Genomic DNA, 55,052 nt, shown 5'->3' with positions numbered 1-55,052 from the left:
CTCGATGCGCTGTAGTTCCTTTTTCGCCGCGCGGGCGTCCGCCGCGGACAGCCCGGCGGCCTGCCCCGCCGGTGCCTTCGACGGTGCCTTCGGCTGCGGCCGCGCACCGGTCGTGGCCTGCGGCGTCTGCGTCTCGCGGATACGGGCCCGCCGGCGCAGGTACTCCTCGATCCCGCCCGGCAGCATCCGCAGCGTGCCGTCGCCCAGCAGCGCGTGCACCGTGTCCGTCGTCCGCTCGATGAAGTACCGGTCGTGGCTGATGACCACGAGCGTCCCCGGCCAGCCGTCGAGCAGGTCCTCCAGCTGGGTCAGGGTCTCGATGTCCAGGTCGTTGGTGGGCTCGTCGAGGAACAGCACGTTCGGCTCGTCCATCAGCAGCCGGAGCAGTTGCAGCCGCCGCCGCTCCCCGCCGGACAGGTCGCCCACCGGCGTCCACTGCTTCTCGCGCCCGAAGCCGAACTGCTCGCACAGCTGCGAGGCGGTCATCTCCCGCCCCTTGCCGAGGTCGACGCGCTGCCGTACCCGCTCGACCGACTCCAGCAGCCGCCAGGCCGGGTCCAGCTCGGTGACCTCCTGCGAGAGGTACGCCAGCCGCACCGTCCGCCCGGCGACGATCCGCCCGGCGGCCGGCTGCCGCTCGCCGCCGGAGCGGGCGGCGTCCGCGAGCGTACGCAGCAGGGAGGTCTTGCCGGCGCCGTTGACGCCGAGGAGCCCGACGCGGTCGCCGGGGCCGAGCTGCCAGGTCAGCCCCTTCAGCAGCACCCTGCCGTCGGCGCCGTCCCCGGCCCGTACGGTGACGTCCTCCAGGTCGAACACCGTCTTGCCCAGGCGGGAGTTCGCGAACTTCATCAGCTCGGCGGAGTCGCGGGGCGGCGGCACGTCGGCGATGAGGGCGTTGGCGGCCTCGACGCGGAAGCGGGGCTTGCTGGTACGGGCCGGGGCGCCGCGGCGCAGCCAGGCCAGCTCCTTGCGTACGAGGTTCTGCCGCTTGGCCTCCTCGGTGGCGGCGATACGGGCGCGCTCGGCGCGGGCGAAGACGTAGTCGGAGTAGCCGCCGTCGTACTCGTGGACGGCGCCGCGCTGGACGTCCCACATGCGGGTGCAGACCTGGTCGAGGAACCAGCGGTCGTGGGTGACGACGACGAGCGCGGCGCGGCGGTTGCGCAGGTGGTCGGCGAGCCAGGCGATGCCCTCGACGTCGAGGTGGTTCGTCGGCTCGTCGAGGACGACGAGGCCGGGGCTGCCGATGAGCAGCTTGGCGAGCGCGATGCGGCGGCGCTCGCCGCCGGAGAGCGGGCCGATGACGGTGTCCAGGCCGTGGTCGAAGCCGGGCAGGTCGAGGCCGCCGAAGAGGCCCGTGAGCACGTCGCGGACGCGGGCGTCGCCCGCCCACTCGTGGTCGGCCATGTCGCCGACGACCTCGTGCCGGACGGTGGCGGCGGGGTCGAGGGTGTCGCCCTGGGTGAGGACGCCGAGGGTCAGGCCGCCGGTGTGGGTGACGCGGCCGGCGTCGGGGTCTTCGAGCTTGGCGAGGAGGCGGACGAGGGTGGTCTTGCCGTCGCCGTTGCGGCCGACGACGCCGATGCGGTCGCCGGCGGCGACGCCGAGGGAGATGCCGTCGAGGAGGGCGCGGGTGCCGTAGACCTTGTCGACGGCTTCCAGATTGACCAGGTTGGCGGCGGCCATGGCGGTGCGGTGCTCCTCGCGGGGTCGGGGGTTCCTCGGCGGCCTCCAGGGTAGTTCGCGGCGCCGGCCGCGTTCAGCGCACCACCTCGGCGCCCGGCGCCGGGGCCTGCGCCACGCGGGCCTGGCGGCACGTGCCCGACGACTCCAGCGCCGCGGCGATCTCCGCCGCCGCGGCCTCGTCCGCCGCCAGGAACGCGCACGTCGGGCCCGAGCCCGAGACCAGCGCCGCGAGGGCGCCGGCGGCGGTGCCCGCGCCCAGGGTGTCCGCCAGCGGCGGGCGCAGGGAGAGGGCCGCGGGCTGGAGGTCGTTGCCGCCGGCGATGGCCGCCAGGGCGGCGGCCAGGGTCGCCGGGTCGCCGGAGCCGAGGGCGTCCAGCACCGCGGGCGACGGGTCCGGCTCCGGTACGGAGCGGTCCGCCGCGAGGCGGTCGAACTCTCTGTAGACCGCCGGCGTCGACAGCCCGCCGTCGGCCACCGCGAAGACCCAGTGCAGCGGGCCCTTCGCCGACAGCGCCGTCAGCCGCTCGCCCCGCCCGCGTCCCAGCGCCGCCCCGCCGACCAGGCTGAACGGCACGTCGCTGCCGAGCTCCGCGCAGACGCCCAGCAGCTCCTCGGTGCCGGACCCGGTGCCCCACAGCTCGTCGCAGGCGAGCAGCGCACCCGCGCCGTCGGCGCTGCCGCCGGCCATGCCGCCGGCGACGGGGATGTCCTTGGCGATGTGGAGGTGGACGTTCGGCCGCCGGCCGTGCCGGGCCGCGAGCAGCTGCGCGGCGCGGGCGGCGAGGTTCGTGGTGTCGGTGGGTACGGCGGCGGCGTCGCGGCCGGAGACGGTGACGCGCAGGTCGTCGGCCTCGGTGGCGGTGACCTCGTCGTAGAGGCCGACGGCGAGGAAGACGTTGGCGAGGTCGTGGAAGCCGTCGGGGCGCGGCGGGCCCACGGCGAGCTGCACGTTGACCTTGGCGGGTACGCGGACGGTGACGCTCCGCGCGGCGGCGGGACCGGCCGCGGAGCGCTCCGCGGACGGGGTCGATCCGGATGTCACGGCGTGCTGCTCCTCGTGGTCGCGGTCCGGTGCCGGGACTCCGCGATCCGCGCGAAGTCCTCGATGGTCAGCGACTCGCCGCGGGCCTGCGGCGAGACTCCCGCGGCGCGCAGCGCCGCCTCGGCGGCCGGCGCCGAGCCGGCCCAGCCGGTGAGCGCGGCGCGCAGCGTCTTGCGGCGCTGGGCGAAGGCGGCGTCGACGGCCGCGAAGACCTCGGTCCGCGTGGCGGTGGTCGCGGGCGGCTCGCGGCGGGTCAGGGAGACGAGCCCGGAGTCGACGTTCGGCGCGGGCCAGAAGACGTTGCGGCCGATGGCGCCGGCCCGCCGGACGTCCGCGTACCAGGCGGCCTTCAGCGACGGCACGCCGTAGACCTTCGACCCGGGGGCGGCGGCGAGCCGGTCGGCGACCTCGGCCTGCACCATGACCAGGGTGCGGGCGACGCCGGGGAAGGTGGCCAGCATGTGCAGCAGCACGGGCACGGCGACGTTGTACGGCAGGTTGGCCACCAGCGCCGTCGGCGGCGGGCCGGGCAGCTCGGTGACGCCGAGCGCGTCGGCGTGCACGAGCGCGAAGTGCTCCGCGCGCCGCGGCAGCCGGGCCCGTACGGTCGCGGGGAGGGCGGCGGCGAGGGCGTCGTCGATCTCGACGGCGGTGACGTGGGCGGCGGTCTGGAGCAGGGCGAGGGTGAGCGAGCCGAGGCCGGGGCCGATCTCGACGACGACGTCGTCCGGGCGCACGCCCGCGGCGCGCACGATGCGGCGCACGGTGTTGGGGTCGATGACGAAGTTCTGCCCGCGCTGCTTGGTGGGGCGTACGCCGAGGGCCGCCGCCAGCTCGCGGACGTCCGCGGGGCCGAGCAGCGGGTCCGGCTCGCCGGTGGTGGCGCTCACCGCTCCAGGTTATGCCCTCGGTCTTGGTGGACTCCTGGCGCGGCGGGGACGGCCGGGCCGGCGGGGGCGCCGGCGGCGGGCCCGTAGCCGAACGCGCGCGCGGTGTTCGCCGCGGTCGCCGCCGCCAGCTCGTCCGGGTCCGCGCCGCGCGCCGCGGCCATCGCGCGGAGCGTGAGGGGGATCAGGTACGGCGCGTTGGGGCGGCCCCGGTACGGCATGGGCGTCAGGAACGGCGCGTCCGTCTCGACGAGCAGCAGCTCGGCGGGCGCGACGGCGACCGCCTCGCGCAGCCGCCCCGCGTTCTTGAAGGTCACGTTTCCCGCGAAGGACATGAAGTAGCCGTTTTCCGCGCAGGTTTCCGCCATGGCCGCGTCCCCGGAATAGCAGTGGAATACGACCCGCTCCGGCGGACCCTCTTCCCGGAGAATGCGCAACACGTCGTCGTGCGCCTCCCGATCGTGAATGACGAGGGCTTTTTGCCGGCGTTTTGCGATCTCGATATGGCGGCGGAAGGAGTGCTGCTGCGCGGCGACGCCCTCCGGTCCCGTCCGGTAGTAGTCGAGGCCGGTCTCACCGACCCCGAGCACCTGCGGCAGCGCGGCGAGCGCGTCGATCTCGTCGACGGCCGCGTCCAGGGCGGCCAGGGCGTCCGGGCCGTCCAAGCCATCCGGGCGGTCCTGGCCGGCGGCGAGCCGCGGGGCCTCGTTGGGGTGCAGGGCGACCGTCGCCCACACCGCCTCGTGCGCGGCGGCGGTCTCCGCGGACCACCGGGAGCGCTTCAGGTCGCAGCCCACCTGGATGAGGGTGGTGACGCCCGCCCGGGCGGCGGCGGCCACGGCGTCGGCGACGGTGCCGTCCTGCATGTCGAGGTGGGTGTGCGAGTCCGCCGCGGGGTGGCCGAGCGGCTCGGGCGGCGGCGGCGCGGCCTTCGCGTCCGCGCCGCCGGTGGTGTGCTGAGCCATGCCGGGGACTCTACTGGCCGGGTACGACACCGCCGCGCGGGGCGGCGCCCCGGGCCCCCGCGCGGTCAGCCGCGGCGCGAGCGCTGGCGCACCGACTCGACGGACCGGACCTGGCCGGCGCGCATGATGCGGACGACGTGCTCGCCGCAGTTCAGGCAGGTGGGCCGGGTGAGCGGCGAGGGCACCCGTTCCCCGCCGGTGTGGTACGTGACGAAGGGCCGGCCCTTCGCGTCGACGTGGTGGTGGATCTCGTAGCTCTGCTCCCAGCCGTGCCCGCACATCATGCAGGCGAAGGCGTAGGACTCGGTCACTGGCTCGGGCTCGGACATGGGCAGCTCCTCTTGTCCAGGAGGGACAAGTCGCCGAAAGGCATCCTCTATTCCAGTGGACACCCATTCGGCGCAGTGTGCAGCCGCCCATACCATCAATTGAAGGAGTTTTTGTCCGGCTACTCTGAGTTGTTTGCCGAGTTTTTCGCGGCCACCACCGCATCGAAGACCTCGCGCTTGGGTAGGCCGGCGTCCCGGGCGACCGCGGCGATGGCCTCCTTGCGCGCCTGGCCCGCCTCCTCACGGACGGTGACCCGCCGGGCCAGCTCCGTGGCGTCCGGCCGCTCCCGGTCCGCCGCGGGCGCGCCCTCCACCACCACCGTGATCTCGCCGCGCACGCCGTCGGCCGCCCAGCCCGCCAGCTCCTTCAGCGGGCCGCGCCTGACCTCCTCGTACGTCTTGGTCAGCTCCCGGCACACGGCGGCCCTGCGGTCCTCGCCGAAGACCTCGGCCATCGCCGCCAGGCTGTCGGCGAGCCGGTGCGGTGCCTCGAAGTACACCAGGGTGCGCCGCTCGTCCGCCGCCTCGCGCAGCCGCCCCAGCCGCTCCCCCGGCTTGCGCGGCAGGAAGCCCTCGAAGCAGAACCGGTCGACCGGCAGCGCGGAGACCGCGAGCGCCGCCAGCACCGCGGACGGGCCGGGCGCGGCGGTGACGGAGACGCCGCGGCGCACGGCGGCGGCGACCAGGCGGTAGCCGGGGTCGGAGACCGACGGCATGCCGGCGTCGGTGACGAGCAGCACGCGGGCGCCGCCGGCCAGCTCCTCGACGAGGTCGGGGGTGCGGGCCGCCTCGTTGCCCTCGAAGTACGACACGACGCGGGCCGTCGGCTGCACGCCGAGCGCCTGCGCCAGCCGGCGCAGCCGGCGGGTGTCCTCGGCGGCGATGACGTCGGCGGCGGCCAGCTCGGCCGCCAGCCGCGGCGGGGCGTCCGCGGGGTCGCCGATGGGGGTGCCTGCCAGTACGAGGAGTCCGCTCACGTCCCCATCCTGGCGGATGGCCGGTGCGCCCCGCGAGGACGGGGGCCGGGTGCGGGGACGGGCGGGCCGCGGCGGGGCGGCGGGCAGCGGGGCGTACGCGCGCGTACGGGGCGGGGCGACCGGTCCGGATCGGGCCGCCGGTGCCGGGCGCGGGCCAGCCTAGGATGGGCCCCCGTGAGCAGTGACACCGCGACGCAGCCCGCGCAGAGCCGCTCCGCTCCCGCCCCCGCGTGGCAGCGGCGGCTCCGCGCGTTCGGGTACGTGCCCCGGCGCGAACCCGGCGTCACGGAGCGTCTCGTGCCGCCGTACCGGCGCTCCGGGGCGCGGCTGCTGCGGGTGGCCGGGCTGCCCGCGGCGGCTGCCGTGCGGATGGCGCGGCTGGGCGCGTGGGGCGGGCCGCTGCTGGTGGCGCTCCTCGCCGGCGTGCTGCGGTTCGTGAACCTGGGCAGCCCGCGCGCGGTGATATTCGACGAGACGTACTACGCGAAGGACGCCTGGTCGCTGCTGCAGCTCGGCTACGAGGGCAGCTGGCCCAAGGACGCCAACGACAAGCTCCTCGACGACCCGCAGGTCATCCCGCTCAGCGACGACCCCGGGTATGTCGTCCACCCGCCCGTCGGCAAGTGGATGATCGGCCTCGGCGAGTGGACGTTCGGCCTGGACCCCTTCGGGTGGCGGTTCGTCGTCGCCCTGCTCGGCACGCTCTCCGTACTGATGCTGTGCCGCATCGGCCGCCGGCTGTTCCGCTCGACGCTGCTCGGCTGCCTGGCGGGGCTGCTGATGGCGGTGGACGGGCTGCACTTCGTGATGAGCCGCACCGCGCTGCTCGACCTCGTGCTGATGTTCTGGGTGCTGGCGGCGTTCGGCTGTCTGCTCGTCGACCGGGACCGCGCGCGTGAACGGCTGGCCGGCGCGCTCCCCGAGGGCCGGCCCGACGACGCGGTGGCCTCCACGCTGCGGCTGGGGGCGCGGCCGTGGCGGCTCGCCGCCGGGGTCTGCCTGGGGCTGGCGCTGGGCACCAAGTGGAACGCGCTGTTCGTCCTCGCCGCGTTCGGCCTGCTGACGGTGCTGTGGGACGCGGGCGCGCGCCGTACGGCCGGCTCCCGCCGCCCGTACACGCGCGCGCTGCGCCTCGACGTCGTGCCGGCGTTCTTCTCGACGGTGCCGGTGGCCGCGGCGGTCTACGTCGCCTCCTGGACCGGCTGGTTCGCCTCCGACAACGGCTACTTCCGCGGCTGGGCCGAGGACCGCGACACCGCGTTCCCGTTCATCCCGGACGCGGTGCGCAGCCTGTGGCACTACCACGCGGTGGTCTACCGGTTCCACGTCAACCTCGACTCCGGCCACACCTACGACTCCAACCCGTGGAGCTGGCCGGTGGTGGGGCGGCCCGTGTCGTACTTCTGGGAGGACCCGCCGCCCGGCCAGGACGGCTGCCCCGCCGACGCGACGGAGAACTGCGCCCGCGAGGTCCTGGCGCTGGGCACCCCGCTGCTGTGGTGGCTGGGCATCGCGGCCGTCGTCTACGCCCTCTACCGCTGGGGCCTGCGGCGCGACTGGCGCGCGGGCGCGATCCTGTGCGGCGCGGCGGCCGGGTGGGTGCCGTGGCTCTTCTACCAGGAGCGCACGATCTTCCTCTTCTACGCCGTCGTCTTCCTGCCGTTCCTGTGCCTGGCGGTGACGATGATGCTCGGCGCGCTGGCCCGTGCCGGCACCGCCGCCCTCACCGGCGCCCCTCCACCGGGGGCGGCCACGTCCGTCGCGCCCGCGGACGGCTCCGGCCCCGCCCCGGCCACCGAATGGCGCAGAGCGGCGGGCGTGGTCGCGGCGGGGGTGCTCGTCCTGCTCGTGATCTGGAACTTCATCTATTTCTGGCCGATCTACACCGGCGAGACCCTGACCCGCGACGCGTGGGAAGCGCGTATGTGGCTGGACAGTTGGATCTGAGCGGGCCCGCCGCGGGTGGGCGCGGGCGCGGCGGGTGGCTTAGTGTGCTTGACGCAGGGTCGTAAGCGTCACCGGGCGGGCAAAGGGAGCACGGCAGATGGCGGGTAGCCACCGGCGCAGACATGCCGGCCCGAACGCGTCGGCGAGATCGGCGCGCACCCGGATCGCGGTGATCGTCGGCGCCGGGGCCGCGGTCGTCGGCGCCGCCGGGTTCGGCGCGTACAGCCTGCTCGGCGAGGACGAACCGCAGAACAGCGGCAACGCGCTGACCGCGCCCGGCTCACCTGATCCGGTGAAGACCGGGCCGCCCAGCCGCAAGGAGGCGGCCAGGGCCGCCGGCGACTTCCTCACCGCCTGGGCCGGCGGCCGGACCGAGATCGCGGCCGGGATGACGGACGACCGGAAGGCGGCGCTGGCCGGGCTCACCTCCTACCGGGAAGACGCGGGCGTCGGGAAGGTCAAGCTCACCCCCGGCAAGCCGAAGGGCACCGAGGTGCCGTTCAGCGTCGACGCCGAGGTGACCTTCAAGGAGCTGGTCAAGCCCTGGGCGTACAACTCCGCCCTGGAGGTCGTACGGGACCGGAAGTCGGGCGACGTCGAGATCGTCTGGGACCCGTCCGTCCTGCACCCCAAGCTCGGCGAGGGCGAGCGGCTGCGCACCGGCCCGAAGGACGCCCCGCCGGTGAAGGCCGTCGACCGCAACGGCGTCGAGCTCGACCCCGAGAAGTACCCCTCGCTCGCGCCCGTCGTCGCCAACCTGGGCGAGCGCTACGGCGCCAAGGCCGGCGGCACCCCGGGCGTCAAGGTGTGGACGGAGAGCGCCGAGCCGGCCGACGCGCACGACGAGGGCGGCAAGAAGAAGAAGGACGACGAGAAGGCGGGCACGCCCGAGACGCTTCTGGAGCTCTCCGAGGCGAAGCCCGGCACGCTGAAGACGACGCTGGACGCGAAGGTGCAGAAGACCGCCGAGGAGGTCGTCTCCCGGCACAGCGGCGCGGCGCTGGTGGCGCTGAAGCCGAGCAGCGGCGAGATACTCGCGGTCGCCAACCAGGCCGGCAACGGCTTCAACACCGCGCTTCAGGGCTCGTCGGCGCCGGGCTCCACGATGAAGGTCGTCACGGCCTCGATGCTCATGGACAAGGGCCTGGCGGCGCCGGGCGCGCCGCACCCGTGCCCGCGCTACAAGGCGTACGGCGGCTGGGAGTTCGAGAACGTCGGCGACGATTCGTTCACGATCCAGGGCGGCACGTTCACGGAGTCGTTCACGGCCTCCTGCAACACCGCGTTCATCTCGATGGCGGAGAAGCTGGAGGACGACGACCTGACGCAGCACGCGCGCGACGTCTTCGGCATCGGGCTCAACTGGCAGACGGGCGTGACCACCTTCGACGGCGCGGTGCCGGTGCAGTCCGACGCGCAGATGGCGTCGTCGCTGATCGGCCAGGGCGGGGTGCGGATGAACCCGCTGACGATGGCGTCGGTGTCGGCGACCGTGAAGTCCGGGGTGTTCAAGCAGCCCTACCTGGTGCCGCAGGAGCTGGACGGGCGGCAGTTCGCGGCCGCGCCGCGGACGATGAAGCCGGAGACCGCGCAGTCGCTCCGGGAGCTGATGGCCGCGACCGCGTCGTACGGGACGGCGGCGGAGGCGATGAGCGGCCTGACCGGGGACGTGGGCGCGAAGACGGGCTCGGCCGAGGTGGGCGGGCAGGAGAACACGAACGCCTGGTTCACCGGGTACCGCGGGGACGTGGCGGCGGCGGCCATGGTGCCGAACATCGGGCACGGCGGGGAGTTCGCGGGGCCGCTGGTGAAGGACGTGCTGGCGGCGCACGGGTAGCGGCGGACCCGGAGCGGGCCGGGGCGCGGGGCCGGGGGCGGAGGGCCGCCGTACGGCCGTCCCGGCGGCCGGAATCGGCTCGCACGGCCCGTACATCTGACGTTAACGTCGCCCCCATGACGACACCCGACGCCGCACACCCGCTCTTCGCCGCCGCCCTCGCCGAACTCGGCCTGAGCGTCCCGGTACGCCGCTTTCCCGCCGCCACCCGCACCGCGGGGCAGGCGGCGGAGGCCATCGGCTGCGAGCTGAGCCAGATCGTCAAGTCCCTGGTCTTCACGGCGGACGGCGCGCCGGTCCTCGTCCTGATGGACGGCGCCTCGCGGGTGGACACCGAGCGGGTACGCGCCGAGCTGGGCGCCGGCGCCGTGCGCCGGGCGGACGCGGCCGTCGTACGGGAGGCCACCGGGTACGCCATCGGCGGCGTACCGCCCTTCGGGCATGTGACGCGGATGACGGTGCTCGCCGACCGCGGGCTCCTCGACCACGGCGAGGTCTGGGCCGCCGCGGGCGACCCGCACACGGTCTTCCCCATGGCGCCGAAGGACCTCGTCGGGCACGCGCGCGGAAGGGTCGCCGACGTGGCCGAGGGACGTGACGTGCGCGAGGAGCGCGGGGTGGGCGAGCAGGGGGTGTGACGCCCCTCATAGCGGCGGCGGTCCTCGCGGCCGCCGTGATGCACGCCTCGTGGAACGCCATAGCGCACGGCGTCAAGGACAAGCTGGTCGTCTTCGCGCTCATCGGCGTCGGCGACGTGCTGATCGCGGGGGCCGCGGTGTTCTTCGTGCCGTTCCCGGCGGCCGGCGCCTGGCCCTGGCTGCTCGCCTCGGTCGCCATCCACCTCGTCTACATGACGCTGCTCATGCAGTCGTTCCGGCTCGGCGACTTCGGGCAGGTCTACCCGATCGCCCGCGGCACGGCCCCGCTGGTCGTCGCGGCCGTCGCGCACTTCTTCCTCGACGAGCGGCTGGGCCTGTGGCAGACGGGGGGCGTGGTGCTGGCGTGCGCCGGCCTGAGCGGCATCGCGCTGTGGGGCCTGCGCGGCGCGGACGCCCGGCCGCACTGGCCGGCGCTGGCGGCGGCGTTCGCGACGGGGCTGTCCATCGCGGCGTACACCGTCGTCGACGGCGTCGGCGTCCGCGCGTCCGGCAGCTCGCTGGGCTACACGGCGTGGCTGGTGCTGCTGATGGGCCCGTGGATCCCGCTGGCGGCGCTGGTGCGGCGCGGGCCGGGGACGGTGCGCGAGCTGCGGCCGGTGGCGGTGCGCGGGCTGCTGGGCGGGGCGGTCTCCGTCTCGGCGTACGGGCTGGTGCTCTGGGCGCAGACGCGCGCCCCGCTGGCGCCGATAGCGGCGCTGCGGGAGTCGAGCATCGTGGTGGGGGCGGCGATCGGGGCGGTGTTCCTCAAGGAGCGGTTCGGCGGGCCGCGCGTGGTGGGAGCGTGCCTGATGGTGGCGGGGATCGCGCTGGTGCTGCTGTCGGCGTAGCCCGCGGGCGTGCCGGGGGTGCCCGGGGCTACCAGGGCAGGGGGCCGTCCGCGTCGAAATAGCCCCCTGTGGGGTCGTCTGGCCCGGCCTGCGCCATGCGGACGATGATCTCGGCGCCCTGGGCGACGGTCTGGACGCCGGTGTTCCCGTTGAGGTCGGTCCTGGTGAAGCCGGGCTCCACCGCGTTGATCCGCATGTCCGGGAACGCCTTCGCGAACTGCACGGTGATCATGTTGACCGCGGTCTTCGACGCCGGGTACGCGACGCCCGGGTAGCCGTGGGCCGGGGTGCCGGCGGTGGTGGCCCGGGTCAGGGAGGCCAGGCCGCTGCTGAGGTTGACCACGACCGGGGCCGGGGACCGCCGCAGCAGCGGCAGGAAGGCGTGGGTGACCCGGACGGTGCCGAAGACGTTCGTCTCGAAGACCTGCCGCATCATGTCGGCGGTGACGTCGGCGGCGCCGATCACGCCGTTGTCCTCGTCCCTCCCCTCGATGCCGGCGTTGTTGACCAGCACGTCCAGCCCGCCTTCAGCCTCGACGGCCGCGGCCGCCGCCGCGACGGAGGCGTCGTCGGTGACGTCGAGCAGTACGGCCCGCGCGCCCAGCCGCTCGGCGGCCCGGCGGCCGCGCTCGGCGTCCCGGCTGCCGGCGTAGACGGTGTGCCCCGCGGCGATGAGCCGGCGGGCGGTCTCGTAGCCGAGGCCCTTGTTCGCTCCGGTGATCAGTGTTCTCGTCATGCCTCCACCCTGCGCCGGGCCCTGGCGGACAGCCAGCCGTCCGCTCTTCCTGGGACCGGCGGTACCAGGCGGTGCGGCCGGCGCGCGGTGCACACTGGCGGGTATGGCGACGACGGAATTCGGCCGGGCGGTGCGTCGCTGGCGCGACCGGACCCCGCCCGCGGCGGCCGGGCTCCCGGCCGGCGCGCCCCGGCGCACGCCCGGGCTGCGCCGCGAGGAGCTGGCCATGCTCGCCGGGATGTCCGCCGACTACGTCACCCGGCTCGAACAGGGCCGCGCCACCCGCCCCTCGTCCCAGATCGTCGAGGCCCTGGCCAGGGCCCTGCGGCTGTCGGGGGACGAGCGCGCCCACCTCTTCCGGCTGGCCGGGCTCGCGCCGCCGGGCCCGCAGACGGTGCCGGGGTTCATCACGCCGAGCGTGCAGCGGCTGCTCGACAGGCTGACGGGGACGCCCATGGCGGTCTACGACGCGTCCTGGACCCTCCTTCTGGCCAACGGGCCGTACGCGGCCCTGATGGGGGATCCGTCCGGCCGGCGCGGCGACGAACGGAACGCCGTGTGGCGCCACTTCCTCGGCCCCGGCGGCCGGGCCCGCCACACGCCCCGCTCGCTGCGCGACTTCGAGACCGCGCTCGTCTCCGACCTGCGCGCGGCGGCGGGCCGTTACCCGGCCGACCGGCGGCTGCGGCGGCTGATCGCGGAGCTGCGGGCGGGCAGCGACCGGTTCGCCGCGCTGTGGGACACCGGCGCCGTCGGCTCGCACGAGGCCGCGCGCAAGACCATCGACCATCCGCAGGCCGGCGCCGTGACGCTGGACTGCGACATCCTCAGCGTGGCGGGCAGCGACCTCCGGATCATGGTCTACACGGCCGAACCGGGCACCGAGGACGCCGAACGCCTGGCCCTGCTGACCGTGCTCGGCACCCAGACGCTCGCGGATTGAGCCCGGATCCGTCACCGGTGTAGCCGCGGGGTCCCCGGGGCGTGACAAGTACGCAACAGGGCTTATCCACAGGGGTTTTTTCGGCGGGCGATCCCCTTCAGGATGGAATCTCCGCAACTCAGGCAACGGGGGATCACGATGGCAGTAGTCGACCAAGGGCCCGCAGGGCAGCCGGCGCCGGAGCCGCCGGCGTCGGACCGGCATGCGCCGCGGCGCCATCTCGGCGCGTATCTGACCGCGGCGGTGCTGCTGACGGCCCTGGGCCGCATGGTGATCGTCTGGATCTACTACGACTTCGACTACGTGAGCAGCGACGTCGAGGACTTCTTCAAGGCGCTGTACGACCCGCGCGTGCTGCTGGACCCCGAGCTGTTCAGTCCGTACATCTGGGCGTTCACGGTGGCGCTGCTGGTGACGGGGCTGGTCGCGGCGCTGAACCGGCGGGCGGCGCGGGGGGCCGCGCTGCTGTGCGGGTTCGTGATGTTCGCCACCGCCGGACGCGAGCTGATCGGCCTGGCGTCGAGCGACCAGTTCCGCCAGTGGTACATCGGCGGCAATGACCTGGAGTTCGCGATCATCGCCAGCTGGGTGATGGTGCTGCTGTTCTCGGCGACCGTCGTCGTGCTGATGCTCCGGGCCGGGGACCGGCCGGCGGGCGGCCCGGCGGCCCTGCCGCCGCAGGGGTCGCAGCTGTACGCCCTCGCCGGCGGCCTGATGCTGCTGCTCGGCCTCGCGCTCGTCGGCTGGATCGTGCGCATGCTGACCCGGGACGTCGGGCCCGATGCCGGGTCGTACTTCAAGGGGCTGGTGGACGCCGGCGAGTCGCCCTTCCCGATCCTGGCCGGCTCCACGGAGTACTGGGAGGCGGTGTTCGCGGTGTCGATACTGGTGGTGGGCGTGCTGGCGCTGATGCGCCTGCCGGTGGCGCGCGGTGCGGCGATCACCGTCCTCGGGGTCTACCTCTACATCAACGTCCGCCGCATGATCGGCATGACGATCACCGACTACCCGAACGAGGCCCCTGACGAGAGGACCGCGCCCGTCCTCGGCTGGGACGGGTACACGGAAACCACGGAGGGCATGCTCGTCCTCGCCACCTACGTCGGCGGCTCGCTGATAGCCGTCGCGGTGATCGCGATGATGCTGCGCGCGCCGGAGGCGCAGGCCGGGGCGTACGTGCCGCCGGCGCCGGGCGGTCCCGTGCCGCCGAAGCATGCGCCGCCGCCGGCGCCGATCGCCGTGGCGCAGATGCCGCCGCCCCCGGCGAGCCCGCCGCCGGCCCCGGGGCCGGGTCCGTCGGGTCCGGGACCCATCGGCTGAGGACGGCGGCCCCGGGGCCGGGTTCAGACCGGGCGTACCGTGTCGCCGAGGCGTACGGTGCCGGGGACCAGGATGTCGGCGCCCACGCCGATGCACATCCCGCGGTCCGCGGTCAGCGTCTTGAGCACCCGGCGGTCCTCCGGCAGGTCGCGCTGCGCCATCGTCGTCATCACGCAGCGCTTCATGCGGTGGGTGACCCGCAGCCGCACCTCGTCCCCGACCGCGACCTCGCGGCCCACCCAGTCCTCCTCGATCCAGGGTTCGTCGGTGTCCAGCAGGACGTTCTTGCGGAAGCGGAGGGCGTCGGCGGGTTCGGTGTCGCCGAGGATGTCGCCGAGCGCGTGCAGGGAGGCGGTGCCGATGAGCGTCAGACCGCACTCGTCGAAGTGCGAAACGGCGTCCTCGCGGGCCAGCCGCACGTCCGCGCCGAGGAGTTCGGCGAGGTGGGCGTCGTCGCGCAGGTCCGAGCCGTCCGGGGTGACGACGCGCGGGCGCCCGGCCCCCTCGGCGGAGGCGGAGGAGGAGTCGGCGGAGGGGGCGGAGGGGTAGGAGGCGGAGAAGTGGAGCAGGCCCGCGGTGCGGCGGAAGCGGCGGGAGTTCTTGCCGCTGCCGAGTTTGCCGTCGGCGTACGTGACCGCCCAGAGGCGGTCGCCGACCGTGCCGCGCTCGTCGACGACGAGCTCCGGCAGCTGTTCGCCGAGCATGGACTTGACCGGGAAGCGTCGGAGTGTGGCGACCGTGGCGTCGGACGGGGCCGGGTAGGGCGCCGGAGCCGGTGTCGCGGGCGGTATCTCGGGCATGCCCCGGACCCTATGCCCGGCCCCGGCCCAAGCCGAAGGGTATTTCCCGGCGGGGTGCGGCCGGGCCGCAGCCCGACTTGCCGTGCCCCGTTACGCCCCGAAACATGGAGATTGTGACAGCCGGCTCCGACACCCCCGACCTCCCCGGCACCGCGGACGCCCCCGGCCGCGCCGCCGCGGCCGACCCCGGCCTGCCCTACCTCCGCTTCCCCCACCTCCACGGCGACCTGCTCTGCTTCGCCGCCGAGGACGACCTGTGGCTCGCCCCGCTCCCCTCCCCCGGCGCCAAGCCCGAGCGGGGCTGGCGGCTGACCGTCGACCGCACCCGCGTGGGCCACCCGCGGTTCTCGCCGGACGGCAGGTCCATCGCGTTCACCAGCTGGCGCAGCCTCGACGCCGAGGTCCACGTCGTGCCCGCGGAGGGCGGCGGCGCCCGCCGGCTGACGTACTGGGGCAGCCTCGACACCCGGGTGTGCGGCTGGACGCCGCCCGGCGGCGGCGAGGACGGGGCGCCGCAGATCCTCGCGGTGTCGTCGCACGGCCAGCCGCTCTCGTACCACACCTGGTCCTACCTGGTGCCGACCGACGGCTCCCCCGGCCGCCGGCTGCCCTGGGGCCCGGTCGACGACATCGCCGTCGCCGAGCTCGACGGCCACCGCAGGACCCTCCTGCTCACCGGCCGCCCGCCGCACGAGCCCGCCGCCTGGAAGCGGTACCGCGGCGGCGCCACCGGCCGCATCTACCTGCACGGCGAGCGGCTGCTCCCGGACATCGGCGGGCACGTGGAGTGCGTGATGTTCGTCGGTACACCCCCGGCGACCCGCATCGCGTTCCTCTCCGACCACGAGGGCACCGGAAACCTCTACTCCTGCCTGCCCGACGGCTCCGACCTGCGCCGGCACAGCGACCACGCCGAGTTCTACGCCAGGAACGCGGCCACCGACGGCCAGCGCGTGGTCTACCAGTGCGCCGGCGAGCTGTGGCTCGCCGAGGACTTCGGCCCCGCCGGCCGGCCGCGCCGCCTCGACGTCCGGCTCGGCAGCCCGCGGGCCGGCCGGCGCCCGTACCAGGTGGCCGCGCAGAACAACGTCCAGGCGCTCACGGTCGACACCACCGGGCGGGCCAGCGCGGTCGCGGTGCGCGGCGCGCTGTACTGGCTGACCCACCGGGACGGCCCGGCGCGCACGATCACCGAGACCCCGGGGGTGCGGATCAGGCTGCCGGAGATGCTCGGGGACACCAATCGCGTCGCGTACGTCACGGACGCCTACGGCGACGACGCCGTCGAGATCGCCGACCTGCCGCGCACCGGCGCCGTCGGCGAGCCGCAGCGGCTGGCGGCGGGCCGGCTGGGCCGGGTGGTGGCGCTGGTGCCGGCGCCGGACGGCCGGCACCTCGCGATCGCCTCGCACGACGGGCGGCTGCTGCTGGTGCGGGTGCCGGAGCGGGTGCACGCGGACGAGCGGATGTCAGCGGAGGTCGCGGAGCAGTTCGCGGAGGCGGTACGGGCCGCGGAGGAGCTGTCGCCGGCGGAGGCGGCGGGCGAGTGCCAGGTCACCGAGCTGATCCGGTCGGTCAACGGGCCCGTGCGCGACCTGGCGTTCTCGCCCGACTCGCGGTGGGTCGCCTGGGCGCACCCGGGCATCGGCCGCTCGCTGCGGCAGATCAAGATCGCCCGGATCGCGGACCGGTTGATCGTGGACGTCACGGACGGCCGGTTCGAGGACGAGGAGCCGGTGTTCACCCGGGACGGGCGCTATCTGGCGTTCCTGTCGTGGCGCGGCTTCGACCCGGTGTACGACGTGCACACCGGCGACCTGTCGTTCCCGCTGGGGTCCCGCCCGTACCTCGTACCGCTGCATCCCGCGACGCCCTCGCCGTTCGCGCTGTCCGCGGAGGGCCGCCCGGCGGCCGGCGGGATGGACCCGGCCGGGCCGCCGGCGCCGGATCCGGCGGGCGGGGGTTCCACGGTGCTGGTGGATCCGGAGGGGCTGGAGAGCCGGGTGACGCCGTTTCCGGTGCCGGCGTCGAAGTACTCCGCGCTGCTGCCGGTGGCGGGCGGCGGGCTGGTGTGGCTGCGCTGGCCGATCTCGGGCGCGCTGGGCGAGACGTTCGCCAACCCGGCGGACACCTCGGGCCGGCCGACGCTGGAGTACTTCGACATCTCCACCGCCCGGCTCACCGAACTGACGTCGGCGGTCACGGAGATCGCGGTGAGCGGCGACGGCACCCGGCTGGTGGTCAACGACGGCGGTTCGCTGCGCGCGATGCCGGTGAACGACCGGGCGGACCCGGACGCCACGGTCTACATCGACCTGCGGCGCGTGCTGCACACGGCGGACCCGGTCGCCGAGTGGCACCAGGCGTACGCCGAGGCGGGCCGGATCGTCCGGGCGTACTTCTGGGAGCCGCACATGTGCGGCATCGACTGGGACGCGGTGCTGGCGCGGTACCGGCCGCTGCTGGACCGGGTGGCGTCGCCGGACGAGTTCGCCGACCTGCTGCGCGAGGTGCTGGGCGAGCTGGGCACGTCGCACGCGTACGTCACGGCCGCGCGCCGCAACGAGGGCCCGCCGCACTACCAGCGGCCCATCGGCTTCCTCGGGGTGAACTTCGTCCGCACCCGCGACGGCCTCGGCTGGGCGCTGGCCCGCATTCTGCCCGGCGACTCCTCCGACACCCGGGCCCGCTCCCCGCTCGCGGGCACCGGCATCCCGGAGGGGTCGGTGCTCACCCACGTCGACGGCCGCGCGGTCGACCCGGTCACGGGCCCGTACCCGCTGCTGGCGGGGGCGGGCGGGACGACGGTGGAGCTGACGTTCGCGATCGAGGGCAACCAGGGCCGGCTGCGCCGGGTGGCGGTGGTGCCGCTGGTGGACGACCGGCCGCTGCGGTACCAGGACTGGGTGGCGGCGCGGCGCGCGGTGGTGCACGAGCTGAGCGGCGGGCGCTGCGGCTATCTGCACATCCCGGATCTGGTCGCGAGCGGGTGGGCGCAGTTCAACCGCGACGTGCGGATGGAGATGAACCGCGAGTCGCTGATCGTGGACGTTCGGGGCAACGCGGGCGGCCACATCAGCGAGTTGGTGCTGGAGAAGCTGACCCGGCCGATCATGGGCTGGGACATGACGCGCAACGCGCAGCCCGTCTCGTACACCTCGACCGCGCCGCGCGGCCCGATGGTGGCGCTGGCCGACGAGGCCACGTCGTCGGACGGGGACATGATCACGGCGGCGTTCAAGCTGCTGGGCCTCGGCCCGGTGGTGGGGCTGCGGACGTGGGGCGGGGTGGTCGGCACGACGGGCCGGCACCGGCTGGGCGACGGCACGGTGATCACGGTGCCGATGAACGCGGCCTGGTTCGACGAGTACGGCTGGGACGTGGAGAACAACGGCGTCCCGCCCGACGTGGTCGCCGAGCGCACGCCGCTGGACTGGGCGGAGGGCCGGACGTCCGAGCTGGACGTCGCGGTCGCCACCGCGCTGGAGTTGCTGCGCGCGCGCCCGGCGGCGGTGCCGCCGGACTACACCGACGTGCCGGACCGGCGCCGGCCGCCGCTGCCGCCCCGCCCGTAGCGAGTTGGCCCGAAATGCGGCATTTAGCCATCTATGTAAGCCTGAGGAGGGCCCGAACACCCTCTCTCACTAGGAGTGATGAACAGAATGGGCGCATTCGACAAGGCGAAGGACATGGCCAGCGACGCGGCCGACAAGGCCAAGGAGGCCGCGCAGAAGGGACGCGAGCAGGGCCAGCAGGGCCGTGAGCGCGGCCAGGAGTCCGGCCAGGACGCTTCGGAGCGCGCCCAGCAGGGCGCGGAGGAGAACCGCAACCGCGGGCAGCAGCAGGACGAGCACGAGCACGAGCAGGACCAGCCCTGACCCGGGGCGGTTGAGGCACGTACGAGGGGCGCACCCGTCGCGGGTGCGCCCCTTCGCCGCTGTCCTGCGCCGGGGGCGGCAGGCACGCGAACGGACCTACGGCGTACGGGCGGTTACCCGCCGCGCCGTACGCACCCGGCCCCCGCCCTCCGCTACGCGCCCCGCGTCTCCCGCGCCCGCTCGTCCGCCGCGCCGCCCGCGCCCACCAGGCCGCCGCGCGCCTCCCGCGTCGCCGCGAGCCGCGGCGCCAGCTTGCGCATCTCCCGCCGCCCCAGCGGCCCGGTGACGACCGACGGCAGCGCGCCGCGCACCGACTGCATGCCGCGCAGCCACCACTGCCCGTAGACGTGCGGCGCCCGCCGCTCGATCCCCGCGACCAGCCGCTCCACGGCGGGCGCCAGCGGATACGTCCGGTTCGCCGGCCACGGCAGCCGCGCCCGCATGTCCCGCAGCACCTCGTCCCGGTCGGCGCCGCGCACCATGTCGGTGTCCGTCCAGCTGAGATAGCCGACGCCGACGTCCACCCCCAGATGGCCGACCTCGCCGCGCAGACAGTGCGCGAACGCCTCGACGCCGGACTTCGACGCGCAGTACGCCGCCATCAGCGGCGCGGGCGTGATCGCGGCGAGCGAGGCGATCTGGAGGTGGTAGCCGCGCGTCCGGCCCAGCGCGGGCAGGAAGGCGCGGGCGGTGGCGACGCTGCCGAGCAGGTTGACCTCGATGACGCGGTCGAAGGAGCGCGCGTCGGAGTCGAGGAACGGGCCGCCGAGGGCGACGCCCGCGTTCGCGACGACGACGTCGACCCCGCCGAAGCGCTCCTCGACGGCGGCGGCGACGCCGGCCATCGCGTCGTGGTCGGTGACGTCCGCGTACCAGTGAGCGGCCTCGCCCGGCAGCGAACCGGCGACCTTCTTCAGCTCGTCCGGCTCCAGCCCGACCAGCGCGAGCCGCGCCCCGCGCGCCGCCAGCCGGCGCGCCAGCAGCGCGCCGACGCCGCGGGCGGCGCCGGTGACGACGACGGTCCGGCCCGCAAGTCCCTGCCCGCGCCTCATGCGCCCGCCTCCTCCTTCTCGACGACCGTCCCGGCGGTCCCGGCGGTTTCCTCGGTTCCGGCGGTTTCCTCGGTTCCGGCGGTTTCCTCGGTTCCGGCGGCCCCGGCGGGTTTCCCGCCGTCCCCTTCAGCCTGCGCCGCCGCCGGCGCCGCCGCCAGGTGGTCGCGTACGAGGTCGCGCAGTACCCCGGCCACCGCGTACGGCGCCTCGATCGGCGTCATGTGGCCCAGCCCGTCCAGCTCGGTGAACCCCGCGCAGTCCGGCAGCAGCCCGGCGATCTTCCGCGCCAGCCGCACCGGCGTGAGCCGGTCGGCCGTGCCGTGCACCACCGCGGCCGGCACCGGCATCCGCGCCACCTCGGCGTCCAGGTCCAGCGTCGCCAGCACCCGCCCCCACGAGCCGCGCGGCTTCCGCGGGGTGGCGAAGACGATACGGGCGCTCGCCTCGATCTGCGCCGGGGTGGCGCCGCGGCCCAGGATCGCCGGGCCCAGCACCTTCTTCGACAGCGGCGTCACCGGCCCCATCGGCAGCCGCGACACCAGCAGCGCCCGCTGCGCCGCGGAGCGCAGCGCCCGGGCCCGCAGCGGCACCACCCGCGACTCGGGCACCAGGTGCGCGCTGCCCGTGCTGCACAGCAGCACGGCGGCGGCCCGGTCGCGCAGGTACGGCCGGCCGGCGGCGGCCATCAGCGTCATGCCGCCCATCGAGTGCCCGCCGATCACGACCTTCTCGCCGGGGGCCAGCGCCGCGTCGAGCACGGCGCCGAGGTCGTCGGCGAGGGTGGCGGTGTGGTACGAGCCGTCGCCGCCGGCCGGGCTGCGGCCGTGGCCGCGCTGGTCGTACGCGAGGACGCGGTGGTCGGGCGCGAGCTGCCGGATCACCGGCGCCCAGAAGGCGGTCGAGCAGCACCAGCCGTGCGCGAGGACGACGGCGGGCGCGTCCGTCGCGCCGTGCTCCTCGACGTGCAGCCGGGTGCCGTCGGCGGAGACGGCGGTCAGCTCGCGCCGGGGCACGGGCGGGGCGTACGGGCCGGAGGTGACGTGCATGAGCCGGGTCACCGGACGGCCTCCGCGCTCCGGCGTGCGCCGGCGGCGGCGGTGCCGGCGGGCTTTGCGCCGCCGGGCCTCAACACCTCGTACTCCTCCATGTGCACCTTCCTCGTCACCTTCCGGAACTCGCTCGTCGTGCCCGGCCAGACGGTCGTGTTGCGCCCGTTGGCGTCGAGATACCAGCTGTCGCAGCCGCCGGTGTTCCACACCGTGCGCTTCATCCGCTCCTGCACCCGCGCGTTCCAGTTGCGGACCGCCGCCGGCCGCGCGTCGAGCGCGACCCGGCCGCCGGGGCCGCCGAGCCGGTCGAGGTGGCGTACGAAGTCGGCCAGGTAGTTCAGCTGCGCCTCGATGATGAGGATCATCGAGCTGTTCCCGAGGCCGGTGTTGGGGCCGATGATCGTCAGCAGGTTGGGGAAGCCGGCCGCGCTCGCGCCGCGCAGCGCCTCCATGCCGCCGCCCCACGCCTCCGCGAGCGTCGTGCCGTCGCGGCCCTTGATGCGGTCGGCGATGGGCAGGTCGGTGACGTGGAACCCGGTGCCGAAGATGATCGCGTCGGCCTCGGTCTCCGTGCCGTCGGCGGCCACGAGGGTCGAACCGCGCACCTCGGTGAGACCCGACGCGACGACGTCGACGTTGGGCTGGGCGAGCGCCGGATAGTAGTCGTTCGACAGCAGGATCCGCTTGCAGCCGATGCGGTAGTCGGGTATGAGCTTGCGGCGCAGCCCGGGGTCCTTGATCGCCCGGCCCATGTTCCGCCTGGCCAGCCCCTCCACGAACCCCAGCTCGCCCGGGTGCTTGGTGAACGCCTGCACCTGGAGCTCGCGGATGCCCCACAGGATGCCGCGGCGCAGCTTGGTGGTGGCGGGGACGCGGGTGTGCAGCCAGCGCTCCGGGGCGCTGATGGCGCGGTCCACGCGCGGCAGCACCCACGGCGGGGTGCGCTGGAAGACCGTGAGCCGGGAGACCTCCGGCTGGATGGACGGCACGATCTGGATGGCGGAGGCGCCGGTGCCGACCACGGCGACGCGCTTGCCGCCGAGCGGCACGCCGTGGTCCCAGCGCGCGGAGTGGAAGACCTCGCCGGAGAAGGTGTCGAGGCCGGGGATGTCCGGGACCTTGGGGTCGGACAGCGGGCCGGTGGCGGAGACCACGACGTCGGCGGTGAGTTCGCCGTGCTTGGTCTCGATCTCCCAGTGCAGCTCGTCGTCGTCCCAGCGGATGCTCCGTACCTCGTGGTCGAAGCGGATGTGCTGCCGTACGCCGAAGATGTCGGCGACCTGCTCCAGGTAGTCGCGGATGTGCTCCTGGCCGGAGAAGGTGCGCGGCCACTCGGCGTGCGGCGCGAAGGAGAACGAGTACAGGTGGGACGGGACGTCGCAGGCGCAGCCGGGATAGCTGTTGTCCCGCCACGTGCCGCCGAGCGCGCTCGCGCGCTCCAGTACGGCGAAGTCCGTGATCCCCTCGCGGCGCAGCCGTACGGCGGCGCCGAGGCCGCCGAATCCGGAACCGATCACCGCCACCCTGACGTGTTCGCGCGTCATCGCCGTCTTCCTCCCAGGAGTGGAGTCGCGATTGCGCCAGCATTCACTGGCACGATGAGAGAGTAGGCCCTCTTCTTACCGATGGGTAGGGGGCCGGCGTGATCGACTTCCGCCCGCGGGCGGGGTGTCGGTGCGAGGTCCTACCCTGGTGGCCGGGGCGAACGGCGACGGCCGGCGAGGACGGCGGGGCCGACGGGGCCGGCGGAGAGCGGGCGCAGCACCGACGAGGACCGGCACAAGACCGGTGGAGGACCGGCGGAGGGACAGCGGGTGGGACGCGAATACCGGACGGAGGAGCTGGCCGAGCGCGCCGGCATCACCGTCCGCACGCTGCGCTTCTACCGCGAGCGCAAGCTCCTCCAGCCGCCGCGCCGCGAGGGCCGCATCGCCTGGTACGGGGAGGCGCACCTGTCCCGGCTGCGGACGATCGCCGCGCTGCTGGACCGGGGGCACACGCTCGGCGGCATAGCCGAGCTGATCGCCGCCTTCGAGAGCGGCCGGGACGTGCGCGGCGCGGCCGAGCTGCTCGGCCTGGAGGAGTCGCCGGCGCGGCCGTGGTCGGAGGAGACCCCCGTGCGCATCACGCCGGAGGAGCTGGCCGACCGGTTCGCGGGCGAGGTCTCCCCGGAGAACCTGGAGACGTCCATCGACATGGGCTATGTCGCCGTGGAGGGCGAGGAGTTCATCCACGTCAGCCGGCGGCTGCTGGACGCCTCGTCGAAGCTGGTGGAGAAGGGCGTGCCGCTGGCCGCGGTGCTCGCGGCGGGCCGCGAGGTGCGCGCGCACGCCGACGACCTCGCCGAGCTGTTCACCGCGCTCATACGCGAGCACGTGCTGGCCGACGTCCTGCGGACGCCGCCCGCGGAGCTGACGGCGGAGCAGGCGGAGCGGCTGACGGACGCGCTGGAGCAGCTGCGGCCGGTGTCGATGCAGGTGCTGGAGGCGGAGGTGGCGATGGCGATGGACCGGCGGGTGCGCAGGGAGTTCGAGGAGTGGAAGCGCACGCGCGCCGGGTCCACCGCCGAGGAGCCGGGCGACTGACCCGCCGGGCCGCGTCCCCGGGGCCGCCTCACGGGGCTTCTTCACGGGGCCGCCTCACCGGGAGGGCGTCGCCGGGAGGGCGTCGCCGCGACTACGTCACCGGGACTCCGGCACCCACCAGCGCGCCTTGTAGATCCCGCCGTCCGGGAGCACGTACGCGCCCTCCGGGTTGTGCGCCGACACGGTCGTCGTCCACCACGACTTCTCCAGCCCCGGCTCCGGCACGGTGGTGACGACCCGCCCGCTCCCGCGCACGTCGCTGACGGCCTTCACGCTGCGCCGGCTGATCTGCGCGGCCCCGGCGTAGTCCTCGCGGAACGCGCGCCCGGCGATGTCGTACTGGAACACGCCGTAGCCCGTGGTGACCCACAGCCGCCCGGGGCGGCCCACGACCGGGCTGAGGTCGTGCCCGCTGGCCGAGCGGCCCTCCGGGTGCGGCAGCGCGGCGGTGTGCACGCGGGTGAGCGTGGGCGCGGCGGCGGTGCCGCCGACCCGCAGGGCGATCAGCTCGTCGTGGCCTATCGCCCACAGCACGCGGCGCCGGTTGTCCCACTGCAACCCGTGCGCGTCGGAGAAGCGGTACTCGGCGTACGTGTCGCTGGCCGGCCCCTGCGAGGCGGTGTAGAGGCGGATGGTGTCGCCGGTGCTGCCGGCGACGGCGACGTTGCCGTCGGGGAGCAGCTCGATGCTGTGCGGGTTGACCGTGTCAGTGCCGCCGGCCAGGGCGCCGGCCCAGTAGCGGCGGCCGGTGGGCACCTCGACGACGGCGGCGAAGCCGAAGGAGGCGGTGGTGAGCAGGTACGTACGGCCCCGGCGGCGGCGGGCCTTGGCCTCGTCGACGTACGTCCAGCTGGCCTCCGGCTCCAGGTCCGCGTACCGCTCGTCGCCCTCCGGCGAGAACGCCCACCGCACGGCGTCCGGCGACTCCCAAGGCAGGCGGGAGTCGAGGACGAGCACGCGGCGGGACTTCTGGTCGGTGACGGCGACGGGCGGGGTCGGCTTCCCGCCGGCCGCGTGCGCGGTGGCGGCGGGAAGTGCGGCGGCCGCGCCCGCGCCGAGCGCGGTGAGCAGGGCCGTGCGACGGGTGGGTCTGCCGGTCATGGGCACTCCTGATCGGGTTGCTCTGATCAACATCTTTCGCACAGTGCCACGTGGGGCGACGGGAAGTAAGCCCTTGCGATGGACGGTTGGTGAATTCTCCGGATCTGTCGCACCCGGTGACCGTTGTCGGTGCCCGCCTCTACGATGGCGGACGTGACCAGAGACACGGTGGCGGAGCCCGCCGCGGAAGAACCGGTGGAGAAGCGCCTGGAGTCCCACCGCGTCGAGCTGACCGGGTACTGCTACCGGATGCTCGGCTCCGCCTTCGAGGCGGAGGACGCGGTCCAGGAGACGATGGTGCGCGCCTGGAAGGGCTTCGAGCGCTTCGAGGGCCGCGCGTCCATGCGCTCCTGGCTGTACCGGATCGCGACGAACGTCTGCTTCGACATGCACGGCAGCCCGCAGCGCCGCGCCCGCCCGATGGACCTGTCCTCGCCCGGCTCCGCGAGCACGCCGCCGGAGGCCGCCCTCGGCGCGGCCCTCCCGGAGGCCACGTGGCTGGAGCCCATGCCGGACACGAAGGTGCTGCCCCAGGGCGGCGACCCCGCCGAGGTGGCGGCCCAGCGCGACTCGGTGCGGCTCGCCTTCGTCGCCGCGCTTCAGCACCTCCCGCCGCGGCAGCGCGTGGTGCTGATCCTGCGGGACGTGCTGGCGTGGAAGGCGAGCGAGGTGAGCGAGCTGCTGGAGACGTCCGTGGCCTCGGTGAACAGCGCGCTGCAACGCGCCCGCGCCACCCTGGCCGCGGAGGCCCCGGCCGACACCGAGCCGGCCGCGCCGCTGGACGAGGACCAACGGCGCTTCCTGGAGCGGTACGTGGCCGCCTTCGAGCGGTACGACCTGGACGCGCTCACGGCGCTGATGCGTGAGGACATCGTCCTGTCCATGCCCCCGCTGCCGCTGTGGCTCCAGGGCCACGAGGACATCCGCACCTGGTTCCTCGGCACCGGCGCGGTCTGCCGCGGCTCCCGGCTGGTCCCCTGCTCGGCGAACGGCATGCCGGCCTTCGCGCAGTACCACCCGGACCCGGAGGGCGGTCACCGCGCCTGGGCGCTTCAGGTCCTGGAGATCAAGGACGGCAAGGTCACCGGGCTGAACAACTTCCTCGGCGTGGACCGGCTGTTCCCGCTCTTCGGCCTGCCGCTGCGGCTGGAGGACTGAAGAAGAGGCGTGACGGGGTTCCCGCCGGTGCCCGCCCGGCGAGGACCCCGCTAGGGCCCGTCCGGCGAGGACCCCGCCCGGGTCTGCAACAGCGTGCGCTCCTGCGCGTTCCGCGTCAGCTCCGCGGCCCGCGCGAACTCCGCCCGCGCCTCCGCCGTCCGCCCCAGCCGCCGCAGCAGGTCGCCGCGCACGCTCGGCAGCAGGTGGTAGTCCTTCAGCGCCGGCTCGTCCGCGAGCGCGTCCACCCGCCGCAGCGCGTCCTCCGGCCCGTACGCCATCGACACCGCCACCGCCCGGTTCAGCTCCACCACCGGCGACGGCGCCACCCGCGCCAGCGCCTCGTACAGCCGGACGATCTGCTTCCAGTCCGTGTCCTCCGCCCGCGGCGCCCGCGCGTGGCAGGCGGCGATCGCCGCCTGGAGCGCGTACGGCCCGGGCCCCGGCGCACCGGCCGCGACGTGCGCCTGGGCCCGCGCCAGCGCCGCGAAGCCGCGGCGGATCAGCAGCTGGTCCCACCGCCGGCGGTTCTGCTCCAGCAGCAGCACCGGCGCGCCGTCCGGCCCGGTGCGCGCGCCCGCCCGCGACGCCTGGATCTCCAGCAGCGCCGCCAGCCCGTGCACCTCCGGCTCCTGCGGCATCAGCCCGGCCAGCACCCGCGCCAGCCGCAGCGCGTCCTCGCACAGCGCCGGGCGCATCCAGTCGTCGCCGGCGGTCGCCGAGTAGCCCTCGTTGAAGACCAGGTAGATGACCTCCAGCACCGACTCCAGCCGCTCCGCCCGCTCCGGGCCCTGCGGCTGCTCGAACGGCACCTCCGCCTTCGCCAGCGTCCGCTTGGCGCGGACGATGCGCTGCGCCACCGTCGACTCCGGCACCAGGAACGCGCGCGCGATCTCGTCCGTCGTCAGCCCGCCGAGCAGCCGCAGCGTGAGCGCCACCCGCGCGGGCGTGGTCAGCACCGGGTGGCAGGCGGTGAAGACCAGCCGCAGCAGGTCGTCCTCGATGTCGTCGTCGAGGACCGCGGCGAGTTCCGCCTCGCCGTCCGGCCGGCGGCTCTCCAGGTCGTGCCCGATCTCCGCCAGCTTGCGGGCGTAGCGCTCCTTACGGCGTACGAGGTCGACGGCGCGCCGCCGCGCCGTGGCCATGAGCCAGGCGCCGGGGTTGTCCGGCACGCCCGCCTCGGGCCACTGCTCCAGGGCGGCGACCAGCGCGTCCTGCGCCAGCTCCTCCGCCACGCCGACGTCGCGCACGATACGGGCCACGCCCGCGATGATGCGCGCGGACTCGATCCGCCAGACCGCGGTCACGGCGCGGTCGGTGGCCCGCCGGGCGCGGGCGTCCTGCGAAGCCGTCACAGCCCCACATCAGAACAGCCCGGCCCGGCCCGAGGCAACTCGTGACGGCCCTGACCTGGGCCGTCACGGTCGGCTACGCCTCCTCGATCTCCCGCAGCTCGACGGTGATGACCCATTCCTCACCGTGCACCCTCAGGAAGCGGCTGGCCCACTCCAGGGCCTCTTCCCTGGACTTGACCTGGGCGATCAGGTAGCCGCCGACCAGTTCCTTGGACTCGGTGAACGGCCCGTCCACCACGGAGAGCTTCCCGCGGTCGCTGGTGACCCGGACGGCCTCCTCCGCCGGCCTCAGCCCGGCGGTGTCCAGCAGCACGCCGGCCTTGGTCATCTCCTCCAGCAGCTTGCCCATCTCGTCCATGATCTCCTGGCTGGGCATCCCCTCCCGGGGGCTGCGCTCCAGGTCCGGCTCGATCAGCATCATGTAGCGCATCGCGCGTCTCCTCGGTCTCCTCGGGGCGGCCGTGTGCCGTCCTTCTGCCCATGCGTCGAACGACACCCTGCCGGATCGACATGCCCGCGAAGATTTTTTACGAGGGGGTCAGCGTGGCACGAACTCGACCCGGAACATCCGGGGCCAGTACTTGCCGGTGAGCAGGAACTCGCCGGCGGCGCCGGGGACGGCGGCGATCCCGTTGAGCTGGAGCGCGGCGCGCTCCTCGGCGGGCCGGAGCAGGCCGGCGGCGTCGATGTCGGCGGTGACGTCGCCGGTGGCGGGGTCGATGCGGACGAGGGTGTCGGTCTGGTAGACGTTCGCGTAGACGCTGCCGTCGCCGGTGCACTCCAGCTCGTTGAGCCGGTCGACGGGGACGCCGGCGCGGGTGACGTCCACGTGGCCGGTGGGCTCGAACGTCTCCGGGTCGCGGAACGTGAGCCGGGAGCTGCCGTCGCTCATGACGAGCCGGCCGCCGGCACCGCCGGTGCCGGGGTCGTGGCAGAGGCCCCAGCCCTCACCCTCGTAGCGCACCCGGCGCAGCTCCTTGAGGGTCTCCGCGTCGCGCTCGATGGCGATGCCGTTCTGCCAGGTGAGCTGCCAGAGGCGGGGGCCGACGAGGGTCAGGCCCTCGCCGAAGAGCGGGGCGGGCAGGTCGCGGCGGACGGTGGGTTCGCCGCCGGCGGGGCCGCGGCGTACGGAGGAGCTGCCCTCCAGGCCGGTGCCCTCGTAGAGGACGTCCCCGCGCAGCTCCAGGCCCTGCGTGAACGCCTCGGGGTCGTGCGGCAGGCGCTCCAGCACCCGTACCCTCAGCTCCGGAACGCCCGCATCCGTGGGCTCCGGGCCCGGCCCGCTCGCTCCCCCGCCGGTGACGCCCTCACTGGCTACGCCCCCACTGGCCGCCGCCTCGGGTTCCCCCGTCGAGCACGCGGCCAGCGCCACGGCGAGGAGGGCGGTGGCGGTCACGGCGATGCGGCGCATGGGGCCACCTTGGCACAGCGTGCGCGCAGCAGGTCGCGGGTGCCGTCCCGGTGTCGGAGGCGGGGCCCCCGGAATCCGCGGAATCCCCGGATTCCGCGGCGGTCGGGGGTACGGGGCCGGGGTCGCCGGCGGGCGGGGCCGGGGCGGCTCCGCCGGCGGCTAACGCCGAGCAGGCGGCGAGGTGCGGCGCGAGCGCGGCGCCGCCGGTGGCGACGGCGCCGGCGGCGATGAGCGCCGCCACCGCGGGCGACGGGCCCGCGGGGGCGGCGTTCTCCGGCGCCGGGACCCGGGTGGCGGGGGTCTCGGGCGCCGGGGTTCGGGGGGCGGGGGTGTCGGGCGTCCGGGTCCGGGGCGCGGAGGGCTCGGGCACCCGGGGCTCGGGCGCCGGGGTCCCGGCTGCCGTGGTCCCGGCGGCGCGGGTGCGGGCGGCGGCCGGATCCCGGGGCCCCTCCCAGCTCTCGGCGTCCCAGCTCTCGGCGTCCCAGGTCTCGGCGTCCCGGCTCCCGGCGTCCCGGCTCCCGGGCGCACCGGTGCCGGTGCCGGCGGCCGGCGTCCCGTCGTACAGCGCCGCCGCGGCCGCCACGCCCGCGTGGTACGCGGGCGAGGGCGCGGGTACGGCGGCGGGCGGAACCCCGGGCCCGGCCGGGGCCGGGGTGACCGGATCGGAGGGCGCGGCGGGCGCGGGCACCCTGCCGCTGACCGGCGCGGCGGGCTCGCCCGAGGGCGCGGCGGGCCCGGTGGCCGGCTGCGCACCGGCCGCCGCCTCGTCCGCCGGCGCCTCGCCGGGCGCGGCCGCCGCGTCCGTCGGGGCCTGCAACGTCAGCTGTATCAGCCCGGCCGACGCGACCGCCCCCGCCGCGATGGCGAGCAGGGCGCCCAACGCCCCGTACCGCACGGTCTCGCCCAGCGCCGTGACGCCCACCGCCGCCGCGATCACCGGGTTGACCACCGTCAGCGTCGCCAGCGGCGCCGACAGCCCCGCGCCGCGGTACGCCGCCTGCGACAGCAGCAGCCCGGCCGGGGCGAGGATCGCGACCATGCCGATCGCCAGCGGGTCGGTGAAGTCCGCGGTGACGTCCTTGGTGTACACCGACGCCATGCCGAACGCCGCGCCCGAGCCCACCGCCAGCGTCACGCTGCGGGCCGCCGGGCGCCGTACCCGCAGGGCCGCCAGGGTCAGCACGCCGAGCACGGCGACCGTGGCCACGGCCAGCGCCAGGGCGGTCGTCCCGCCCAGCGCCCGGCCCGCCCCGGGGTCGACCAGCGCCAGCAGCACCACCAGGCCCACGGTGGACAGCAGCGCCCCGCGCCAGCCGGCCCGCCCGGCGCGCCGGCCGAGGAACACCGCGGCCATCGGCAGCGCGAAGACGATGGTCAGCGCGCCGAGCGGCTGGACCAGGCTCAGCGGCCCGTACGCGAGGGCCACCACGTGCAGCAGCGCGCCGGAGGCGTTGAGGACGACGGAGGCCCACCAGCTGCCGCGGTGCAGCGGCGCGAACGAGCCGCCCGCGCCGTCGGCGTCGGTGGTGGTGGCCGCGACGCGCTCCTGGACGAGGGCGGCGCCGGCATAGGCCACCGCCGACACCAGCGACAGCAGCACCGACAGCATGAGTGGGCTCATATAGCAACGATCCCGCGATCGCCGACGAAAGTCGTCATCCTGGCGGATGCTCTGGGTCGTACTGCCGGAGCAGTACGACCCCCCGGGAAGATGCCTCCCGGGTCTTATTCACGGCTCCGGGTTTCTCCCCCGGGGCAGGTCAGGGTCGGCTCGGGGGCACGCACGGGGGGCGTACGGAAACGTCCGCGCGCCGGCGCTCAGGGCCAGGTGTAGAAGCCCTGTCCCGCTTTGCGCCCCAGCTCGCCCCGCGCGACCTTCGCGCGCAGCAGCTCCGGCGGCGCGAACCGGTCCCCCAGCGTCCGGCACAGGTGCTCGGCGATGGCCAGCCGGACGTCGAGACCGACCAGGTCGGTGAGGCGCAGCGGGCCCATCGGGTGCTTGTAGCCCAGCCGCATCGCGGCGTCGATGTCCGCGGGCGCCGCCACGCCCTCCTCGGCCATGCGGATCGCCTCCAGCCCCAGCGCCACGCCGAGCCTGCTGCTGGCGAAGCCGGGCGAGTCCCGTACGACGACCGCGGTCTTGCCGAGCGTACGCGTCCAGCCGTGCGCCGCCGCCAGCGCCGCGGGCCCGGTCTCGGCCGCGGTGACCAGCTCGACCAGCTCGGAGGCGGGTACGGGGTTGAAGAAGTGCATGCCGAGGAAGCGGCCGGGCCGGGCGAGGGCGGCGGCCAGCTCGGTGACGGACAGCGAGCTGGTGTTCGTGGCCAGCACCGCGTCCGGGCCCACCGCCCGCTCGGCGGCGGCGAGCACCCGCGCCTTCAGCGCGGCGTCCTCCGGCACCGCCTCCACCACCAGCTCCGGCTCCGGCCCCGCCGCCAGCTCCTCGACCGACCGCACGGCCCGTACCCGCGACCGGACCTCCTCCGGGTCCGTACCGGCCGCCAGCCGGCCCCGCTCGGCGGCCCGCCGCAGCCCGCCCGCGACCCGCTCCAGCGCCGCCGCCGCGTCCGCGCCGCTCTCCACGATCACGACGCGCGACCCGGCGGTCGCGAACGACTGCGCGATCCCGGCGCCCATCCGGCCGCCGCCGACGACCGCCACGGCGCGGGGCGCGGGCGCAGCGGGCGCGTCCGGCTCGTCGGGCGCGTCGGGCGGTGTGCTGTGCTCCGTCATCTCGTACGTCCTGTCATACCTCTTGACTGGGGTCCGGCCGCTCCGCAAGCTAACCGAATGATCGGTCGGGCCACAAGGGGAGCCGGGTGGAGCAGCACATGACCTCGCCGCACGACGGCACGACGGTGCACGACGGCACGACGGTGTTCGCGGCCGACGCCGCCGCCCGGCACCACGGCATCGCCCTGCTGGCGGCCGGGCCGGGCACCGCGACGCTGCGGATGGCGGTCACCGCGGAGATGGCCAACGGCCACGGCATCGCCCACGGCGGCTACGTCTTCCTCCTCGCCGACACCGCCTTCGCCTGCGCCTGCAACAGCCGCGGCGTCGCCGTCGCGGCGGGCGCCGACATCACGTACGCCGCGCCCGCGCACGTCGGCGACGTGCTGGTGGCGCGGGCGGAGGAGCGGGTGCGCTTCGGCCGCAACGGGGTGTACGACGTGAGCGTCACCCGCGGCGCCGAGGTGATCGCGGAGTTCCGGGGCCGGAGCCGTATCGTCCGCGACCCGGCGACCGGCGCGAACGGCGCGACCGGCAAGACCGGCGCGGACCGCCCAGAGGAGCCGGCATGAGCGGCACGAAGCCCGGCGGCCCCGCGCCCCTCCTCGACGCCGGTGAGCGCATGACCCCGGCCGACCTCCGCACGTACCAGCTCGACCGCCTCCGCGCGACGCTCCGCCGCGCCTACGACCACGTCCCCCTCTACCGCCGCAGGTTCGACGCCGCCGGCGTCACCCCCGACGACTGCCGCACGCTCGCCGACCTCGCCCGCTTCCCCTTCACCACCAAGGACGACCTCCGCGAGGACTACCCCTTCGGCATGTTCGCCGTCCCCGTCGCCGACGTCCGCCGGCTGCACGCCTCCAGCGGCACCACCGGCCGCCCCACCGTCGTCGGCTACACCGCCGCCGACCTCGACACCTGGTCCGGCCTCGTCGCCCGCTCCCTCCGCGCCGCCGGCGGCCGGCCCGGCCACCGGGTGCACGTCGCGTACGGCTACGGCCTGTTCACCGGCGGCCTCGGCGCCCACTACGGCGCCGAGCGGCTCGGCTGCACCGTCATCCCCGCCTCCGGCGGGATGACCGAGCGGCAGGTGCGGCTGATCCGGGACTTCGAGCCCGAGGTCATCATGGTCACGCCCTCCTACATGCTCACGATCCTCGACGAGTTCGAGCGCCAGGGCGTCGACCCGCGCACCTCCTCGCTGCGCGTCGGCATCTTCGGCGCCGAGCCGTGGACGGAGGAGATGCGCCGCGAGATCGAGGAGCGGGCCGGGCTGGACGCGGTGGACATCTACGGGCTCTCCGAGGTGATCGGGCCCGGCGTCGCGCAGGAGTGCGTGGAGACCAAGGACGGGCTGCACGTGTGGGAGGACCACTTCCTGCCGGAGGTGGTGGACCCGGACACCGGCGAGGTGGTGCCGGCGGGCGAGGGCGGCGAGCTGGTGTTCACGTCGCTGACGAAGGAGGCCGTACCCGTCGTCCGCTACCGCACCCGCGACCTCAGCCGGCTGCTGCCGGGGACGGCGCGGCCCGCGTTCCGGCGGATGGAGAAGGTCACCGGCCGCTGCGACGACATGATCATCCTGCGGGGCGTCAACGTCTTCCCGAGCCAGATAGAGGAGATCGTGCTGCGCACCCCGGGCGTGGCCCCGCACTTCCAGCTGCGGCTGACCCGGCGGGGCCGGCTCGACCGGATGACGGTACGGGCCGAGGCCCGGCCCGGAGCGCCGGTGGAGCAGCGGGCGGCGGCGGGCGAGGCGATCGCGCGGCGGGTGCGGGAGAGCGTGGGGGTGGGCGTGGAGGTGGAGGTCGTGGCGCCGGAGACGCTGGAGCGGTCGGTGGGCAAGATCCGCCGGGTGGTGGACGAGCGGGAGGGATAGCGGGCGGGGCGGCGGCGGCCGCTCAGCGCGCCGCGGCGTCCTCCCGCCGGCCGTCCTCCCGCCGCCCGTCCTCCCGCTGGCCGCGGGTCTGCGCGACGACCCGCAGCGGCTTGGCGAAGCAGCGGCTCTCCGGCTCGAAGCGGTAGTAGCCGAACTTCTCCGTCGGCTCGTACCCCTCCGACAGGTACAGCCCTATGGCCTCCGGCTGCCTGGTGCCTGTCTCCAGCACCATCCGCGTCCGCCCCGCGGTCCGCGCGCTCTCCTCCAGCTCCCGCAGTATCCGCCGGGCCAGCCCGCGCCCGCGCGCCTCCGGGACGACGTACATCCGCTTCAGCTCCGCGTCGCCGGCCAGGTGCCCCTCGGGCGTCGCGTCCATGGCCCGCCAGCCGCCGGTGGCGAGCGGGGTGCCGTCGGCGTCGTACGCCAGCAGGTACAGCCCGCGCGGCGGCGCGAACTGGAGCGGGTCCATCACCGTGTGGTCCCCCTCGCCGTACCGCTCGGCGTACTCGATCTGGACGCGGCCGTTGAGCGCGACCGCGTCGGGGTGGTCGTAGGGCACGGCGACGATCTGCATGACGGCCATGGTACGAAGCCGGCCGCCGGCGCCGGACCGGGTGTCCCGGAGCGGGTGAGCGGTCTCCGGGACCGCGAGGGGGGTCAGCGGCGATACTTTGGGACCGTGGAGGAGAACAAAGGTCTGAACGTCACGCCCGTCATCGCCGCCGCGACGGACCCGGCCGCTCTGCCCGGCCTCGTACCGTCGCCGCCTGAGGACTCGGAGGGGAAGAAGGACAAAGACGAAACGACCGCGACCGACGCGGAGGGAAGCGAGGAGACGGAGTCCGCCCCGGAGGACGCCGAGGAGACCGGGGCCGCCGAGGGCCCGGCGGGGGCCGAGGAGGACTCGGAGGAGGCCACGGCGGACCCGGACGGCTCGAAGGACTCGAAGGGTTCGAAGGACTCGGAGGACTCGGAAGCCGCCGGAGCCGACGACGGCGACGGCGACTCCCCGGTCTTCGAGGCCGCCGACCGCCGCGGCTCCGTCACCGTGGACAGCACCGGCGTCCGCTTCCAGCTGGACGACACCGAGGCCGAGTTCGCCTGGTCCGAGATCGGCGCCGTCGAGTACAAGACCTCCCGGTTCGGCCGCCGCCTCGTCCTCAGCGTCCACGACAGCCGCGGCATCTGCCCGGCCGAGGTGGAGGCCCCGGACAAGGCGACGCTCAAGGGCTGGGCGGTCGACCTGGAGTCGGCGCTCGACGCCTACTTCGAGGAGACGTCGCCGTAGCCGCCCCCGTCCGCTGGCCGACACGCGCCCCCGGCCGGAGAGGGGTCGGGGTGCGTACGGGATCGCACTAGTCCGGCAGCGTTACCGCCACCGCGTTGAAGGTCGTGTCCGGTTCCTGCGGGGAGTTGAAGCGGGCGTTGACCAGGTAGAGGCGGTTGCCGAAGCGGGCCGCCGTGGTGGGGACGTCGAAGCGGGGGTCGGTGATCGTGTGGCGCAGGGTGGCGGTGCGGACGGCGCGGTCCAGGCGGAAGGCCGTCACCAGGTTGTTGCGGTTCTGGACCACGTACAGGGTGTGCCCCACGCGGGTCAGGCCGTCGCCGTTGACGACGTCCGCCGCGCCGCGCAGGGCGATCTCCGTGGCGTGGCCGGTCCGCAGGTCGACGCGGTACAGGCGGCCGGGGGTACTGCTGGCCACGATGACGCCGCGGCGGTCGGGGGTCTCGACGATGCCGTTGGCGTTGAAGGCGTCCGGGGTCTGGACCCAGTCGCCGGAGAGCGGGAGGGTGCGGACCTCGCCGCGGCGGCCGCGGGGGACGCCGTACAGGACGGCCGCGTGGGAGTCGGTGAACCAGGCGGTACGGCCCAGGAGGACGGTGTCGTTGACGAAGTGCCCGGCCGGGGGCGCGAGCCGGTGGGTGGCGACCACGGTGCCGGTACGGGCGTCGACGACGCTCGCCGTGCCGCCGGTGCCGCCGGCGACGTAGAGGAGGCCGTCGCGGTCGACCTTCAGGCCGAGCGCCGCCGTGCCGGGGGCGCCGGCGTGGACGACCCGGCCCGCGCCGGTGCGCAGGTCGGCCCGGAAGATCGCGCCGTTGGCGCGGGAGCCCATGTAGGCGTAGGGGCGGCGGCCGATGGTGATGCCCTCGGGGAGCCAGCCGTCGGGCAGCGGGAACTCGGTGGGCCAGGCGCCGGCGGTACGGGACGTACCGTACGCGGTGCCGGTGCCCGCGCCGGCGAGCGTGGCGGCACCGGCGGCGGCGAGGAGCGTACGGCGGGAGAGGCTGCGGTTCGGAGCCATCGTTGCGGCCTTCCGTGACAGGGGGACGGCGGGGGGCTGCGCACCTGCGGTAACTCTGCAAACTCTCGGCAGAACGGATCGCCCGCGTCCCGGAGTTCCCTCCGGGCCCCGGCCCGCGCCCCCTGAGAAGATGGCCCCATGCCGACCCCGGACGCCTCACCCCAGCGCAGCGCCCCCATCGGCGTCCGCGACGTCGCCGCGCTGGCGCGGGTGTCACCCACCACGGTCTCCAACGTGCTGTCCGGCAACCGGCCCGTCAGCGCGGCCACCCGCGAGCGCGTGCACTGGGCCATCGACCAGCTCGGCTACCGCCCCAACCTCTCCGCCCGCAGCCTGCGGCTGCGCCGCGCCGGCCTGATCGCCGTCGCCGTACCCGAGATCGACATCCCGTACTTCGCCGAGCTGACCCGGCACGTCGTCCAGGCCGCCCGCGAGGCCGGCTACACCGTGCTCATCGACCAGACCGAGGGCCGCCTCGAAGCCGAGCGCTTCGTGCTCAGCGGCATGAACCCGGGCACGGTCGACGGCATCCTGTTCAGCCCGCTCGGCATCGAACGGCACGAGTTCGACAGCCGCCGCGGCGGCACCCCGCTGGTGCTCCTCGGCGAGCGCATCACCGGCGCCGGCGTCGACCACGTGGCCATCGACAACGTCGCCGCGGCCGCCGACGCCACCGCGTACCTCCTCGGCCGCGGCCGCCGCCGCGTCGCCGCGCTCGGGCACCAGGAGCCGCGCGGCGGCGGTACGGCGCCGCGGCGGACCGAGGGCTACCGCCGGGCGCTGCGGGCCGCGGGGGTGCGGTACGACCCGTCGCTGGTCGTCCACACGCCCTCGTACCACCGCCGCGACGGCGCCCTGGCCATGGCCACGGCCCTGGACCGCGGCGCCCGGCCGGACGCCGTCTTCTGCTACACCGACCTGCTCGCGCTCGGCGCGATCCACACGCTGCACGAACGCGGGCTGCGGGTGCCGGAGGACGTGGCGGTGATCGGCATCGACGACATCGACGACGGCCGGTACAGCAACCCGACGCTGACGACGGTCGCGCCGGACAAGACGGAGATCGCGCGGACGGCGCTGGGGCTGCTGCTGGACCGGATCGCGGACGGGGGGCGCGCGGCGCGGCAGGTGGTGGCGGGGCACCGGCTGGAGGTCAGGCGGAGCGCGTGAGGAGGAGCGCGTGAGGAGGAGCACGCGCGCGTGAACCCCCTCCCGCGTCCGGTTCCTGCGCCCGGCTCCTACGCCCCGTCCTCGAACGCCGCCGGCCGCAGCTGCGCCGCCCGTACCCGCCGCACGTCCAGCTTCTCCGACCGGTCGAACCGGTAGACGCCGTTCTGCTCCTGGAAGACGTCCGTCAGCTGCGTGTAGCAGTACCCGAACATGTCCGGGTCCCCCAGCAGCACCCCCGTCAGCCCGGCGAAGCGCTCGTGGAACTCCTCCTCGTCGCGCGGCCGCTGCCCGTACCCCCACGACACCTGCCGGTCCTCCCCCGCGGACTCCGCCTCCTCGGGGTTCCACCAGATGCCGCCGAACTCGCTGCAGAAGTAGGGCTGCCCGCCGTACGGCAGCGACCAGGTCTGGCCGGCGGCCTCGTCCTGCGGGTTGACGAAGGGCGTGCCGGCGCGCAGCCCCGCCATCAGCCCGGCGAAGACCTCCGGGTCCTGTTCGTAGCAGTGCGAGTCGTAGACGTCGGTCTCCGGTACGCGGTGGGCGTAGCCGGAGGCGTCGAGGACCGGCCGGGAGGTGTCGGCGGCCTTGGTGGCGAGGAACATCGCGCGCGTGACGTCGTCGAGGACGCTCTGCCGGTCGGTCAGCACCTGCCGCGTCTCGTTGAGCGGGCACCAGCCGACGAGGGCGGGGTGGGAGTAATCGCGTTCGACGGCCTCCAGCCACTGCGCGACGAAGCCGGCGGTGGGCCGCTGGTTGTCGGGCCCGACCGGGCCGCCGGTGGCGGCGCCCCAGTCGCCGAACTCGCCCCAGACCAGGTAGCCGAGGCGGTCGGCGTGGTGCAGGAAGCGTTCCTCGAAGACCTTCTGGTGCAGCCGGGCGCCGTTGAAGCCGGCGACGAGGGAGAGTTCGATGTCGCGGACGAGGGCGGCGTCGTCGGGGGCGGTCATGAGGCCGTCGGGGTACCAGCCCTGGTCGAGCACGAGCCGCTGGAAGACGGGCTTGCCGTTGATCAGGATCCGCTTGCCGTCGACCGTGACCGCGCGCAGACCGGCCGTGCAGACGGCACGGTCGGTCACGGTGCCGTCAGGACCGGTCAGCTCCAGCGTCAGTTCGTACAGATGCGGGTCCTCGGGCGACCAGGGGCGGCGCCGGTCCGCCGGCACGGGCAGCACCAGGCGCGGCGCGAGGTCGAGGTCCGCCGCGACCTCCGCCTCCGCGACGGTGCCGTGCGCGTCGCGCAGCTCGGCCCGGACCCGGTGACCGGCGCGGGACCCGGCGAGCGGGACCTCGGCGTGGAAGCAGCCGGCGGCCAGGTCGGGGGTGATGCGGGGGCGCCGGAGGTGGGTGTCCGGGACGGGCTCCAGCCAGACGGTCTGCCAGATGCCGGTGGTGCGGGTGTAGAAGCAGGCGTGGTTCCCGTACGCGGTCGACTGCTTGCCCCGCGCCTGCGGCCCCCGCGCGGCGTCCCGCGCCCGTACGACGACGACGGCGTCCTCGCCGGCCCGTACGACGTCGCCGAGGTCGGCGCTGAAGGGGGTGAACCCGCCGCTGTGCCGGACGACTTCGCGGCCGTTGACCCACACCGTCGCGTCGTGGTCGACGGCCCCGAAGTGCAGCACGGGCCGCCGCCCGGCCCACTCGGCGGGGATGCGCACGGTGCGGCGGTACCAGACGGCGTGGTGGAAGTCGGTGTCCCCGATCCCGGACAGCTCCGACTCGGGACAGAACGGCACGACGATGCGCTCGGGCAGCCCGGCGGCCCCGACGAGCCCGCGCTCCAGCCCGCTGTCGCCGGGGTCGCGGGCGAACTCCCAGGTGCCGTTGAGGTTGAGCCAGTCCGCGCGGACGAAGCTGGGCCGGGGGTACTCGGGCCGGGGCGTGCCGGCGGGGGCGGGCGGGGCGTACGAATCGGGCATGGCGGAGTTCTCCTGAAGGAGGACGTCGGGTCGGGACGGGGTGCCGTCCCTGCCATCCCAGCATCTTGATGCAACGTTGTAAACCACGCGCCCGGACCACTGCCCCCTCGCCCACGTAACGTTAAAATCCCGCCACGGCCTCCAGCTCGACGGCCGTCGGGCGGAGGCGGGCAGCCGGTGGGGCAGGACGCCGCGTTCGGTGGTTTCCAGGGGGCCAGTCGTGCTCGGCGCGCACGCCGCCTCTTGTTCGACGGGGGCCGGTGGTGCTCAGGGCGCGGCTTCTTCCGCATTCCCCACGACGGTGACCCGCCCGCCGTCGCCGGGATCGGGGTCGGGCAGGACCGACTCCGGGTCGACGAGGTACACCTCGTGACCGTCCAGCGTCAGCCGGCGCGTGACCTCCAGCAGCATGCGCCGCGCCACGTCGTCGATCGCGTGGACCCGCGTGAGGTCGAAGGCCACCCTGGCCTCCGCGGGCGCGGTGTCCAACGTCTCCCGGACGACTCTCTCGGCGCCGGCGAAGCCGATGCCGCCCTGCAACTGGAAGACGCGGACCGCGCCCGGCCCGCCGCCGAGGACGTGGTTGGACCGTACGACCGCACGCGCCGCCGCCGGGACCTCCATGACGTGCATCCCCATGTCGGAGGAGAACCGCTCGAAGAGCGACACCCCGCGGACGCTGTTCCCGTGGGGGTCCAGCCGCGGCGAGAACGTGGCGATGCCGATCTGCCCGGGGAGCGCGCCGATCAGGCCCCCGGCCACGCCGCTCTTCGCCGGGATGCCGACCTGCGTCGCCCAGTCGCCGGCCGCGTCGTACATGCCGCAGGTGAACATGACGCTCAGCACCTGACGCACCACCGGTTCGCGCACCACCTGCTCGCCCGTGAGGGGGTTCACCCCGCGGTTGGCCAGCGTCGCGGCCATCAGGGCCAGGTCCCGCGCGGTGACGAGCACGGAGCACTGGCGGGTGTAGCCGTCGACGACCGCCCTCGGGTCCTCGGTGAGGATGCCGTGGCTGCGGAGCATGTGCGCGATGGCGAGGTTGCGGTGGGCGTGCTCCATCTCCGAGGCGCACACCGCCTCGTCGGTCGTCAGGCGGCGGCCGGCGAACGCCGAAAGGCCGCGGACGACGCGCTCCACGCGCTCCGCCGGCGTCGCGCCCGCCGGGCCGGCGAGCGCGTGGACGGTGATCGCACCGGCGTTGATCATGGGGTTGAGGGGCCGCCCGGTGCCGCTTTCGAGGGAGACCTCGTTGAACGCCTCCCCCGACGGCTCGACCCCCACCTTGGCGAGCACCGGGTCGAAGCCGCGGTCGGCGAGCGCCAGCGCGTACGCGAACGGCTTGGAGATCGACTGGATCGTGAACGCGGTGCCGGTGTCGCCGGCGCCGTAGACCTCGCCGTCGACGGTGGCGACGACCGCGGCGAGGCGCTCGGGGTCCGCCGTCGCCAGCTCGGGGATGTACGCGGCCGGGTGGCCGGAGGAGTCCGGCTCGACGTCGCCGAGCGCCTCGGTCAGATAGTCGGGAATGATCGACCGCATGGGTCGTCCTCCGTGGTCACGGGCGCTCCGTGAGCGCGGCCGGGGCGGGGGCCGCGGTGAGGGTGCGCAGCCGGTCGGCGCCGACGTTGGCGCCGAAGGCGGGCGTGCCGGGTTCGAGGCGGGCACCGGCCGCGAGGCCGCCGATGGGGAGCGGGTCGAAGCCGAGCGAGTCGACCAGGGCGGACACGGCGGCGAGGTCCCCGGGGGCGTCCCCGGCCAGCGCGATCGCCTTGCGCCCGGGGGTCCCGGCCGGGCGGGCGCCGTCTTCGAGGTCGTGGTACCCCATGTGGTTGAGGGCCTTCACGACGCGCGCGCCCGTCAGGAACCGCTGCACGAACTCGCTGGAGGAGCTGCCGGGCGGAAGGACCGCCTCGCGCGGGCCGTCGACCTCCCACCAGTGGTTCATCGCGTCAACGACCAGCTTCCCCGCCAGCTGAGGGCGCGGGAGTCCGCCGTACTTGCCGAGCGGGAGGGCGAGGATCACCACGTCGGCGGCGTCCGCGGCCCTGTCCGGCCACACGGCGGTCGCGCCGGGGGTGAGGACCTCGGTGGTCAGCGCGATCTTCGCCGGATCGCCGGAGCCGGAGACCAGGACCCGGTAGCCGGCGGCGACCGCCAGCCGCGCCAGGACGGTGCCGGCCTTCCCGGCGCCCAGGATCCCGACGGTGGACACGGGGGCGGTCACCGGGTCGCCCCGGCGGTGGCGGCGGGCTCTTCGGCGAGCAGCTCGCGGACCCGGGGGATGACCCGGGTGCCGTAGAGCTCGACGGCACGCAGCCGGGCGGTGGCGGAGACGGTGCCGGCGGCGGAGTAGATGAGGTCGAAGCGGCCGGCGTCGAGCGTCCGTATCGCCCGGGCGACCTTGCTCGCGACGGTCTCCACCGAGCCGACGTACAGCGATCCGTGCGCCACCTCGGCGTCGAACTCCTCCCGGCGCAGCGGCGGCCAGCCGCGCAGCGCCCCGATGCGGTCGCGGGTCTCCTTGTACCCGGGGTAGAACAGCTCCTTCGCCTCGTCGTCGGTGGCGGCGACGAACCCGGGCGAGTGCATCCCGACCGGCCGCGCGGCGGTGCCGAGCTGCTCGCTCGCCCGCCGGTACAGGTCGACGTACGGGGCGAACCGGTCGGGGGCGCCGCCGATGATGGCGAGCATGAGCCGGAACCCGTAGCGGGCGGTGCGGATCACGGACTGCGGCGACCCGCCGACACCCACCCAGGTGTCGAGGCGCCCGGACTCGGTCTTCGGGTACACGTCGGCGTCGTGCAGGGCGGCGCGGGTGGTGCCCTCCCAGGTGACCGGCTTCTCGTCCAGCAGCCGGTGGAACAGGTCGATCTTCTCCTCGAACAGCACCTCGTAGTCCTGGAGGTCGTACCCGAACAGCGGGAACGACTCGGTGAACGACCCCCGCCCGAGGATCACCTCGGCGCGGCCGCCGGAGAGCGCGTCGACGGTCGCGAAGCGCTGGAACACCCGCACCGGGTCGTCCGAGGACAGCACCGTCACACCCGAGGCGAGCCGGATCCGCCGGGTCGCGGTCGCGATGCCGGCGAGCACGGTCTCGGGGCTGGAGATCGCGAACTCCGGCCGGTGGTGCTCGCCCAGCGCGACCACGTCGACGCCGGCCTGGTCGGCGAGCACCGCCTCGTCCACGGCGGCGCGGATGGCCTGCGCGTACGAGACGATCTCGCCGCGGTCGTCACGGGGCCGGTCCCCGAAGCTGTCTATGCCGAATTCGATCTGCGAAGCATCCATCATTCACATTCCTTGGGACTTGCCGCGTACTGTCGTGCCCGCCGCCGGTATTCCGGCGCCGCCGGTCCTCGCCGCGGAGCTAGCCGAGGAAGGTGCGCAGGGCCGCGTTGACCTCGTCCGCGTGCGTCCAGAGCAGCCCGTGCGGGGCGCCCTCGACCTCCACGTACCGCGCGTCGGGCAGGGCCTGCCGGAAGCGGCGGGCGGTGGCGTCGATGGGCAGGATCTTGTCGGCCGTGCCGTGCAGGATCAGCACCGGCTTGCCGCTGTCGCGGACGGCTTCGACGTCGGCGCGGAAGTCCTCGATCCAGGCCGGGACGACCGCGTAGGCCGCCACGGGCGCGCTCGCCGTCGCCACGTTCCAGCTCGCGGTGACGGCCTCCTGGCTGATCCGGCTGCCGAGGTTCGCCTCCAGGTCGTAGAAGTCCGAGAAGAACTGCGTGTACCAGGCATACCGGTCGTCCTTCGCCGCCGCCTCGATGCCGTCGAAGACCTCCTGCGGCACGCCCTCGGGGTTGTCGTCCCGGGCGACGAGGAAAGGCTCCAGCGAGGCCAGGAACGCGAGCCTGGCCACCCTCTCGTGCCCGAACCGGGAGACGTAGCGGGCCAGCTCACCCGTGCCCATCGAGAAGCCCACCAGGGCGGCGTCCCGGAGGTCGAGCGTCTCCAGCACGGTGTTCAGGTCCGCGGCGAAGGTGTCGTAGTCGTAGCCGGAGTCCACCTTCGACGACCTGCCGAAGCCGCGGCGGTCGTAGGTGACGACGCGGTGTCCGGCGGCCAGGAGCTCCCGCGTCTGGCGCTCCCAGCTGTGACCGTTCAGCGGGTATCCGTGGATGAGGACGACGGGCCGGCCCGTGCCCTGGTCCTCGTAGTAGAGCTCGACGGGGGTGTTGTTCTCTTCCCCCACGGTGATGTACCCCATGTGCTCGTCCTCTCTGCGTGGCTCTGTACCTGTCGTGGGCGTGACCTACGGGGTGGGCCGGTCCGGCGCCGCCGCCCCGCCGTCCTTGAGTTCGTACTGCAACGCGCCCGAGGGACAGCGCCGCACCACTTCGGCGACGCGCTCGGCGCCGGCGCCGTCCGGCCTGACCCACGGGCGCTCGCCGGGGTCGAAGACCTCCGGCAGGCCGGTGACGCACTCGGCTGCGTGCCGGCAGCGCGCGACCTCGAACGTCACGGTTATCGACCGGCCCTCGTACGTCTTCTTCACGGTTCCGCTGCTCATCTCGGCCTCCGTCGCCGCCGTGCCCGGTGTTCAGTCGCTGACGCTGCTGCGGGACTGGTACAGCAGGTCCTGGTAGTCGGGGTGCCGGGCGATCCAGCCCGCGAAGAACGGGCAGGTCGCCAGCACCCGCAGGCCGCCGGCGCGCGCGTCGTCGAGGGCGGTACGGGCCAGGGCGGACCCGACCCCCCGGCCCTCGTACTCGGGGGCGACCTCGGTGTGCAGGAACGCGACGAGCTCCGGCGTGCGGAGGTAGTCCGCGAAGCCCGCGACCCCGGACTCTCCGTCGACGCGGGCTTCGTACCGCTTGGCCTCGGGAACGTCACTCACTTCTACGGCCACCGTGTTCTCCGTTCGTCTTCCGCATGGGTTGTTTCGTTCACGGGCGCGGCCATTCCCCACAAGAATGGGATTTCGCCGGGAATCGGCGTCGCCGGACACGGGCGATCACGGCGAAGTAGCCCGGATACAGGAGCGCCGGTGACACCGGCAGGCGTGGTCAGGAGGCGTCGGCGGCACTCCCGGCGAGGAGCTGCGTCTCCCAGGCGAAGGCCACACCGGAGGCACCGCCGTGCTGCGCCTGGACCTCGGCGACGCCCGGGACGGTCTTCTCCCGGGCCCAGTCGCGCTGCCACTCGCCCATGACGGCCAGCCAGGTGATCGGCACCACGCCCGCCTGGACCATGCGCTGCACCGCCATGTCGTGCGCCTCCGCCGAGACGCCGCCCGAGGCGTCGGTGACGACGAAGACCTCGAAGCCCTCCCCCGCCGCCTGCAGGGCCGGCATCGCCACACAGATCTCCGTCCACAGACCGGCGATGATCAGCTTCCGGCGCCCGGTCGCCTTCACGGCGTCCACGACGCGCTCGTCCTGCCAGGTGTTGATGAACGTCCTGTCGATGGGCTTCTGCTCCGGGAACACGTCCCGGACCCCCTGGATGAGCAGCCCGCCGCGCTCCTCCAGGACCGTCGTCAGCACGGTCGGGACGTCGAACACCTTGGCGGCCTTGGCGAGTCCGACGACGTTGTTGACGACCATCGTCGGCTCGTGGCTGTGCAGGTTGGCGAACTGGAACGGCTGGTGGTCGATCAGTGCGAGGACGCTCTCCTCGGGCGTCAGCAGTGCGGTGAGTCCGGTCCTGCTCTCGGCGCTCATCGGATTCCCCTCCTGGAGCCGGCGCATCTAGTTGACGCATCATCTACACTAGAAGCCGATCGTTGAAACGTCAACCAGAAGGGAAGCGGCCGCCCCCGGGGGATGGATGGGCGGTCGGCGATCTCGCTACGCTCAGCCCATGGACGCAACGCCCCGCTGGCTGACCGCCGAGGAGGCCGCGGCCTGGGACGGCTTCATCCGCATGCAGGAGAAGCTCATCGGCCGTCTCTCCCGCCGGGTCCAGGCCGACTCCGCGATGTCCGCCGCCGACTACACCGTGCTGGTCAAGCTCACCGAATCCGGCGGGCGGATCCGCTTCATGGACCTGGCGAAGCTGGTGGAGTGGGAGAAGAGCCGCATGTCCCACCAGGTCGGGCGGATGGTGAAACGCGGGCTGGTGGCCAAGGAGGAGTGCCCCGACGACGGCCGCGGCGCGTTCATCGTCGCCACCCCCGCCGGCCACAGGGCGATCGAGGAAGCCGCGCCCCTCCACGTCGAACACGTCCGCCGGCTGTTCATCGACGCCCTCACCCGGGAGGACCTCGCCGCGGTCGCCCGGATCTCGAACCGCGTCCTCGCGCATATGGAGAAGCAGCCCGACTGACGGACCGGCCCGGCCGCGCCGCGGGCCCGGCCGCGCCGCGGGCCTTCACGGCGTGGCAAGTTCATTGTACGGTCGTCAACTATGATGGACAGTGCGTTCGCCTCCACGAGCGGCGGGGTGGCCCGTACCGTCAGGGCGCACCGCGAGGCCCGCGGCTGGTCCCTCGGCACGCTGGCGAACCGGACCGGCCTGTCGAAGACCCTGCTGTCGACGCTCGAATCCGGCGCCGGCAACCCGTCGCTGGAGACGATGTGGCGCCTCGCCCGCGCCTTCGACATCACGCTCGGCACGCTGCTCGGCGAGGAGAACCTGCCGCAGACCCGCCTCCTCCGGGCCGGCGACGGCCCGTCGATGACATCCGAGAGCGGCCTCGCGGCGCGTCTGATCCTCGCCGAGGGCCGCAGCCACCGCACCGAGGTCTACGACGTCCGCGTCCAGCCCGGCACCCCGTACACCAGCCTGCACCCGCCCGGCACCGAGGAACTCGTGTACTGCACCGAGGGCACGCTGGAGGCCGGCCCGCAGGGCCAGGAGGCGGAACTGTCGCCCGGCGACGCCCTCTGGTTCCCGGGCGACGTGACCCACCGGTACTTCTCCCACGCAGGGGCCCGCGTGCTCTCCGTCATGAGCTATCCGCCCGCGCGGTACGGCGGCGCGGACGACAACCCGGAGACAGACCGGACAGCCAGCCAACGAGGCGGCTGAAGCACCGCCCGACCCGACCCGGAGGTGGTTCGTGAACGACACCCGGCACACACCCGACAAGCGCGTCATCCACACCCCGAACGCGGTACTCCCCGTCGGCCCGTTCCCCCAGGCCGTCCAGGCCGGCGACTTCCTGTTCATCTCCGGCACGGTCCCCTACGACTCGGCTCGCGAACAGGTCGTCGAGGGCGGCGTCGAAGAACAGACGGCGCACGTCATGGGCAGCCTCCGGGCGATACTCGAAGCGGCCGGCGGCACCCTGGACGACCTCGTGAAGGTCACGGTCCACATGAAGGACGTCGACGACTGGGCCAGGATGAACGCGGTCTACGAGACGTTCTTCGGCGACTACCTCCCGGCCCGGATGACGATGCAGTCCCCACCCCCGCTGGGCTTCCTCGTCGACATCGACGCCGTCGCCCACCTCCCCGGACGGTGAGACCGGCTGTCCCGTCACAGGCCCGAAGCGCCGTGCTCCGCGAGCAGGCGACGCCTCACGACTTCTCGGTGGCGAAGCTGATGACCGCCGTGCCGTCCTCGATCCCCAGCACACCGAAATCGATGATCTCCGTGTTGACGTTGCCGAAGCTGCCGCCCTCGGGTCCGATTCCCACCTGAATGAAGCCGGAGGTCAACGCGAGCGTCACCTCACTCTTGCTCACCTCGGCGACCCTCACCCCGCCGATGTCCGCGTCGAAGGGGATGTCGGTGCCCGCCGTCACCGCGACCTCGCACTTACCGTCGGCGCAGGCACCGACATCCGTCCCGTCCGCCGCGTCCTCCGGAGCGAGGGGGGTGAACTCGGGGGACGGAGAGCCGGTTTCGGGGGTGGCGGAGGGGGACGTCGAAGCCGACTTCCCGTCCGTGGGAGACGGCGACACGGTGGCGGTGTCGCCGTCGCCGGGCTCTGCCGCGTCGTCGGTGTCCGAGCCGCAGCCGGCCAGCACGGCCGCCGCGACCACCCCGATCACGGCGGCGGACAACCCGGCACGGCTGGAGCGTACGAGCGACCTCATGGGGGGGACTCCGTTCCGCAGGAAGGTTCACGGTCTTCCCCGGGTTGTAGCGGACCGCCCCCGGGAGGGGTCCCGTCCGATGGCCCGGGTTCGGACTCGCGTAGCGGTTACGGCGCGGGAGGTCAGGGCGGGGAGGCGGATGTCGACACCCTCACCCGCGGCGGCGCGGACGTGGGGGGGGGGAGCCCGGCAAGTACACCTCCCGCCGTGGAGAGCGCCTGCTCAAGTACGTTGAGGGCGGACGGCTGATCCGTTCGGTGAGCCTCCAGGGCATCTACCGACTCGCGGCCGACCGACTCCGCGTTGGTTCGCCACGACGGCCCGGGAGGGAGTTCGTAATGACCTTCGATGACATCAAGGCCGCCTTCTGGAGCGGCGGCACATACGGTGTTCAACCTGCCTTGACCCAGGCGGCCGTCGTCGACGCGGAACAAGCCCTCGGGCTGAGGCTCCCGGCATCGCTGCTGGATCTGCTGCGTGTGCAGAACGGGGGCGGTGTCACGGCCGACCGGGATGCCTTTCCGACCGATCACCCAACCTCGTGGAGCGAAGACCACATCCCGTTCACCGAATTGATGGGCATCGGCACCGGCGGGCACGGCTTGTCGCTGTTGGAGACGCCGTACCTGGTGAAGGAGTGGGGACTGCCGTCTCCGGTCGTGCTGCTGTCCGGTGACGGCCACTACTGGATCGGGCTCGACTACCGGGCCAACGGCGCGTGGGGGGAACCGTCGGTGACCTGGTTCGACACCGACTCCGGTGCAGAACTACCGCTCGCGGCGGACTTCCGAACATTCGTGGAGGGCCTTCAGCCCATGGCCCGGTTCGGCGGCCAGCCGTAGAGGCGCCCCCTGAAGAACCCGGTCAGTTCATGGTCGCGCCGGCACCGCCCGCACGCGGGGCGGCTCCGCCTCGATCAGCGGATACGCGTACCAACGGTCCGCATCCTCGTCGTCGCTGTCCTGGACTCCGAGTTCGACCGTCTCCCAGTCGGTCTCGTCGAAGGGATACCCGACGTAGCCTGACAGCAGCTCCAGGAAACCGCGCAGGTTGCTCCGCCAGATCCACCCCGACACAGGCTCTGCCACCCCAGGCTCCTCCCGACGCCAGGGGCAGCATCGCAGAACCGGCGAGTCGTCCTCAGTTCACCGGTGGCGGTCGCCCGGTGGTCGGGTCGCGCGGGCTGTCGGTGGCGACGAAGTATCCGTGGTCGTGGCTGGGGCCGAGGCACCTGAACTGCGTCTGCGGGCCGACACTCTGATGTCCGCCTGCGCCGCTCTGAGGTGCTGCTGAGCAACGATCGCAGCCCCGGGCGGCCTCTCCCGTGAGGGCGTGTCCGCCATCAGCGTGGCGCGTTGAAGATCCCCCGCAGACGGAGTGATCGTCCCCCGCGTGTGGCTCGTTCGGCTACTTTGAAGCGTGAGTGGTCGGCAGCGGGAGGGCGGACGTGGCGAGCGGGCTGCGGTGGATAGCGACCGCGTACGACTTGGGCTACACCTTCACGCTGTGTGAGGCCATCGAGCCGCGGGAGTTGCTGGTACGGCTGGGCGCGGAGCCGCAGCACATTCACGAGCTGACCGATGACGCGGTCGCCGAACTCCAGCTGCGACCGGAGGACGGCCACCTCGGTGACCTGGAGTTTCTCGACTGGGAGGACGAGGCGTTGGTGGCGCGGCTCACGGCGGCGGGGTTCCTCTCCCACCCGGAGGTGCTCGTCCGCGCCGGCCAGGTCCCCGGCTGGGCCTACGCCATCGAGAACATCTCCAGCCGCGCCACTGCCTACCTGGCGGCGTTGTCACGCGGCACGCGCGCGTACACGGTGTTCCGCGGCGTCAACGGCGAGCACCAGGTCGGCTACGCCCGTGACGGCCAGGTGCTGGCCTATTACGAACCGGACATGCCGCATTTGGGAGGCGTGGGCGCACAGGAAGGAGTGCCGGGCTTCGTCTACTCCGGCCCGGAACTCCCCGACGTCGCTTTCCTACGCTTCCTTGAGGACGAGTACGGGATCTACCTCGCTTGGGAGAACACCCGGGCCCCGCTGCCCACCGCGGCCTTCGCACACACCTACTCCTAGTACGCCAGTGACGGTTTGCTATTCCTGCTGGTCAGTGGCTGGTATCGTGGGGAAGCCGGATCGGGCGACGCTTGATTCGGTGGCCAGGGTCTTCAGATCGCAGCGGCCTCCGGGAGGCAGTTCTCCGCGGAGCAGCCCCGGTCCATCGAGGCCCGGATGGCTCCTTCGTTCTTCTGCCGCTGCCGTTTACTGATTTTGGCCATGTGGCTCCTCGTCGCCGGTCGCAGCGTCGATCCGTGTGATCACGTCTCGTCTTCCCCTCCGAGGGCATGACCTCGCCGCCCAGGGTCGCGCCTCGCGCGGGACCCCTCCCCGGCCCGGGGCCGTACGCTCCCGCCATGTTCTCAGGACCAGGAGCGATCGGGTACGGCGCACGAGCAGGCCGGTTACACCGCGCAGCGCTGGCGGCGGCCTTGCTGCTTACGGCGGCGGCTGGGTGCAGCAGCGGGGGCAGCGCCGAGGACGGGGGCGGGAACGAAGACAGGGGGAAGAAAGACGGGGCCTCGGAATCCACTGCACCGCGCCCGGCGCACTGGCGCCTCGACTACGTCAGTACGTCCCCGAACACGAGCGTGTACGACGTGGCCGCCGCCTCCCGGGACGAGGGCTGGGCATTTGGACGGGAGATCGGGAAGAACGAGTACTTCATACTGCGCCGCCATGGCGCCACCTGGGAGCGCGCCGAGACGCTGCATTCAGAGAAGGGCACGGAGTTCGCCAATACCCAGATGGACGCCTCCGGACCCGCCAACGTATGGATGTTCGCCAGCGAGTTCGAGTCAGCGGGCGAGGACACGCTCACGCGCAGCATCGCGCTGCGCTGGGACGGAAGCGGCTGGCAGCCGGTGCCCGTCGACTTCAGCGTGCTGGACACTGCCGTTCTGGCGCCCGACGACGTGTGGGTGCTGGAGGCGACGGAGAGCCCCGTCGCCCGCCACTGGGACGGGACCCGCTGGACCCGCCACCGGCTGCCCGGCCCGGCCGCCGCGCTGTCCGCGAGCGGCCCGGACGACATCTGGGCAGTGGGCTCGCGCACGGGACAACCCGCGATCTCGCACTTCGACGGGGAGGAGTGGCGGACGGTCACGGCGCCCGAACAGGACGGGCAAGCCGAACTGACGGAGGTGGTCGCAGGCTCACGGGAGGACGCCTGGGCGTTCGGCTCGCGCCGCAGCACCGCGGACGGGGCCGGGTCCGCACCGCGCGGCAGCGCGTTCGCGCTGCACTGGGACGGTACGCGCTGGCGCGAGGCCCCCGAGGCCCTGGACCGCTCGACGGACATCCGCCCGTTCCCCACGATGGCGGCGGCCCCGGACGGCGCAGGCGGGTTCGTGCTGGGCGGCGGGCAGCACCACACCACTGACGATGGGGCGCACCGGATCGAGGGACCAAAGCAGATCACCGGCCGCTCCGCCAAGGGTGCGAAGGTTGACCAGCGCCGGCCCTTCGAACCGAGCGAGCTGCAACTCGTGCCCGGCACCCGCGAGATCTGGGCCGTCGGCGACGTCAGCCTCGCACACAGCGGCAAGGCGGGCTCCAAACGCGGCGTGGTCGCCTCCTACTCAGGTCCCGAGAGGTACCACCGCTGAACGCGGTCCTCGCACGGCAGGAACGGGTCCACCGCCACACTGCCCGACGGGGAAAGCGAAGTGTCCCGGTGAAGCCTCGGATGTGCCCGGCCGTGCTGACGTGCAGCGGTTGGCGAGGGCGTTGACGGAGCGGCCGGCGGGCCCGGCACGTCCGCGCCGCCGCCGGCCGGCTGCGCGGGCGCAGGCCCGTCGCGCTGCTGCTGGCCGCGGCCGTGCTGGCGGCCGCGGGCACCTGGGTCGTACGGGCGCTCACCGGGCCCGACGGCACGTCGGTCACCGCGTACTTCGACTCCGGCGTCGGCCTCTACGAGGGCTCGGAGCTCAAGATCCTCGGCGTCACGGTCGGCAGCGTGGACTCCGTCGAACCCGAGGGCGAGCGGGTGCGCGTCGAGCTGACCCTCGACGACGGCGTGCCCGCGCCCGCGGACGTCCAGGCGACGAGGGTTTTCTCGCTACGCCTCAGCGCGTCCGATGAGTTTGTGGCTCCCGGCCGGTCCAAGCTCGTGACATCCGAGGAAAGGACACCACCATGTCGGAGCTTCTCGTCGACTTCATCACCTCCCTCGACGGCTACGCGTCAGGAGAGGGATGGCCCGGGTTCTGGGGCCTGGAGGGCCCGGAGTACCTCGCGTGGCTCGGCGAGCAGCCCGAGGTCACCTACCTGATGGGAGCGAACACCTACCGCCTGATGTCGGGCTTCGCCGCCGGCGAGGTCCCGAAGGGCCAGGACGAGTTCAGGCCCGAAGAGGAGGAGTCCGTCGACGAGCTCACGCAGGCGTCCAAGGTGGTGTTCTCCTCTTCACTGAAGGAGCCGCTGGCATGGGCCAACTCCACGCTCGTCCGCGACGACGCCGTCGAGGCGGTCCGCACCATGAAGGCGAGTGGCTCGGGGCTCCTCAGCACGATCGGCAGCCTCAGCCTGTGCCGGTCCCTGCTACGAGCCGGACTCGTCGACCGCTTCCGGGTCGTGATGTTCCCGGTGATCACCGGGGCCACCGGCGCAGAACGCATCTACGACGGCTATCCGGACGTCGCCCTCGAAATGACCGAGCACCGCACCTTCGACGGCCGCACCCAGATGGTCGAGTACAAGCCCAGCGTGCTCACGCACCCGCCGCTCGGCGCCCCTGCATGACGTTCGGCGTCGACGCAGCGGTGCCTGGCTTCTACTACTGCCGCGAGGACCTGACAGACGTCGCCTTTCTCCGCTTCCCTGAGCGCAAACACGGCATACACGTCTCGTGGGAAGGGCTCCAGGCTCCGCTGCCCACCGCCGCTGAACAGGGACCTGACGACCGCGGCGCGATCCGTGTCCAGTGCCCGGCCCCCGGCCCGTCCCCTTCGGTCAACTGCGCCCGCCGCGAGCGTCTGCGGCCCCGCAACCCCGCCACGCTGCCCGCATGAATCGTCGACCTCAGCACGCCCACGACCCGAGCCACCCGCGGGGCGGCCCGACCCACCATTCAGATCCCCGAATCCGAACACTTCGCGCCGCCGCCTGAGAAGACGCTGCCCAAGGTGTGCCGCGCGGGTTCCATCACCGTGCCCGCGGATGCCGATGAGCCGAAGCTCAGGAGTTGTCACCTGCGGAGTCGAGTGAGCTGGCGAAGTGGAACCGTCGAAGCACTCTGGTTGTCACCAACGAGGCATTCGGCTTGTCACATGCGCTCATTCGTCACTCTTCCTGTCACCAGAAACGAAGATCGGGAGCCGGTGGCTCTGCCGTCACCACGGCGCGGAGAGCCTGGAGGAAAGCCGGGTGCTACTGGCCCTGGACTTCGCCGGCGACGTGGTCGACGCCGTCTCGCAGCCGCTGAAGATCTCCTTCGCGACCTGTGGGAAACGCCGCTCCCACACCCCCGACTACCTCGCGGTGACCTTGCCGCGGAGTCTGGCTGATCGACGTACGCCTGGAGTCCCTGATCAAGGACTCGGACCGGGAGTCGTTCGCGGCGGCCGCCGAGGTCGCCGCCGCCTGCGGCTGGCGCTACGCGGTGGCCGCCCGCTGGCGCGAGCACGCCTTCGCGGGCCTGGACGCGATGGCGTCGCGGCGCCGTCTGAGGTCTGATCCGCTGGGGCTTCGGCCGGTTGGCTTCGTTCACTTCAAGCGGCAGCGTTTGTTCAGCAGTCTGGGAGGCAGTTGGTGATCCACTGGCTCGCTGATGTTCACGAGAAATGAAGGCAGTCTGGTGTCCGAGCGTCTGGGATGATCGGGGAGGACTTCGGGTCCGTGAGGGAAGGAACAGCGTGATGGCGATCAGAGGATGGAGCCCGGAGAGGATGGCCCGCGTTGAAGCGCTTGTCGACGAGTGCCGGCCGTTGTTGGCCGTGGACGGGGGGATGGCTTCCGTGCAGCGGCTGCTGAGTGAGCGCCAGGTCGAGGTGCTCGATGCGGTGGTGATCACGCATGAACTGCTGGGGGCGGGTCCCACGTCGCTCGCGGAGGCGAAGACCATCGTTTTGACGAGCCCAGGCAGAGGGCGTGAGCTGAGGGCGCACGAGCAGTTCATGGACGACTTGGAGCAGAACGGTGCTTTCGGCCAGTGACAATCAGTTGGTCGGCGCCCCGCCACCCGTGAAGGGTGGCGGGTTGCGAGGCAGCTGTCAGACGGCCTTGGCTGGTGCTTCGGCCCGGGCCCGGGTGGAGGCGAGCCCGACTTCGACCCCTGCTCACCACACATCGCACCCGACCCAGCACTACGCGCCATCTGGACGCGGGAGCGACACAACGTGCTCCACTGGCTCCGCAAAGCGGACCACCAGCCCTACTACGGAGCCCTCAAGCCACTGCTCGAAGACCACGCCCAGCACCTGGCCAAGGCAATCGGCCACCGTCAGTGGCGACATGCACAATGCGTTCACGAGTCACGATGACAGGCCCGGTGACGTGCTGTTGCTGGAGTGCCCGTTCACTGAGGCCGCCGTCACCGGGGTCACCCGTTACTACGTATCCGTGCGGTGGCCGTGGTTGGAAGTGGACCCGCAGGCCGAGAGCATCAGGTGGAACGGCCAGACGGCGCTTCCCACGCCCGCGGCCCACGAGTGGCAGATCTTCCGAACGGAACCCGCGGAGACCGCACTGAAGCCGGGGGATACCTGCCTGGTGGGTATCCCCACAACCGTGGTGCACGTCCAGGCGGTCCACCGCTTTGATCCGCCCCTGGTCACCGGCATGCTGCCCCGGCCCGCGTCCTACCTCGAGGTCCTGCCGCAGGGTGAGACCCATGATCCTTCCCTTGAGGACCAGGGCTACACGATTGATCCGATCGGCGGCGAACCCATACGCATCGAGCTGTCCTTCCGTCCGTACGCCTTCCTCGAACTGGGCGATGAGGTTGCTGACCGGAATGGACGCGCCTGGAGGTTCGACGCGGCCTGGGACTGGCACCCTTTCGACGGTGAGCAGTTGGGCACTCCGACCTGGCCGCTGACGTTGATCACCCGCCATGGTGAGCCGACACCGAAGGAAGCCGAAGAGGTCGCCCGGGCAACAGCGGTCGGCAGCCACGCGGACGAACTGGAGCGGTGGAGCGGACTCACTCGCGCGCGACCAGCCGCCCAGCAGCAGTAGCCTCGCGGGACTCTACTGGCTGCGCTTCGGGCCACGTGGGTGCTCAGATCCGGTGCCCGCGGGTCAGCCACCGTGGAGGGCCCACTCGTCGAGGCCGCCATAGATGTGCGCTTCGAGACATTGCGGGGCGTCAAGGCCCACAGCCTCACCTCGGTAGAGGGCGATGAGGGAGTCTTTGCCCCGCCACCACGAGTCGGTCACGCCCTGTACTTCGGGCACCGGCTCGAATTCGCCGAGATCTAGCGCGTCGACGGCCTTGCGCGTGACCCTTGTGACGGTAGTGGCCCAGCGGCGGGCATGAGCGGCGAGCGCCAGGGATTCCACCCATCCGTCAGTACTGGCATGCAGGGGCGTCCAGCGGTAGGCGTCGATACCGAACGTACCGTCGGGGCCGATCATGAAGTTGTAGGCCATGGACACCCTGCAGTCTCCTGCCGGAAGGACCAGCCTTCTGTGGGCATCTCCTCAGGGCAGTCGGCTTCCAGAATGCGCGGACCGCCCTCGTAGAACGGGGCCGGCGGGAGGGCGAGGCCGCCCCAGCGGTCCTGGAAGGCAGTGGTGCGTTCGATCCCCTCAGCGGGGATCCCGCGCTCGATCCACGCGTCGCAGTATCGCCGGATGTCCTGCCGGCGAACGCGGATGCCCTCCGTCTCATTGAACCGCTGAGCCCTGCGGCTCAGGCCGGCAGGCGCGACCGGGACGGGCGATACGGGCTGGTCAGCCATTACTGCTGCTCGCCGTCTCCGGCGTGGAGCACGGCCGACGCAATCTCTCGCACGCGCTCCAGGCTGATTCCTGTGTGTTGCTCGACGGCGAGGGGATGGTTGGTGGGCTCCAGCTCAATGAAGGGGCGCTCGCCGACCGGGCGGGTATGGACGTGCGTCTTCAGGTTGAGTGTCGTCGTCGGGTACACCGCAAGATCGGTGGTGAGCCAGCCGAAATACGGCTTCTCGGCCTCGCGGCCGGGCCTGTCCCACAGATCTGAAGCCCGGGAAAAGCTCTCTCGGCTGAGCGAGACCCAGACACCCCAGGAAAACACCTCGTCACTGCCGATGACCGGTATCTCGATCAGGCCCTTGACGAAGTAGTGCTGACCGCGGACCACGCACTGGTCCGTAGAGAGCAAGCAGTCGTCGGCGTCGGCGAAGGCCGGATCCCACACGGCGGGGGCCTCGGCCGTGTAGTTCATCGGCAGCTCAGGGTGCTGGGCCCCGCAGCACGAGCAGGTGAACCCGAGATCACCGGTCATGGTGCCGAAGCCTAGCGACGGCCC

At 73.6% G+C, this 55,052-nt stretch carries 53 protein-coding genes and 2 pseudogenes (1 of these 55 only partly in view); 24 read left to right on the top strand and 31 right to left on the bottom strand.

Annotation, left to right across the window (positions count from 1 at the left end; translation table 11 throughout):
• The 6 genes from ACHZ99_RS26685 to rsmI all read right to left on the bottom strand — a co-directional run.
• Nucleotides 1-1,686 carry the 5' portion of an ABC-F family ATP-binding cassette domain-containing protein gene (locus tag ACHZ99_RS26685; RefSeq protein WP_420307297.1) on the bottom strand. 177 nt of this gene lie to the left of the window's left edge, so 1,686 of the gene's 1,863 nt are visible here — the first part of the coding sequence; the start codon lies at nt 1,684-1,686; the stop codon falls past the left edge of the window.
• Nucleotides 1,687-1,759: 73 nt separating this feature from the next.
• The gene (locus ACHZ99_RS26680; RefSeq protein WP_420307296.1) at nt 1,760-2,728 is read right to left on the bottom strand and encodes a 4-(cytidine 5'-diphospho)-2-C-methyl-D-erythritol kinase; all 969 of its coding nucleotides are present in this window, start codon (nt 2,726-2,728) and stop codon (nt 1,760-1,762) included.
• A complete protein-coding gene (gene rsmA / locus ACHZ99_RS26675; protein ID WP_420307295.1) occupies nt 2,725-3,618 on the bottom strand; it encodes a 16S rRNA (adenine(1518)-N(6)/adenine(1519)-N(6))-dimethyltransferase RsmA in 894 nt (297 codons plus the stop codon). Before rsmA ends, ACHZ99_RS26680 begins: the two co-directional genes overlap by 4 nt.
• Complete coding sequence (locus ACHZ99_RS26670) at nt 3,615-4,580, bottom strand: TatD family hydrolase (protein ID WP_420307294.1); 966 nt, start codon at nt 4,578-4,580, stop codon at nt 3,615-3,617. The genes rsmA and ACHZ99_RS26670 overlap by 4 nt, the downstream gene beginning before the upstream one ends.
• Nucleotides 4,581-4,645: 65 nt before the next feature.
• Nucleotides 4,646-4,909, bottom strand: a complete 264-nt coding sequence (locus tag ACHZ99_RS26665; RefSeq protein ID WP_420307293.1) for a hypothetical protein — start codon at nt 4,907-4,909, stop codon at nt 4,646-4,648.
• 119 nt (nt 4,910-5,028) lie between these two features.
• A complete protein-coding gene (gene rsmI / locus ACHZ99_RS26660; protein WP_420307292.1) occupies nt 5,029-5,886 on the bottom strand; it encodes a 16S rRNA (cytidine(1402)-2'-O)-methyltransferase in 858 nt (285 codons plus the stop codon).
• 174 nt (nt 5,887-6,060) lie between these two features.
• Here rsmI and ACHZ99_RS26655 point away from each other — a divergent pair, with 174 nt between their 5' ends.
• From ACHZ99_RS26655 to ACHZ99_RS26640, 4 genes are all read left to right on the top strand, one after another.
• Nucleotides 6,061-7,833: a dolichyl-phosphate-mannose--protein mannosyltransferase gene (locus ACHZ99_RS26655; RefSeq protein ID WP_420307291.1), complete on the top strand. Its 1,773-nt coding sequence runs from the start codon at nt 6,061-6,063 to the stop codon at nt 7,831-7,833.
• Nucleotides 7,834-7,930: 97 nt separating this feature from the next.
• Nucleotides 7,931-9,670: a penicillin-binding transpeptidase domain-containing protein gene (locus ACHZ99_RS26650; RefSeq protein ID WP_420307290.1), complete on the top strand. Its 1,740-nt coding sequence runs from the start codon at nt 7,931-7,933 to the stop codon at nt 9,668-9,670.
• 116 nt (nt 9,671-9,786) lie between these two features.
• Nucleotides 9,787-10,308: a YbaK/EbsC family protein gene (locus tag ACHZ99_RS26645; protein WP_420307289.1), complete on the top strand. Its 522-nt coding sequence runs from the start codon at nt 9,787-9,789 to the stop codon at nt 10,306-10,308.
• Nucleotides 10,305-11,156, top strand: coding sequence for an EamA family transporter (locus ACHZ99_RS26640; protein ID WP_420307288.1), 852 nt, complete (start codon nt 10,305-10,307; stop codon nt 11,154-11,156). The genes ACHZ99_RS26645 and ACHZ99_RS26640 overlap by 4 nt, the downstream gene beginning before the upstream one ends.
• A 28-nt stretch (nt 11,157-11,184) precedes the next feature.
• Here the strand turns inward: ACHZ99_RS26640 and ACHZ99_RS26635 are convergent, their stop codons facing one another.
• Nucleotides 11,185-11,892 carry an SDR family NAD(P)-dependent oxidoreductase gene (locus ACHZ99_RS26635; RefSeq protein ID WP_420307287.1) on the bottom strand — a complete coding sequence of 236 codons (708 nt, stop codon included), beginning with the start codon at nt 11,890-11,892 and terminating at the stop codon, nt 11,185-11,187.
• A 103-nt stretch (nt 11,893-11,995) separates the two neighbouring features.
• Between ACHZ99_RS26635 and ACHZ99_RS26630 the strand changes: the two genes are divergently transcribed.
• Both ACHZ99_RS26630 and ACHZ99_RS26625 read left to right on the top strand, forming a co-directional pair.
• Complete coding sequence (locus ACHZ99_RS26630; RefSeq protein WP_420307286.1) at nt 11,996-12,835, top strand: helix-turn-helix transcriptional regulator; 840 nt, start codon at nt 11,996-11,998, stop codon at nt 12,833-12,835.
• A gap of 138 nt (nt 12,836-12,973) precedes the next feature.
• Complete coding sequence (locus ACHZ99_RS26625) at nt 12,974-14,155, top strand: hypothetical protein (RefSeq protein WP_420307285.1); 1,182 nt, start codon at nt 12,974-12,976, stop codon at nt 14,153-14,155.
• Nucleotides 14,156-14,178: 23 nt separating this feature from the next.
• Here ACHZ99_RS26625 and ACHZ99_RS26620 read toward each other — a convergent pair whose 3' ends face one another.
• Nucleotides 14,179-14,955: an MOSC domain-containing protein gene (locus ACHZ99_RS26620; RefSeq protein WP_420307284.1), complete on the bottom strand. Its 777-nt coding sequence runs from the start codon at nt 14,953-14,955 to the stop codon at nt 14,179-14,181.
• A gap of 113 nt (nt 14,956-15,068) precedes the next feature.
• Here ACHZ99_RS26620 and ACHZ99_RS26615 point away from each other — a divergent pair, with 113 nt between their 5' ends.
• Together ACHZ99_RS26615 and ACHZ99_RS26610 are read left to right on the top strand one after the other, a co-directional pair.
• Entirely contained in the window at nt 15,069-18,530 is a 3,462-nt protein-coding gene (locus ACHZ99_RS26615) for a S41 family peptidase (protein WP_420307320.1), read from the top strand.
• 87 nt (nt 18,531-18,617) lie between these two features.
• Nucleotides 18,618-18,833 carry a hypothetical protein gene (locus tag ACHZ99_RS26610; protein WP_420307283.1) on the top strand — a complete coding sequence of 72 codons (216 nt, stop codon included), beginning with the start codon at nt 18,618-18,620 and terminating at the stop codon, nt 18,831-18,833.
• A gap of 152 nt (nt 18,834-18,985) precedes the next feature.
• Here the strand turns inward: ACHZ99_RS26610 and ACHZ99_RS26605 are convergent, their stop codons facing one another.
• Genes ACHZ99_RS26605 through ACHZ99_RS26595 form a run of 3 tightly spaced genes read right to left on the bottom strand, consistent with a single transcriptional unit; the run spans nt 18,986 to nt 22,478 of the window.
• Nucleotides 18,986-19,885, bottom strand: a complete 900-nt coding sequence (locus ACHZ99_RS26605) for an SDR family oxidoreductase (protein WP_420307282.1) — start codon at nt 19,883-19,885, stop codon at nt 18,986-18,988.
• Nucleotides 19,882-20,943 (bottom strand): alpha/beta fold hydrolase, encoded by a 1,062-nt coding sequence (locus ACHZ99_RS26600; protein ID WP_420307281.1) that lies wholly within the window; start codon nt 20,941-20,943, stop codon nt 19,882-19,884. The genes ACHZ99_RS26605 and ACHZ99_RS26600 overlap by 4 nt, the downstream gene beginning before the upstream one ends.
• Nucleotides 20,940-22,478 carry a flavin-containing monooxygenase gene (locus ACHZ99_RS26595; protein ID WP_420307280.1) on the bottom strand — a complete coding sequence of 513 codons (1,539 nt, stop codon included), beginning with the start codon at nt 22,476-22,478 and terminating at the stop codon, nt 20,940-20,942. Before ACHZ99_RS26595 ends, ACHZ99_RS26600 begins: the two co-directional genes overlap by 4 nt.
• Nucleotides 22,479-22,748: 270 nt before the next feature.
• Here ACHZ99_RS26595 and ACHZ99_RS26590 point away from each other — a divergent pair, with 270 nt between their 5' ends.
• The gene (locus tag ACHZ99_RS26590; protein ID WP_420307279.1) at nt 22,749-23,519 is read left to right on the top strand and encodes a MerR family transcriptional regulator; all 771 of its coding nucleotides are present in this window, start codon (nt 22,749-22,751) and stop codon (nt 23,517-23,519) included.
• 96 nt (nt 23,520-23,615) lie between these two features.
• Here the strand turns inward: ACHZ99_RS26590 and ACHZ99_RS26585 are convergent, their stop codons facing one another.
• Nucleotides 23,616-24,620, bottom strand: a complete 1,005-nt coding sequence (locus ACHZ99_RS26585) for a DUF6528 family protein (RefSeq protein WP_420307278.1) — start codon at nt 24,618-24,620, stop codon at nt 23,616-23,618.
• 144 nt (nt 24,621-24,764) lie between these two features.
• On the opposite strand from ACHZ99_RS26585, the gene ACHZ99_RS26580 reads away from it, so the two are divergent.
• Nucleotides 24,765-25,778: a sigma-70 family RNA polymerase sigma factor gene (locus ACHZ99_RS26580; protein WP_420307277.1), complete on the top strand. Its 1,014-nt coding sequence runs from the start codon at nt 24,765-24,767 to the stop codon at nt 25,776-25,778.
• 50 nt (nt 25,779-25,828) lie between these two features.
• On the opposite strand, the gene ACHZ99_RS26575 is transcribed toward ACHZ99_RS26580, so the two are convergent.
• From ACHZ99_RS26575 to ACHZ99_RS26555, 5 genes are all read right to left on the bottom strand, one after another.
• The gene (locus ACHZ99_RS26575) at nt 25,829-27,130 is read right to left on the bottom strand and encodes an RNA polymerase sigma factor (RefSeq protein ID WP_420307276.1); all 1,302 of its coding nucleotides are present in this window, start codon (nt 27,128-27,130) and stop codon (nt 25,829-25,831) included.
• 73 nt (nt 27,131-27,203) lie between these two features.
• Complete coding sequence (locus ACHZ99_RS26570) at nt 27,204-27,560, bottom strand: YciI family protein (RefSeq protein ID WP_420307275.1); 357 nt, start codon at nt 27,558-27,560, stop codon at nt 27,204-27,206.
• A 108-nt stretch (nt 27,561-27,668) separates the two neighbouring features.
• The gene (locus tag ACHZ99_RS26565) at nt 27,669-28,541 is read right to left on the bottom strand and encodes a glutaminyl-peptide cyclotransferase (protein WP_420307274.1); all 873 of its coding nucleotides are present in this window, start codon (nt 28,539-28,541) and stop codon (nt 27,669-27,671) included.
• Nucleotides 28,438-30,162 carry a DMT family transporter gene (locus ACHZ99_RS26560; RefSeq protein ID WP_420307273.1) on the bottom strand — a complete coding sequence of 575 codons (1,725 nt, stop codon included), beginning with the start codon at nt 30,160-30,162 and terminating at the stop codon, nt 28,438-28,440. The genes ACHZ99_RS26565 and ACHZ99_RS26560 overlap by 104 nt, the downstream gene beginning before the upstream one ends.
• A gap of 197 nt (nt 30,163-30,359) precedes the next feature.
• The gene (locus tag ACHZ99_RS26555; RefSeq protein ID WP_420307272.1) at nt 30,360-31,274 is read right to left on the bottom strand and encodes a 3-hydroxyacyl-CoA dehydrogenase family protein; all 915 of its coding nucleotides are present in this window, start codon (nt 31,272-31,274) and stop codon (nt 30,360-30,362) included.
• A gap of 98 nt (nt 31,275-31,372) precedes the next feature.
• On the opposite strand from ACHZ99_RS26555, the gene paaI reads away from it, so the two are divergent.
• Nucleotides 31,373-31,846 carry a hydroxyphenylacetyl-CoA thioesterase PaaI gene (paaI, locus tag ACHZ99_RS26550; RefSeq protein ID WP_420307319.1) on the top strand — a complete coding sequence of 158 codons (474 nt, stop codon included), beginning with the start codon at nt 31,373-31,375 and terminating at the stop codon, nt 31,844-31,846.
• The gene (gene paaK, locus ACHZ99_RS26545) at nt 31,843-33,156 is read left to right on the top strand and encodes a phenylacetate--CoA ligase PaaK (protein WP_420307271.1); all 1,314 of its coding nucleotides are present in this window, start codon (nt 31,843-31,845) and stop codon (nt 33,154-33,156) included. Before paaI ends, paaK begins: the two co-directional genes overlap by 4 nt.
• A 22-nt stretch (nt 33,157-33,178) precedes the next feature.
• Here paaK and ACHZ99_RS26540 read toward each other — a convergent pair whose 3' ends face one another.
• Complete coding sequence (locus ACHZ99_RS26540) at nt 33,179-33,730, bottom strand: GNAT family N-acetyltransferase (RefSeq protein WP_420307270.1); 552 nt, start codon at nt 33,728-33,730, stop codon at nt 33,179-33,181.
• A 105-nt stretch (nt 33,731-33,835) separates the two neighbouring features.
• On the opposite strand from ACHZ99_RS26540, the gene ACHZ99_RS26535 reads away from it, so the two are divergent.
• Nucleotides 33,836-34,444: a hypothetical protein gene (locus ACHZ99_RS26535; protein WP_420307269.1), complete on the top strand. Its 609-nt coding sequence runs from the start codon at nt 33,836-33,838 to the stop codon at nt 34,442-34,444.
• Between the two features lie 67 nt (nt 34,445-34,511).
• On the opposite strand, the gene ACHZ99_RS26530 is transcribed toward ACHZ99_RS26535, so the two are convergent.
• Nucleotides 34,512-35,462, bottom strand: coding sequence for an SMP-30/gluconolactonase/LRE family protein (locus ACHZ99_RS26530; protein WP_420307268.1), 951 nt, complete (start codon nt 35,460-35,462; stop codon nt 34,512-34,514).
• Between the two features lie 138 nt (nt 35,463-35,600).
• Here ACHZ99_RS26530 and ACHZ99_RS26525 point away from each other — a divergent pair, with 138 nt between their 5' ends.
• Nucleotides 35,601-36,632, top strand: a complete 1,032-nt coding sequence (locus ACHZ99_RS26525; RefSeq protein WP_420307267.1) for a LacI family DNA-binding transcriptional regulator — start codon at nt 35,601-35,603, stop codon at nt 36,630-36,632.
• 68 nt (nt 36,633-36,700) lie between these two features.
• Here the strand turns inward: ACHZ99_RS26525 and ACHZ99_RS26520 are convergent, their stop codons facing one another.
• The 8 genes from ACHZ99_RS26520 to ACHZ99_RS26485 form a co-directional block, all read right to left on the bottom strand.
• Nucleotides 36,701-38,548, bottom strand: a complete 1,848-nt coding sequence (locus ACHZ99_RS26520) for a glycoside hydrolase family 2 protein (RefSeq protein WP_420307266.1) — start codon at nt 38,546-38,548, stop codon at nt 36,701-36,703.
• Between the two features lie 267 nt (nt 38,549-38,815).
• The gene (locus ACHZ99_RS26515) at nt 38,816-40,090 is read right to left on the bottom strand and encodes a glutaminase (RefSeq protein ID WP_420307265.1); all 1,275 of its coding nucleotides are present in this window, start codon (nt 40,088-40,090) and stop codon (nt 38,816-38,818) included.
• A gap of 16 nt (nt 40,091-40,106) precedes the next feature.
• On the bottom strand, nt 40,107-40,775 hold the full coding sequence (locus ACHZ99_RS26510) for an NADPH-dependent F420 reductase (RefSeq protein WP_420307264.1): 669 nt from the start codon (nt 40,773-40,775) through the stop codon (nt 40,107-40,109).
• Nucleotides 40,772-41,842 (bottom strand): LLM class flavin-dependent oxidoreductase, encoded by a 1,071-nt coding sequence (locus ACHZ99_RS26505; protein WP_420307318.1) that lies wholly within the window; start codon nt 41,840-41,842, stop codon nt 40,772-40,774. Before ACHZ99_RS26505 ends, ACHZ99_RS26510 begins: the two co-directional genes overlap by 4 nt.
• Nucleotides 41,843-41,921: 79 nt before the next feature.
• Nucleotides 41,922-42,761 carry an alpha/beta fold hydrolase gene (locus ACHZ99_RS26500; RefSeq protein WP_420307263.1) on the bottom strand — a complete coding sequence of 280 codons (840 nt, stop codon included), beginning with the start codon at nt 42,759-42,761 and terminating at the stop codon, nt 41,922-41,924.
• 45 nt (nt 42,762-42,806) lie between these two features.
• On the bottom strand, nt 42,807-43,064 hold the full coding sequence (locus tag ACHZ99_RS26495) for a (4Fe-4S)-binding protein (RefSeq protein WP_420307262.1): 258 nt from the start codon (nt 43,062-43,064) through the stop codon (nt 42,807-42,809).
• A gap of 30 nt (nt 43,065-43,094) precedes the next feature.
• Entirely contained in the window at nt 43,095-43,403 is a 309-nt protein-coding gene (locus tag ACHZ99_RS26490; protein ID WP_420307261.1) for a GNAT family N-acetyltransferase, read from the bottom strand.
• A gap of 157 nt (nt 43,404-43,560) precedes the next feature.
• A complete protein-coding gene (locus tag ACHZ99_RS26485) occupies nt 43,561-44,217 on the bottom strand; it encodes a hydrolase (protein ID WP_420307260.1) in 657 nt (218 codons plus the stop codon).
• A 139-nt stretch (nt 44,218-44,356) separates the two neighbouring features.
• On the opposite strand from ACHZ99_RS26485, the gene ACHZ99_RS26480 reads away from it, so the two are divergent.
• From ACHZ99_RS26480 to ACHZ99_RS26470, 3 genes are all read left to right on the top strand, one after another.
• A complete protein-coding gene (locus tag ACHZ99_RS26480; protein ID WP_420307259.1) occupies nt 44,357-44,821 on the top strand; it encodes a MarR family winged helix-turn-helix transcriptional regulator in 465 nt (154 codons plus the stop codon).
• Between the two features lie 81 nt (nt 44,822-44,902).
• Nucleotides 44,903-45,526 carry a helix-turn-helix domain-containing protein gene (locus ACHZ99_RS26475; protein ID WP_420307258.1) on the top strand — a complete coding sequence of 208 codons (624 nt, stop codon included), beginning with the start codon at nt 44,903-44,905 and terminating at the stop codon, nt 45,524-45,526.
• 31 nt (nt 45,527-45,557) lie between these two features.
• Entirely contained in the window at nt 45,558-45,965 is a 408-nt protein-coding gene (locus ACHZ99_RS26470; protein WP_420307257.1) for a Rid family detoxifying hydrolase, read from the top strand.
• A 55-nt stretch (nt 45,966-46,020) separates the two neighbouring features.
• Here the strand turns inward: ACHZ99_RS26470 and ACHZ99_RS26465 are convergent, their stop codons facing one another.
• Entirely contained in the window at nt 46,021-46,542 is a 522-nt protein-coding gene (locus ACHZ99_RS26465; protein ID WP_420307256.1) for a hypothetical protein, read from the bottom strand.
• 338 nt (nt 46,543-46,880) lie between these two features.
• On the opposite strand from ACHZ99_RS26465, the gene ACHZ99_RS26460 reads away from it, so the two are divergent.
• Complete coding sequence (locus ACHZ99_RS26460; RefSeq protein ID WP_420307255.1) at nt 46,881-47,384, top strand: SMI1/KNR4 family protein; 504 nt, start codon at nt 46,881-46,883, stop codon at nt 47,382-47,384.
• Nucleotides 47,385-47,411: 27 nt separating this feature from the next.
• On the opposite strand, the gene ACHZ99_RS26455 is transcribed toward ACHZ99_RS26460, so the two are convergent.
• A complete protein-coding gene (locus ACHZ99_RS26455; protein WP_420307253.1) occupies nt 47,412-47,630 on the bottom strand; it encodes a hypothetical protein in 219 nt (72 codons plus the stop codon).
• A gap of 359 nt (nt 47,631-47,989) precedes the next feature.
• On the opposite strand from ACHZ99_RS26455, the gene ACHZ99_RS26450 reads away from it, so the two are divergent.
• The 6 genes and pseudogenes from ACHZ99_RS26450 to ACHZ99_RS26425 all read left to right on the top strand — a co-directional run bounded on the left by ACHZ99_RS26450 (nt 47,990) and on the right by ACHZ99_RS26425 (nt 53,779).
• Nucleotides 47,990-48,619, top strand: coding sequence for a DUF6461 domain-containing protein (locus ACHZ99_RS26450; protein WP_420307252.1), 630 nt, complete (start codon nt 47,990-47,992; stop codon nt 48,617-48,619).
• 581 nt (nt 48,620-49,200) lie between these two features.
• Nucleotides 49,201-50,208, top strand: coding sequence for a hypothetical protein (locus ACHZ99_RS26445; RefSeq protein WP_420307251.1), 1,008 nt, complete (start codon nt 49,201-49,203; stop codon nt 50,206-50,208).
• Nucleotides 50,209-50,420: 212 nt separating this feature from the next.
• Nucleotides 50,421-50,636, top strand: a pseudogene (locus tag ACHZ99_RS26440) (MlaD family protein); the annotation flags it as partial.
• Between the two features lie 101 nt (nt 50,637-50,737).
• On the top strand, nt 50,738-51,343 hold the full coding sequence (locus tag ACHZ99_RS26435; RefSeq protein ID WP_420307250.1) for a dihydrofolate reductase family protein: 606 nt from the start codon (nt 50,738-50,740) through the stop codon (nt 51,341-51,343).
• Between the two features lie 1,145 nt (nt 51,344-52,488).
• Nucleotides 52,489-52,755 (top strand): hypothetical protein, encoded by a 267-nt coding sequence (locus ACHZ99_RS26430; protein ID WP_420307249.1) that lies wholly within the window; start codon nt 52,489-52,491, stop codon nt 52,753-52,755.
• Between the two features lie 298 nt (nt 52,756-53,053).
• Nucleotides 53,054-53,779 (top strand): hypothetical protein, encoded by a 726-nt coding sequence (locus ACHZ99_RS26425; RefSeq protein WP_420307248.1) that lies wholly within the window; start codon nt 53,054-53,056, stop codon nt 53,777-53,779.
• A gap of 63 nt (nt 53,780-53,842) precedes the next feature.
• On the opposite strand, the pseudogene ACHZ99_RS26420 reads toward ACHZ99_RS26425, so the two are convergent.
• Together ACHZ99_RS26420 and ACHZ99_RS26415 are read right to left on the bottom strand one after the other, a co-directional pair.
• Nucleotides 53,843-54,504 (bottom strand): annotated as a pseudogene (locus ACHZ99_RS26420) (hypothetical protein).
• Nucleotides 54,504-54,968, bottom strand: a complete 465-nt coding sequence (locus ACHZ99_RS26415) for a DUF2199 domain-containing protein (RefSeq protein ID WP_420307317.1) — start codon at nt 54,966-54,968, stop codon at nt 54,504-54,506. Before ACHZ99_RS26415 ends, ACHZ99_RS26420 begins: the two are co-directional and overlap by 1 nt.
• Nucleotides 54,969-55,052: the final 84 nt, after the last annotated feature.

It is taken from the genome of Streptomyces sp. MAR4 CNX-425 (assembly GCF_048656465.1).
Lineage (GTDB): Bacteria > Actinomycetota > Actinomycetes > Streptomycetales > Streptomycetaceae > Streptomyces.
This window is presented reverse-complemented; position numbering and strand designations above follow the sequence as displayed.

Coding starts and splice junctions, on each gene's coding strand:
- ACHZ99_RS26670 (WP_420307294.1), bottom strand. CDS start 4,580: ATGGCTCAGCACACCACCGGCGGCGCGGACGCGAAGGCCGCGCCGCCG.
- ACHZ99_RS26665 (WP_420307293.1), bottom strand. CDS start 4,909: ATGTCCGAGCCCGAGCCAGTGACCGAGTCCTACGCCTTCGCCTGCATG.
- ACHZ99_RS26650 (WP_420307290.1), top strand. CDS start 7,931: ATGGCGGGTAGCCACCGGCGCAGACATGCCGGCCCGAACGCGTCGGCG.
- ACHZ99_RS26645 (WP_420307289.1), top strand. CDS start 9,787: ATGACGACACCCGACGCCGCACACCCGCTCTTCGCCGCCGCCCTCGCC.
- ACHZ99_RS26635 (WP_420307287.1), bottom strand. CDS start 11,892: ATGACGAGAACACTGATCACCGGAGCGAACAAGGGCCTCGGCTACGAG.
- ACHZ99_RS26630 (WP_420307286.1), top strand. CDS start 11,996: ATGGCGACGACGGAATTCGGCCGGGCGGTGCGTCGCTGGCGCGACCGG.
- ACHZ99_RS26625 (WP_420307285.1), top strand. CDS start 12,974: ATGGCAGTAGTCGACCAAGGGCCCGCAGGGCAGCCGGCGCCGGAGCCG.
- ACHZ99_RS26620 (WP_420307284.1), bottom strand. CDS start 14,955: ATGCCCGAGATACCGCCCGCGACACCGGCTCCGGCGCCCTACCCGGCC.
- ACHZ99_RS26610 (WP_420307283.1), top strand. CDS start 18,618: ATGGGCGCATTCGACAAGGCGAAGGACATGGCCAGCGACGCGGCCGAC.
- ACHZ99_RS26605 (WP_420307282.1), bottom strand. CDS start 19,885: ATGAGGCGCGGGCAGGGACTTGCGGGCCGGACCGTCGTCGTCACCGGC.
- ACHZ99_RS26595 (WP_420307280.1), bottom strand. CDS start 22,478: ATGACGCGCGAACACGTCAGGGTGGCGGTGATCGGTTCCGGATTCGGC.
- ACHZ99_RS26585 (WP_420307278.1), bottom strand. CDS start 24,620: ATGACCGGCAGACCCACCCGTCGCACGGCCCTGCTCACCGCGCTCGGC.
- ACHZ99_RS26580 (WP_420307277.1), top strand. CDS start 24,765: ATGGCGGACGTGACCAGAGACACGGTGGCGGAGCCCGCCGCGGAAGAA.
- ACHZ99_RS26570 (WP_420307275.1), bottom strand. CDS start 27,560: ATGCGCTACATGATGCTGATCGAGCCGGACCTGGAGCGCAGCCCCCGG.
- ACHZ99_RS26565 (WP_420307274.1), bottom strand. CDS start 28,541: ATGCGCCGCATCGCCGTGACCGCCACCGCCCTCCTCGCCGTGGCGCTG.
- ACHZ99_RS26560 (WP_420307273.1), bottom strand. CDS start 30,162: ATGAGCCCACTCATGCTGTCGGTGCTGCTGTCGCTGGTGTCGGCGGTG.
- ACHZ99_RS26555 (WP_420307272.1), bottom strand. CDS start 31,274: ATGACGGAGCACAGCACACCGCCCGACGCGCCCGACGAGCCGGACGCG.
- paaI (WP_420307319.1), top strand. CDS start 31,373: ATGACCTCGCCGCACGACGGCACGACGGTGCACGACGGCACGACGGTG.
- paaK (WP_420307271.1), top strand. CDS start 31,843: ATGAGCGGCACGAAGCCCGGCGGCCCCGCGCCCCTCCTCGACGCCGGT.
- ACHZ99_RS26540 (WP_420307270.1), bottom strand. CDS start 33,730: ATGCAGATCGTCGCCGTGCCCTACGACCACCCCGACGCGGTCGCGCTC.
- ACHZ99_RS26530 (WP_420307268.1), bottom strand. CDS start 35,462: ATGGCTCCGAACCGCAGCCTCTCCCGCCGTACGCTCCTCGCCGCCGCC.
- ACHZ99_RS26525 (WP_420307267.1), top strand. CDS start 35,601: ATGCCGACCCCGGACGCCTCACCCCAGCGCAGCGCCCCCATCGGCGTC.
- ACHZ99_RS26520 (WP_420307266.1), bottom strand. CDS start 38,548: ATGCCCGATTCGTACGCCCCGCCCGCCCCCGCCGGCACGCCCCGGCCC.
- ACHZ99_RS26515 (WP_420307265.1), bottom strand. CDS start 40,090: ATGCGGTCGATCATTCCCGACTATCTGACCGAGGCGCTCGGCGACGTC.
- ACHZ99_RS26505 (WP_420307318.1), bottom strand. CDS start 41,842: ATGGATGCTTCGCAGATCGAATTCGGCATAGACAGCTTCGGGGACCGG.
- ACHZ99_RS26500 (WP_420307263.1), bottom strand. CDS start 42,761: ATGGGGTACATCACCGTGGGGGAAGAGAACAACACCCCCGTCGAGCTC.
- ACHZ99_RS26495 (WP_420307262.1), bottom strand. CDS start 43,064: ATGAGCAGCGGAACCGTGAAGAAGACGTACGAGGGCCGGTCGATAACC.
- ACHZ99_RS26485 (WP_420307260.1), bottom strand. CDS start 44,217: ATGAGCGCCGAGAGCAGGACCGGACTCACCGCACTGCTGACGCCCGAG.
- ACHZ99_RS26480 (WP_420307259.1), top strand. CDS start 44,357: ATGGACGCAACGCCCCGCTGGCTGACCGCCGAGGAGGCCGCGGCCTGG.
- ACHZ99_RS26475 (WP_420307258.1), top strand. CDS start 44,903: ATGATGGACAGTGCGTTCGCCTCCACGAGCGGCGGGGTGGCCCGTACC.
- ACHZ99_RS26465 (WP_420307256.1), bottom strand. CDS start 46,542: ATGAGGTCGCTCGTACGCTCCAGCCGTGCCGGGTTGTCCGCCGCCGTG.
- ACHZ99_RS26460 (WP_420307255.1), top strand. CDS start 46,881: ATGACCTTCGATGACATCAAGGCCGCCTTCTGGAGCGGCGGCACATAC.
- ACHZ99_RS26435 (WP_420307250.1), top strand. CDS start 50,738: ATGTCGGAGCTTCTCGTCGACTTCATCACCTCCCTCGACGGCTACGCG.
- ACHZ99_RS26430 (WP_420307249.1), top strand. CDS start 52,489: ATGGCCCGCGTTGAAGCGCTTGTCGACGAGTGCCGGCCGTTGTTGGCC.
- ACHZ99_RS26425 (WP_420307248.1), top strand. CDS start 53,054: ATGCACAATGCGTTCACGAGTCACGATGACAGGCCCGGTGACGTGCTG.
- ACHZ99_RS26415 (WP_420307317.1), bottom strand. CDS start 54,968: ATGAACTACACGGCCGAGGCCCCCGCCGTGTGGGATCCGGCCTTCGCC.